Origin of the sequence: Ideonella lacteola, assembly GCF_038066555.1 — a bacterium.
Lineage (GTDB): Bacteria > Pseudomonadota > Gammaproteobacteria > Burkholderiales > Burkholderiaceae_C > Ideonella > Ideonella lacteola.
Window position 1 is genome coordinate 114,281 of sequence record NZ_JBBUTG010000012.1, and the last position, 57,671, is coordinate 171,951.

The following is a 57,671-nucleotide window of genomic DNA, read 5'->3' on the forward strand; positions in this document are numbered from 1 at the left end:
GCAGGGGCAGCAGGCCGGATGGCAGCCGCTGCTGTCGCAGCTTGAGCGCTCGACCGATCGCTTGTCTCGCCTGATCGGCCAACTGCTGAGCCTGGCGCGGTCCGAAACCGCGCTGTCGCTGGACAGCGAGCATCAAACGATGGATGTGGTGCCGCTGCTGCGCGAATCTGCCGAGCCGCTGGTGCTGCAGGCGCTGCGGCAAGGCCGGCACATCGCCCTCGAAGCGCCGGACGAGCCGGTGCCGGCGCGGGCCCACCCCATCTGGCTGGGTGAGGTGGTCAACAACCTGCTGGACAACGCCCTGCGCTACGGCGGGCCCAAGGTGACGCTGCGGGTGGCGCCGTTGCCCGAGGGTGGGGCATTGGTCAGCGTGGAAGACGATGGCCAGGGCGTGGCGGCCGACCAGTTGGCCCATCTGTTCGAGCCCTTCTGGCGTGGTGACCGGGCCGATCTGCGCAACGATGGGGGCACCGGCCTGGGCCTGACGATCGCCCGGGAGGTGGTGCTGCGCCTGGGCGGCACGATCGAGGCCCACACGCGGCCCGAGTTTGATGGCCTGCGTTTCACCATCCGCCTGGCGAAGTGAACCGCCGCCGGGGCGGACCCGAGACCTACTTGAACAGCGGGCCGGTCAGTTTCGAGCCCGACTTCAGCCCACGCTTGGCGAACCAACCCTGGTTCATCTCCAGCACATAGCGCACCGGCTTGGTCGAGCAGTGCGAGGCATCGCTCAAGGGTTTCATGTCTTCGATGTTGACGATGCTGCCATCGTCGGCCACGAAGGCGGCTGAGAGCGGCAGCAGCGTGTTGCGCATCCAGAAGCACTGGGTGGCCGGCTCTTCGAAGATGAAGATCATCCCCTCATGGGCCGCCATTTCCTTGCGGAACATCAGCCCGATCTGGCGCTGCTCGTTGGTCTTGGCGACCTGGGCGACGATGTTGTGCATGCCGGCGTGCAAGGTCACGGTGGGCAGTTCCTGCGGCTGGCCCATGTTCTGGGCCTGGGCCGGCACCGTGCCCAGCGAGGTGAGCGCCAGCCACAAGAGAGCGGTTCGAAACTTGATCAAAGTCATGGGTCCTGTTCCCGTCGGTCGATAGATTATCGAACGCAGCCGGCCCGGCGCCGCTGACCGCTGCGATCGTCCCGAATGTCGACCCTGTCTCTTCCCGTTGATCCCGCCCTGGCTGTCACTCCCGCCGACCCCGATCCGGCACTGGCGACGCTGGACGACCCGATCGAGCAGCAGGCCTGCACGCGCTGGCTCACCGATCCGCAGGGCCGGCGCAGCGCCGACACCAGCCTGCTGATTGGCGGCATGCACTGCGCGGCCTGCGCCGGCATCATCGAGTCCGCGCTGCAGGCGGTGCCCGGCGTGGAGCGGGCCGAAGTCAGCGCGGCGGGGCAACGGGCGCAGATCCGATGGGATCCGCAAGCCACGCGGCTGTCTGCCCTGGTCCGCGCGATCCGCCAGGCCGGCTATGACGCGGTGCCCGACGCCGCGGCGCCCGCCCGCACGCTGCGTCTGAAAGAGCGGCGCCTCGCGCTGTGGCGGCTGTTCGTGGCGGCCTTCTGCGCGATGCAGATCATGATGTTCGCCACGCCCGCCTATGTGGCGACCGATGGCAGCCTGGAGCCCGATCTGCGCCAGCTGCTCAATTGGGGCAGTTGGCTGCTGAGCATGCCGGTGCTGCTGTTCTCCGCGGGGCCCTTCTTCCGGGGCGCCTGGCGTGCCCTGCGGCAACGCCAATTGGGCATGGATGTGCCGGTGGCGCTGGGCATCGCGGTGGGCTTTGTGGCCAGCAGCGGCGCCGCCTTCGACCCGGGCGGCCTGTTCGGGCACGAGGTCTATTTCGATTCGATCGCGATGTTCGTCAGCTTCCTGCTGGGGGCGCGTTACCTCGAAACGCTGGCTCGCCACCGCGCTGCCGAGAGCCTGGAGTCGGCGCTGGCTGCGCTGCCCGAATCCGCGCAACGGCTGGTGGAAGGCGGTGGCATCGAATCGGTCAGCATCCACCGGCTGCGGCCGGGTGATCGGGTGCAGGTCGCGCTGGGCTCCAGCTTCCCGGCCGATGGCCGACTGGAAGAGGGCAGCACCCGTGTGGACGAGAGCCTGCTCACCGGTGAAGCGGTGCCCATGGCCCGTCAACCGGGCGACGAGGTGGTCGGCGGCAGCGTCAACCTGGGTGCCCCGGTGGTCATGCAAGTGCTGCGGGTCGGGGCGGACACCCGCCACGGCGCCATCGTCTCGCTGATGCGCCAGGCCCTCACGCAGCGGCCGGCGCTGGCGCGGCAGGCCGACGCGTGGGCCGGGCCGTTCCTGGGGGTGGTGCTGGTGCTGGCCCTGGCGGCCGGCGTCGCGTGGTGGTGGATCGACCCGTCGCGCGCCGTGGCCGTGGCGATGGCCGTGCTGATCGTCACCTGCCCCTGTGCGCTGTCGCTGGCTGTGCCGTCCGCCTTGGTGGCCGCAGCCGGGGCACTGGCTCGCCGCGGCGTCATGCTGCAGCGGCTCGACGCCTTGGAAACGCTGGCCACGATCGACCGCCTGTTCATCGACAAGACCGGCACCTTGACCGACGATCTGCCGGTGTGCAGTGGCGGCGAGTTGATCGACGCCCATGGCGTGCCCATGCCCCAGGCGCTGCCGCCGGAACTGCGGGCGAGGGCGGCTTCGCTGGCCCAGCGCTCGAACCATCCGTTGTCGCGTGCCATCGTGGCCTGGGCCGCGGATGCCCCCGATGTCACCGGGGGCCCGGGTACGGCGCCGATCGCCTGGCACCGCGTGCAGGAAGTGCCCGGCCAAGGGTTGGAAGGCGAAGATGAACTCGGCCACCGTTGGCGCCTGGGGCAGTCGCATTGGGTGCGTGGCGTCCAGGATGGCGCAGCCCATGAGCGTGGCGGTGACGAAGCGGCGCGGGTGTACTTCGGCCCGGTGGGCCAGCCGGTGGTTCGCCTGCGGGTGGATGAAGGCTTGCGAGCCGACGCGGCTGAAGCCGTCGATGCCTTGCGGGCCGATGGGCTGAAGCTCACGCTGCTCTCCGGCGACAGCCCGGCTCGGGCTGCCCGCTTGGCCAGCCGCCTGGGCCTGACGGATGTGCAAGCGCAGGCCAGCCCCGAGGCGAAGCTGCGCGCGGTGGCCGAGGCTCAGTGCCGCGGCGAACGCGTCGGCATGCTGGGCGATGGGGTCAACGATGCGCCGGTGCTGGCGCAAGCCGATGTGTCTCTCGCGATGGGGCGGGGCGCGATGGTGTCGCGTCTTCATGCTGACGCGGTGCTGACGTCCAATCGCCTGGCCGATGTGGCGTTGGCACGTCGGTTGTCGCGCAAGCTGCTGCGCATCACCCGCCAGAACCTGGCGTGGGCCGCGCTCTACAACCTGGCTTGCGTGCCCCTCGCGCTGATCGGCTGGTTGCCGCCCTGGGCAGCGGGGCTGGGCATGGCCTTCAGCTCGCTGCTGGTGGTCGGCAACTCGTTGAGGCTTGCTCGGACCTGAGCCACACATGGACATCCTTTATCTCCTGGTGCCTCTGTCTGCCGTGCTGGTGCTGGCCATCATCGGCGTGTTCGGCTGGGCGTTGCATCGAGGCCAATTCGACGACCTCGAACGCGAGGGTGAACGCATCCTCGAGCCCGAAGCGAAGGCCGAAATCGCGGCCGATTGACCGCGATCAATCCCTCTGGGGCGCCTTCGCCGAAGAATGCCCACGGGCTCGCAAAGCATCCGCAATGCGGCCCTGCGAACCTGAGGGAACCTTCGATGGCAACTGCTTCAGTGCCGGCGCAGCCGGCCTACAACGACACCGTCATACGCGGCTTCGCGCTGGCGTCGGTGATCTACGGCATCGTCGGCATGCTGGTTGGCGTGTTCATCGCCGCACAACTGGCCTGGCCGGAATTGAACTTTGGCATCCCGTGGCTGAGCTACGGTCGCTTGCGACCGCTTCACACCAACGCGGTCATCTTCGCGTTCGGTGGCTGCGTGCTCTTTGCCACGAGCTATCACGTCGTGCAACGCACCTCGCAGGTGACGCTGTTCGCGCCGAAGCTCGCGATGTTCACCTTCCTGGGCTGGAACCTCGTGATCCTGCTGGCGGTGTTGACGCTGCCGATGGGCATCACCACCGGCAAGGAATACGCCGAACTCGAATGGCCGATCGACCTGCTGATCACTGTGGTCTGGGTCTCGTATGCCATCGTGTTCTTCGGCACGGTGGGCACCCGAAAGGTCAAGCACATCTACGTGGCCAACTGGTTCTTCGGCGCCTTCATCATCGCCGTGGCCCTGCTGCACGTGGTCAACAGTGCTGAAGTGCCGGTGAGCCTGTTCAAGAGCTACTCGGCCTACGCCGGTGTGCAAGACGCGATGGTGCAGTGGTGGTACGGCCACAACGCGGTCGGCTTTTTCCTCACGGCCGGCTTCCTCGGGATCATGTACTACTACATCCCGAAGCAGGCCGATCGCCCGGTGTATTCGTATCGCCTGTCGATCGTCCACTTCTGGGCGCTGATCTTCACCTACATGTGGGCGGGCCCCCACCACCTGCACTACACCGCGCTGCCGGACTGGGCCCAGTCGATCGGCATGCTGTTCTCGCTGGTGCTGCTGGCGCCGTCGTGGGGCGGCATGATCAACGGGATCATGACCCTGTCGGGTGCTTGGTACAAACTGCGTGACGATCCCATCCTGAAGTTCCTGATCGTCTCGCTCTCGTTCTACGGCATGTCGACCTTCGAGGGCCCGATGATGTCGATCAAGACGGTGAATGCGCTGTCGCACTACACCGACTGGACGGTGGGCCACGTGCACTCCGGCGCGCTGGGCTGGGTGGGCTTCGTGTCGATCGGCGCGCTGTACTTCCTGATCCCGCGTCTGTGGGGCCGCAAGACGATGTACAGCACCCGCGCCATCGCGTTGCACTTCTGGGTGGCCACCATCGGCATCGTGCTCTACATCGCCGCGATGTGGATCGCCGGTGTGATGCAAGGCCTGATGTGGCGTGCGGTCAACCCCGACGGCACCCTGGTCTACAGCTTCGTGGAAGGCGTGAAGGCGACCTATCCGTTCTACGTGATCCGTGTGCTGGGCGGCCTGCTGTACGTGAGCGGCATGTTCATCATGGCCTGGAACACCTGGATGACGGTGCGCAGCAGCCGCGCGGCGGTGGCCCCCATCCCCACGGTGCAGACGGCACACGCCTGACGATTTGCTGGAGAACCTGATGTCAGCCCATTCCCATCCGACTGGTCACGAGAAGATCGAGACCAGCAACTTCCTGATGATCGTGCTGATCCTGGCCGCGGTCGCCTTTGGCGGCCTGGTCGAGATCGTGCCGCTGTTCTTCCAACGCTCGACCACCCAGCCGGTCGAAGGCCTGAAGCCCTACACGCCGCTGCAACTGGCGGGCCGGGACATCTACCTGCGCGAGGGTTGCTACAACTGCCATTCGCAGATGGTGCGCCCGTTCCGTGCCGAGACGCTGCGCTATGGCCCTTACTCGGTGGCCGGCGAGTTCGTCTACGACCACCCCTTCCAGTGGGGCAGCAAGCGCACCGGGCCCGATCTGCACCGCGTGGGCGGCCGCTACAGCGACGAGTGGCACCAACTGCACCTGAACAACCCGCGTGACGTGGTGCCCGAGTCGAACATGCCGGCCTACCCCTGGCTGGCGAAGAACGCGCTCGACCCGGCCGAGCTGGCGCCGAAGATGAAGGCGCTGCGGCTGGTGGGCGTGCCGTACTCGGACGACGAGATCAACAAGGCCGCGGACGACGTGAAGGGCCGCACCGAGCTGGAGGCGCTGGTCGCCTACCTGCAGGTGCTCGGAACCGCGCGCAAGTGAGGGGTGACGCCATGGAGTTTGATGTCAATACCTGGCGCAGCGCCATCACCGTGCTGTCGCTGCTGTTGTTCCTGGGCCTGATGGCCTGGACCCTGAACCGCCGGCGCCAAGGCGCCTTCGACGAAGCGGCGCAACTGCCCTTCGCCGACCCGGCCGCCGATGCGGCCGATACCTCAGCCCAGCGGAGCACTTTGTCATGAGCGACTTTTTCAATGCCGGTTGGTCGATCTACATCGGCGCCATCACCGTAGCCGGCCTGGTCTTCTGCCTGGTGCTGCTGATGGTGGCCAGCCGCCGCAAGGTGATGGCCAACGACAACACCACCGGCCACGTGTGGGACGAAGACCTGCGTGAGATGAACAACCCGCTGCCGCGCTGGTGGATGGGCCTGTTCGTCATCACCGTGGTCTTCGCCGTTGGCTACCTGGCCCTGTACCCGGGCCTCGGCAGCGCGCAAGGCACGCTGGGCTGGAGCAGCACCGGCCAGTGGCAAGCCGAGCAGGACAAGGCCCACCAGGCCATGAGCCCGATCTACGCCGACCTCGTGGGCAAGCCCGTGGAGGAGCTGGCGAAGAACCCCAAGGCCATGGCGATCGGTGAGCGCCTGTTTGCCAACACCTGCGCCCAGTGCCACGGTGCGGACGGCCGCGGCAGCAAGTCCTTCCCCAACCTGACCGACCGCGACTGGCTGGGCAGCAACATCGACCAGTTGCCGCAGTACATCCACAAGACGATCGTCGAAGGGCGCAGCGGCGTGATGCCGCCGATGGCCGCGGCAGTCGGCAGCGGCGACGAAGTGCGCAACGTGGCGCAGTATGTGTTGAGCCTGTCTGGCAGCCCTCACAACGAGATCGCGGCTCAACTGGGCAAGCCCAAGTTCGCAGCCTGCGCCGCCTGCCACGGCGTTGACGGCAAGGGCAACCCGGCGATCGGCGCGCCGAACCTGACCGACAAGATCTGGCTGCACGGCTGGGGCGAGCCGGCCATCCTGGCGATGATCAATCAGGGCAAGACGAACGTGATGCCGCCGCAAGGCCAGCGCCTGACGCCCGAGCAGATCGAAGTGCTGACCGCCTACGTCTGGAGCCTGTCGCAGAGCACGCAGGTGGCGGGTCGCTGAGAGCGGAGCAACGAAGTCCATGGCCGAGGCACCTACCAGCGGCGCACCCGCCCGCGTGATTCCCATCGCTCCGGTGCCCTCCGGCTCTGCCGGCATGGGGCCCCAGGGCGGGGCGGACGTGGGCGACGTGAGCAGCGGGGAAACCGTCTCGCTGTACCAGAAGCAGCGCAAGATCTACCCACGCTCGGTGACCGGCACCTTCGCCACCTGGCGATGGATGCTGGTCTGGGCCACACAGCTGGTCTTCTATGGCATGCCGTGGCTGATGTGGAACGATCGCCAGGCCGTGTTGCTCGACCTGGCGTCGCGCCGCTTCTACATCTTCGGCCTGGTGCTCTACCCGCAGGACTTCATCTACCTGACGGGTCTGCTGATCCTCTCGGCCTATGCGCTGTTCCTGTTCACCGCAGTGGCGGGCCGGCTCTGGTGCGGCTATGCCTGCCCCCAGACGGTTTATACCGAGATCTTCATGTGGGTCGAACGCAAGTTCGAGGGCGACCGCGCCCAGCGCATGAAGCTCGACGAAGGCCCCTGGGACTGGAACCGCATCTGGCGCAAAGCCGGCAAGCAGGGCTTGTGGATCACGATCGGCCTGTGGACGGGCTTCACCTTCGTCGGCTACTTCACCCCGATCCGGCACCTTGCCGAAGAGGCCATGACCCTCGGCTTCGGCCCCTGGGAATGGTTCTGGGTGCTGTTCTACGGCTTCGCCACCTACGGCAATGCAGGCTACATGCGTGAGCAGGTCTGCAAGTACATGTGCCCGTATGCGCGCTTCCAGAGCGCGATGTTCGACCGCGATACGCTGATCATCAGCTACGACCCCGAACGCGGAGAGCCCCGTGGCTCGCGCTCGCGCAAGGCCGATCCGAAGCAACTGGGCCTGGGCTCGTGCATCGATTGCGGCTTGTGCGTGCAGGTTTGCCCCACCGGCATCGACATCCGCAAGGGCCTGCAGTACGAGTGCATCGGCTGCGCCGCCTGTGTGGACGTGTGCGACGGGATCATGGACAAGATGGCCTACCCGCGCGGGCTGATCCGGTACGCCACCGAGAACAGCATGTCCGAGCACCTGGGCTGGCGGCAGATCATCGCCCGGATCATTCGGCCGCGGGTGCTGATCTACACGGCCGTGATGCTGCTCATCGCCGGGGCCTTCGTCGGCAGCCTGGCGGTGCGCAGCCCGTTCAGGGTGGATGTGGTGCGTGATCGTGCGGCGCTCGCGCGTCTGGTCGACGACGGCTACATCGAGAACGTCTATCGCCTGCAGGTGATGAACGTCACCGAAGCGCCCCAGAGCTACCGCGTGACGGTGGAAGGCCTGCCCGGCGTGGCCATCGAGCGGGGGGCCGCGCTGAGCCTGCAGGGCGCCGAAGCCCGCTGGCTGACCGTGGCCGTGAGGGTTCCTCCCGAGGCGGCCAACCAGGCGGGCACCGGTGCCCACCCGATCGTCTTCCACATCGAACGCCTGGCCGCAGGCAACGCCAATTCGGCGCGTGTCAGTGAAAGATCCAGCTTCGTGGTGCCGCGATAGCGCTTAGGATGGGCCGACAACTCATGCACACCCAAGGAGACACGATGAATTCCTCGACTGCTCGTGAACCGGCCGTGGATTCGCCAGTGTGGTGGCGGCTGCCGATTGTCTGGATGGTGATTGGCGGCCCGCTGGCCGTGGTGGTGGCCAGCCTGGCCACTGCATTCATCGCAGCGCGAGGCGCCGATCCGGTGCTCACGCTGCAAGAGCGTGGCGGTGTCAGTGAGAAAGCGGCCACGCCGGATTCGTTGACACCGGCGCTGCAGGCCCGCAACCACGCCGCCACGGCCAAGCCCTGAGGCCGCAGCCATGGCCACCCTCCCAGTTCCCCAGGAGGTGACGGCGCATGCGGCACCTACCGGCCCCGCGCGTTGGATCTGCATTTTCTGGCCGGCCTTCGTGATGGCCGGTGTGCTCGAGGCCTTGGTGTTCACGCTGGTGGACCCGGGCGAGCTGCACTGGTTTGGCAGCACACCCGTCACCTGGGAGCCGACCACGTTGTATTCGGTGGCGTTCCTCGTCTTCTGGATGGTGATCTCGATGGCTTCGGCGCTCACGCAGTTCCTGGTTCACCCAGAAACGCAGTGACTGCCGGCGGGGCGTGGCGGATGCGCCGCCGTCGTCACCGACAAAGAACTCACCGACAAAGAAAACGGCCCGGGTATTCCGGGCCGTTGTCGTTTTGCGTGGGCGCTCTGGAGTGAGCGCTCTGGAGTGAGCGCTCTGGACTGGGCACTCTCGGGCGAGCTCGATCTGCTGGGCGCCTTCGTGCCTCAGCAGGTGGCGCCGTTGACCAACTGCTGCAGCCCCGCCTGATCGAGGATGCGGATGTGCCGCTGCTTCACCTCCAGCAGTCCGTCGTCCTGGAACTTCGAGAAGGTGCGGCTCACCGTCTCGAGCTTGAGGCCGAGGTAGCTGCCGATCTCTTCGCGCGTCATGCGCAGCACCAGCGCCGAAGGTGAAAAGCCGCGCGCCTGCAGGCGTTGGGTCAGGTTCAGCAAGAACGCGGCCAGGCGTTCTTCCGCCCGCATGCTGCCCAGCAGCAGCATCACCCCGTGATCGCGCACGATCTCGCGGCTCATGATCTTGTGGAACTGGCGCTGCAGGTCGACGAATTCGCGCGACAGCCGCTCCAGATCGGCAAAGGGGATCACGCAGACCTGTGAGTCCTCCAGTGCCACCGCGTCGCACGAGTGCGAATCGCCGCTGATGCCATCCAGGCCGAGCAACTCGCCCGCCATCTGGAAGCCGGTGACCTGGTCTCGACCATCCTCGGCCGAGACGCAGGTCTTGAAGAAGCCCGTGCGCACCGCATAGAGCGACTGGAACGGCTCGCCAGCGCGGAACAGGGCGTCGCCTCGGCGGACGCTGCGGCGCGTGGCCACCAGCTTGTCCAGGCGCTCGAGCTCCTGTGTGGTGAGCCCCAGGGGCAGGCACAGCTCACGCAGGTTGCAGCTGGAGCACGCGACCTTGAATGCGCAATTTCTTTCGGTATGGCCACCCACCGGTGGGGGGCTCGGCTGGATCGATGCAATGACTTCAGTGGTGGGCATGACCATCCTCAATGACGGGGAGATTTTTCTCCCGGCGCCGCGTGTCGGGCTTGCGCAAGATCAAGTGGTGGGGACGCGGGCAGCGGCACGATCGCGGCATGGAAGACTCCACCGTTGCCGCCACGCCCGTGGCCACCGACGCCAGCGCGCCCCCGATCGACGTTCTGCCGATGCCGCTGCTCAAGCGCTTCGACGTGCCGGGGCCGCGCTACACCTCGTATCCCACCGCCGATCGTTTCGTCGAAGCCTTCGGCCCGGCCGACTATGAGCAGGCCCTGCGCCAGCGCGCCGAGGGGGCCAGCGTCGGTGCCCGGGCGGCGCTGTCGCTGTATGTGCACATCCCGTTCTGCGAATCGGTTTGCTACTACTGTGCGTGCAACAAGGTCATCACCAAGCATCACAGCCGGGCCGCCGAATACCTGCTTGCCTTGCGCGCCGAGATCGCGATGCACGCCAAGGCCCTGGGGTCGGCCCAACCGGTGTCGCAGGTTCACCTCGGCGGCGGTTCGCCCACCTTCCTGAGCGACGAAGAACTCCAAGGCCTGATGGCCGAGCTGGGCGATGCCTTCCGTATCCTGCCGGGCGCCGAGGTGTCGATCGAGGTTGACCCGCGCACCGCGTCCCCCGAGCGGCTGGCCGCGTGGCGGCGAATGGGCTTCAACCGCATCAGCTTCGGCATCCAGGATTTCGACCCCGACGTGCAGAAGGCGGTTCATCGCGTGCAGTCGTTCGAATCGGTGCGGGGCCTGATGCGCGCGGCCCGCGAACTGGGCTTCGAATCGATCAATGCCGATCTCATCTACGGCCTGCCCAAGCAGACGCCGGCGTCGTTCGCCCGCACGGTGGCGCAGGTGGGCGAGCTTCGGCCGGATCGTATTGCGCTCTATGCCTACGCGCACCTGCCACTGCGCTTCAAGCCGCAGCGGCGCATCGAGCCGTCGACGCTGCCGCCGCCGGGTGACCGGGTGTCGATGCTGTCCGGCGCCATCGCCAGCTTCCTGGGCCATGGCTACAGCTACATCGGCATGGACCACTTCGCGCTGGCCGACGATGCGTTGGCGGTGGCCAAGCGCCAGGGGCGTCTGCACCGCAACTTCCAGGGCTACAGCACCCAGCCGGATTGCGACCTGGTGGCGCTCGGCGTCTCGGCCATCGGCCGGATGGGGGCCACCTACAGCCAGAACGCCAAGACGCTGCCCGAGTACTACGACGCGATCCACCGCGGCCAGTTCGCCACCGTTCGCGGCCTGGCGCTCACGCGGGATGATCTGCTGCGCCGCGCGGTGATCATGGCGCTGATGTGTCAGGGCAGGGTCGAATTCGAATCCATCGAGCTGGCCTACCTGGTCAAGTTCCGCGACCACTTCCGGGCCGAGTTGAACGAGCTGGCGGCTTTCGAGGCCGAAGGGCTGGTGACCATCGAGTCCGATTCGGTACAGGTGACGGCGCCGGGTTGGTTCCTGGTGCGCGCGATCGCGATGGTGTTCGACAAGCACCTGCAAGCCGATCGCGTGCGCGAGCGCTTCTCGCGCATCATCTGAGAGGCTGGGCGAGGGCACGGGGCGATGAACGGCGCCTTGGTATTGACCGCGCTGCTGATGGGCCTGGCGGGCTCGGTGCACTGCGTGGCCATGTGCGCTGCACCCAGCGCGGCGGGTGTGCGGGCCTGCGGCGCCGGTCGGCGCGAGGGCTGGGCAGCGTTTCATGCCGGCCGGCTCGTGGCCTACACGCTGGCGGGCGCGCTGGCGGCGGCCAGTGTCGGGGCCGTGTCGCGCTGGAGCGCGCTGAGCCCGGCCCTGAGGCCCATCTGGGCGGTGCTGCACGTGGCGGCGCTGGCGCTCGGCCTGTGGCTGCTGGTTCGCGGTCGCCAGCCCGAGTGGCTGGAACGGGCAGGGCGCACACCCACCTCGGCGGCCCGGCCGGATGCGCAGGGCTGGCAACGCATGCGGGGCCCGGTCAAGGCCGGTGGCCTGGGTCTGGCCTGGGTGACGTGGCCGTGCGGGCTGCTGCAATCGGCGCTGGTCGTGGCCGCGCTGGCCAACGATTCCATGGGCGGCGCTGCGGTCATGCTGGTCTTTGGGTTGGCGACGGCGCCGGCGCTGGGCGTGGCGCCGTGGCTGTGGGCCCGGTGGAGCGCCGCCAGTGGCCGCAGCATCACCGCCGGTGTGGAAGCCGGTGCCATCCGCCTGGCGGGGGCCTTGCTGGCCGGCGCCTCGGTGTGGGCGCTGGGCCACGACGTGCTGACCCGCCTGGTGGCGTTCTGCCTGAGCTGATGGGTGCTCGACTCACTACCCTTCCCGGCGAGGTTCCCGGGGCTTTCCTGCGTTTTTCCGACAGTTTTCTGGCGTTTGAGAGCGGCAGCGCCGGGCGTCAGAGGCCCGACCGGACCGTCTCCAGGGTGGTCAGCCGGGTGACAGGTCGGCTGAACTAGAATTTCGGGTTCCGAAAACCCTTTTCACAACCTCCTACACGGAGCGCGGAGCTTGGCAAGCATGTACCAGCACATCAAGGTGCCCGAGGGCGGGCAGAAGATCACCGTGAATGCGGACTTCTCGCTCAACGTCCCGAACAACCCGATCATTCCGTACATCGAGGGTGATGGCACCGGCTTTGACATCACGCCGGTGATGATCAAGGTGGTGGACGCAGCGGTCGCCAAGGCCTATGGCGGCGCCAAGAAGATCCACTGGATGGAGATCTACGCCGGCGAGAAGTCGACCAAGGTCTACGGCCCCGACGTGTGGCTGCCCGAAGAGTCGCTCGCCGCACTGCGCGAGTTCGTCGTCTCGATCAAGGGCCCGCTGACCACGCCCGTGGGCGGCGGCATCCGTTCGCTGAACGTGGCCCTGCGCCAGGAGCTCGACCTGTACGTCTGCCTGCGCCCGGTGCAGTACTTCGCTGGCGTGCCTTCGCCGGTGAAGGAGCCGCAGAAGGTCGACATGGTGATCTTCCGCGAGAACTCGGAAGACATCTACGCCGGCGTCGAGTGGGAAGCTGAGAGCGAGAAGGCCAAGAAGGTCATCAAGTTCCTGATCGAGGAAATGGGCGTCAAGAAGATCCGCTTCCCCGACACCTCGGGCATCGGCGTGAAGCCGGTCTCGCGCGAAGGCACCGAGCGTCTGGTGCGCAAGGCCATCCAATACGCGATCGACAACGACAAGCCCAACGTCACCATCGTCCACAAGGGCAACATCATGAAGTTCACCGAAGGTGGCTTCCGTGATTGGGCCTACGCCCTGGCCCAGAAGGAATTCGGCGCCGAGCTGATCGACGGCGGCCCGTGGTGCAAGTTCAAGAACCCGAAGACGGGCAAGGACATCATCGTCAAGGATTCGATCGCCGACGCCTTCCTGCAGCAGATCCTGCTGCGCCCGGCCGAATACTCGGTGATCGCCACCCTGAACCTGAACGGTGACTACATCTCCGATGCGCTGGCCGCGCAAGTGGGCGGCATCGGCATCGCCCCGGGCGCCAACCTGTCGGACTCTGTCGCCTGCTTCGAAGCCACCCACGGCACCGCCCCGAAGTACGCCGGCAAGGACTACGTGAACCCGGGTTCCGAGATCCTCTCGGCCGAGATGATGCTGCGCCACATGGGCTGGATCGAAGCCGCCGACCTGATCATCAGCTCGATGGAAAAAGCCATCCAGAGCAAGAAGGTCACCTACGACTTCGCCCGCCTGATGGACGGCGCGACGCAGGTCTCCTGCTCGGGCTTCGGCCAGGTGATGATCGAGAACATGTAAGTTCTCCCGGCGCGGGCGCCTCGTGCTCCCGCGGCCCAAGCAACCCCGGCCCGCTCGCGCGGCCCGGGGTTTTTTGTTGTTGGCGGTCTCGGAGACCGCGGTGGGTTGGCCCTATCAACGCCCAAGACGCAGAACGCGTCCGTGCAACTACCGTTCGCCAGCGTGCGCACGGACGGTCAGAATGAAAGGGTGAAATCGCTTTCAAACACCATCGTCGGCCTGCTGTGCCGAACCGGGCGGCCGGCCGCTTGCGCCGCGGCTGCGCTGACACTGACAGGGGCTGCCATGGCGCAGGGGCAAGAGGTGAAGATCGAGGTGCGGGGCAGCCAGATCGCTGGCCCCGCGCAGCAAGACCTGGGTGAGCCTGACTGGATGGCCCGCCTGAACAACTGGAAGCGCGATGTCGCGGGCACCCGCGATGCGTGGTGGCAGGCGATGCAGGCCTGGCGTCAGGAACAGCGGCAACGTCTGGGTCACGACGGCGCGCGCTATGGCCGTGCCGACCTGCAGTGGACGCAGCGCAGCTTCGTGCAGCCCCAAGCGATGGTCGAAGACCGATACCTGTACGACCCCCAGCAGCGCCGCTACACGGTCGATCGCTACCTCGATGATCTCGAGAAGCGCTACGGCGGCATCGACAGCGTGCTGATCTGGCCCATCTATCCCAACATCGGCATCGACAACCGCAACCAGCTCGACATGCTGCGCGACATGCCGGGCGGCGTGCCTGCTGTGCGCGCGATGGTCGACGACTTCCACCGGCGGGGCGTGCGGGTGTTCTTCCCGGTGATGCCATGGGACACGGGCACCCGAGACGAAGGGCGCCCGCTGGCCGAGGCGGCGGCGCGGCTGGTGGCCGAGCTGGGCGGTGACGGGATCAATGGCGACACCATGGACGGCCTGCCGCGCGAGTACCGCGAGGCCGCCGATGCGACCGGCCACCCGATCGCGCTCGAGCCCGAGCTGGCGTTGCGCGACGATGCGATGCTGGCCCACAACCAGCTCACCTGGGGCTACTGGGAGACACCGTTCGTCCCGCTGGTGAGCAAATGGAAGTGGCTGGAGCCGCGCCACATGGTGCACGTGGCCGACCGCTGGGCGACCGATCGGCACCAGATCTTTCAGGCCGCGTTCTTCAACGGCACCGGCATCCAGAGCTGGGAGAACATCTGGGGCTGGTGGAACGGGCTCACGCCTCGCGACGGCGAGATCCTGCGCCGCATCAGCCGCATCTACCGAGCCTGGCCCGAGCTTCTGGTCAGCGCAGACTGGACGCCCCATGTGGCCACGGGCCACTATGGTGTCTATGGCAGCCGCTTCCCGTTGGACCGCGTGAGCCTGTGGACGCTGGTCAATCGCAATGACTTCGGCGTCGAGCAGAACCTGCTTCCGGTCGAGGCTCGGCCCGGCGTGCGCTACTACGACGCCTGGCGCGGCACCGAGCTTCGGCCCGTGCGCACTGCCGATGGGCAGGCCTGGCTGGACGTGCCCATCGAAGCGCGTGGCTATGGTGCGGTGCTTGAGGTCGGAGAGGGGGCCGATGCGCGCCGCTTGCACACCTTCCTGGCCAGCATGCGCGATCTCTCGGCCAAGCCCCTGGCGTCGTATTCATCGGTCTGGCAGCCGCTGCGGCAGACGATGGTGGAGGTGCCGAGCACTGCACCGGCCGCCACCGCCCCGTCGGGCATGGTGACCATCCCCGCGGGCGAGTTCCACTTCCGGGTTCGCGGCGTGGAGATCGAGGGCGAAAACCGCCCGGGTATGGATGTGCAATACCCGTGGGAAGACCTGCCTCGGCGCGAGCACAGCCGACGTCTGTCGATGAAACCCTTCCACATCGATCGTCACCCGGTCACCAACGACGAGTACAAGCGCTTTGTCGATGCCACCGGCTATAGGCCGGCCGACGATCACCACTTCCTGAGGCATTGGCAGGGCGGGGCGCCACGTGAAGGGGAGGGTCGGCGGCCCGTCACCTGGGTGTCGTTGGACGATGCCCGCGCCTATTGCCAATGGGCGGGCAAGCGGCTGCCGCACGAGTGGGAGTGGCAGTACGCCGCCCAGGGCACCGATGGCCGGCTCTACCCATGGGGATCCACCTGGGACGATGCCAAGGTGCCGGCTCCGTCCACCGGGCGTGACCTGGCGCCCCCGCCGGAGGTGGGCCGATTCCCTCAATCGGCCAGCCCCTTTGGTGTGGAAGACCTGGTCGGCCATGTCTGGCAATGGACCGACGAGTACCACGACGAACACACCCGCGCCGCCATCGTCCGAGGTGGCAGCCACTACCGGCCTCAAGGCGCGATGTGGTACTTCCCGCTGACGCTCAAGCTGAACGAGCACGGCAAGTACCTGTTGATGGCGCCGGCCAAGGACCGCGCCGGCACGCTGGGTTTCCGTTGCGTCAAAGACGCTGTGTGACCGCGAGACGGGCCGTTCGCCTACCGGCCGGGCATGGCTTCAGTTAACGTCGGGTCCGTTGGCGGGGTGCGGCAAGGCTGCCTCCGGTTGCCCGGCACGGGCCAAGATGAACAAGAGTGGGCGAGGAGTCATGTTGCAGTCGTCGCGGCCGGTCTTTCGAACGGCGACCCGCTGGGCTGTGGTGGCCTGTGGCGCGTTCAGTGTGTCTGCGTCGGGTGCGTGGGCCGCGGCCGGAGAGCCGATGGATCTGGCCCAGGCCTTGACACGCGGCATGGACGTGGCCGGCTCGGTGCGCAGTGCGTCGCTCGATGTCCAGGCCAAGGGCTTGCAGGCCGAGGCCCTGTCGAATCTGAATGGGCCGGCGGTCAGCCTGTCGGGCTTCGCCGGGCGCGTGTCCACCAGCTTCAACCTCGACATCTCGCGCCTTTCCGCCGCGGCCAATCCGTTGATCGCGGGCCTCGATGCGGCGGCCGGCCTGGACATCCCGCCCCTGCCGAACACCTTGTCGACCACCCGCGAGTTCAATCTCAGCTCGGTGGGCGTGTCGGCCAATTGGCCGGTTTACACCGGCGGCCGGCTGGAGGCGGTGCGTGGCGTGGCCCAGGCCCGCATTGGTGAAGCCCAGGCCGAGCTGCAAGAGGCGCAGGACAAGGCAGCGTCCACCACCGTGCAGCGCTATTTCCAACTGCAGTTGGCGCAGTGGGCGGCCAAGGTGCGGGGCGACGCCGTCGATGGCATCGCGGAGCACCAGCGCCAGGCCAGCCGCCTGGAAAGCGCGGGTTTGATCTCGACCGCCGATCGGCTGCGCGCCGATGTGGCGCTCGACGGCGCGAAGCGCGAGCTCTCCAAGGCCCGCAGCGACGTGGAGATCGCTGGCGTGGCGCTGCGGCGGCAATTGGCCGCCGAAACCGATATCCGGCCGACGACGCCCCTGTTCGTGCACAGCCAGCCGGTGGGTGGGCTTCAGAGCTTCATCGATCTGGGCATGGCGCATCACCCCGCGTGGCGCAAGCTGGCCAGCAAGCGTGATCAGGCCGACCAGGCCGTGAAGCTCAGTGGCAGCGAGTTCTCGCCCATGGTGTTTGGCGTGGGCAACTACAACTTCAACAAGGGCGACGACAAGCTGGTGCAGCCCAACTGGTACGTGGGCGTGTTCGTCAGCATCCCCTTGTTCGGGCATGTGGACCACGGCAAGTCGGCCCTGGCCGCCAAGCTGGACCGCCAGCGGGTGGATGAAACAGCCGAGCAGGCCAAGCGAGACATTCCCACGCTGATCGAAAGCCAGTGGCGGGCGATGGAGAACGCGCGAGCGCAGGTCCTGTCGATGGACTCGACCTTGAAGCTGGCCCGCGAGAGCCTGCGCCTGCAGACGGTCGCGTTCTCGCAGCAACAGGCCACCACACTCGATGTGACCGACGCGCGGCTCAGCCTGGCCAAGAACGAAACCGAACGGGCGCAAGCCGCTTATGAATACGTGATGTCCCTGTCGCGCCTGCTCGAAGCCTGCGGCCAGCCCGAGCGTCTGCCCGAGTACGCGCGCAGCGCCGACATCACCTTCACCCTCGAATGAGCGCCGCCATGGCAGAACGCAACAAAGCATCGATCGGCAAGACCCTCGCGGGGGTCGCCGTGGCCGTGGGCGTGATCGGCTTCCTGGCCTGGGGGCTGAGCCAGGCGTTCGCGCCACGTGCGCTGCCGCTGCAGGCGCAGATCGAGGCGCAGGAAGTCAACGTCTCTTCCAAGGTGCCCGGGCGGGTCGGTACGGTGCACGTTCGGCTCGGCCAATCGGTGAAGGCGGGCGACCTGCTGTTCGAGCTGGACAGCCCCGAGGTGGCGGCCAAGATCACGCAGGCGCGCTCAGCCCAGGCGGCTGCGCAGGCCGTGGCGGCCAAGGCCCAGGCCGGCGCGCGGCCCGAAGAAGTGGAGATGGCCCGGCTCGCCTGGGAGCGGGCCCAGACCGCCGCCCGCATCTCGCGCACCACCTTCGATCGGGTGGACGCGATGTTCAAAGAGGGTGTGCTGGCGCGCCAGAAGCGCGACGAGGCCGAGGCGCAATGGATGGCCGCTGATCAGCAGGCCCATGCGGCACAGGCCCAGTACGAGATGGCCCGTCGCGGAGCACGCACCGAAGACAAGCGGGCGGCAGAGGCCCAGGCGCAGCAGGTGGGCGGGGTGGTCCAGGAGGCCGAGGTGGCCCAGGCTGAAACCAAGATCAAGGCGCCGATCGCCGGTGAGGTGGCGAAGGTGCAGATCCAGCCCGGCGAGCTGGCGCCCCAGGGCTTCCCGGTCGTCACGCTGGTCAACCTGTCGGACATTTGGGCCGTGTTGCAGGTGCGCGAAGACGACATGTCGGCCTTCGGCATGGGCAGCAGCCACACCGGTGAGGTGCCGGCGCTGAAGGCCCAGGTATCGTTCAAGGTGAGCTCGATCGCGGTGCTGCCCGATTTCGCCACCTGGCGCGCCGCGCGCCCCGGGGGCACGGATCTGCGCACTTTCGAGATCCGGCTGCGGCCCGAGCTGGTGCCGGCGGGCTTGCGGCCCGGCATGAGCGTGGTCTTCCCGCCTCGTTGACGCCGTGCGCGACTCGCAGGGCGGCGGATGGGCCAGGGTGGTGGCGCGTGAGTGGCGCCACCTGAAGCGCGACCCGTGGGATCTGGGCATGCTGACCTGGATCCCCCTGGCGCTCTTCGCCCTGAGTTGGTGGATCTTCAGCGCGGGCGTGGCGCGTGACCTGCCGATCGTGGTGATCGACCGCGACGCGTCGAGCGTGTCGCGATCGCTCGTGCGCATGCTCGACGAATCGCCCGGGATTCACGTGGCGGCTCAGCTGGCCACCGAGGCCGAAGCGCAGCAGCTGCTGCGCGAGCGCACGGCGTTCGGCATCGTCATCATTCCAGCGGGCTTGCAGCGCGACCTGTCGGGCGGCCGCAGCGCCAACGTCCAGTGGTTCTACAACGGCCAGTTCTCGGCGCATGTCGGCGGCCTCGGCCGCGATGTGCGCACGGTGGTGGCCACGCTGTCCGCCGGCGCGGAACTCACCGGGCGCGAGAAACGGGGCGCGTCGGTGAGGCAGGCCACGGTGGCCTATGAGCCGATCCGCGTGAGGCTGGTGACGCTGTTCAACGAGAACGCGAACTACGAGTCGTTTCTGGTGTTGGCGATCATCCCGTCGCTGCTCCAGGCCTTTGTGGCGCTCGCCGCCATCACCGCTTTCGGCCGTGAGCTGAAGGCCGGCAGCGTGCCGGCATGGCTGGAGGCCGCGGGCGGCCGTTGGGGGGCGGCGATGGTCGGCAAGCTGGTGATCCCGGCGGCGGCGTTTGTCGTGCTCTCGCTTCTGTACCTGGCGTTCTTCACGGCCGTGCGGGGCTGGGCCATCGAGGGCAGCGCCGGCATGGTGGTGGCCGGCCTGGGCTTGTTGGTCGCGGCCTACCTGGGCTTGGGCACCTTCCTCATCGGCGCCACACTCAACATGCGCCTGGCGCTGTCGGCCGCGGCCTTCATCACGGCGCCGGCTTTCGCCTTCTCGGGCCAGGGCTTTCCGCTGGTGGCCATGCCGACGGCGGCTCGGGCGTGGGCCGAAGCGCTGCCACTGACACACTACCTGCAACTGCAGAGCCGCCACTGGATGGCGGGCGCCCCGGCCGCCTACAGCGCGGGTGAGGCCCTGGTGTTGGGCCTGTTCGCCCTGGTCTCGCTGGCGGCAGGCGCGTGGTTGCTCAGCCGCCGCGCCGCGCACCCACAAGCCTGGGGGCGTGCATGACGGCCTGGCGCGAGGTGCTGCACGCCTTTGTCGCCACCTGGCGGGCGATGCTCTCCGACAGCGCGGCCATGATGCTGCTGTTCGCCGGCGGCATCGTCTACTCATTCTTCTACCCGTTGCCGTACGCGAAGGAAACCGTGCAGCGCGTGCCGGTGGCCGTGGTGGACCAAGACCGCAGCGCGCTCTCGCGCCAGATCACTCGCTACGCCTCGGCCCACCCGGCCATCCAGGTGGTGGCCGTGTCAGCCGATCTGCGCGAAGCCCAGGACCTGATCTGGCGCAACGAGGTGGCCGGCATGCTGTTCATCCCCTCGGGCTTGCAAAGCAAGGTGGCCGCGGGGCGGGCGGCCGAGGTGGAGGTGGCAGGCAACGGCATTTACATGATGCTGAACAAGGCCGCCCTGAACGGGCTGGCCCAGGCGGTAGGCACGGTGTCGGCCGGTATCGAGATCAAGCGCCTGTCGGCGGCCACGCCATCCAGCGCCCAGGCCCAGGCGCAGCGTGGGCCGGTGGGCCTCAATGCGGTGGCACTGTTCAATGTGCGTGAAGGCTATGGCGCCTATGTGGTGCCCGCCGCGGCGGTGCTGATCATCCAGCAGACCTTGCTGCTGGCGGTGACGCTGCTGTTCGGCACCTGGGCCGAGCGGGGCGGGTTCCCCGTGCGGCGCGATGTGGCCGGCTACGTCGGCATGTGGTGCGCGGTCGCCTGTGTGCCCATTCTCAACAGCCTCTATTACTTTGGCTTCGTCTTCTGGTGGCAAGACTATCCGCGCGGTGGCAATTTCGGCGGGCTGATGCTCTTCACCCTGTTGTTCGCCTTCGCCGTGTCCGCTTTCGCGATCATGGTGGGGAACCTGTTCCGCTCTCGTGAGCGCAGCGCTCAGCTGCTGGTGTGCACCGCGATGCCGATCATCTTCCTGTCGGGCGTCACCTGGCCGGTGGAGGCGTTGCCGGATGTCCTGAAGGCAGCGCGCTGGTTGATCCCGTCCACGCCTGGCATTCAGGGCTTCGTCGCCCTGAACCAGCTGGGTGCCAGCCTGCACGAGGTGGCCGCCGAGGCGGTGGGCCTGGTCGCGCTGATGGTGGCCAGCGTGTCGCTGGGCTACTGGCGCTGGCACCGGATGGAGAAGGCTCAACGGCGACGGTGGTCCGCCCAGGTGCCGAGCGCCAGCCCTGCGGCGAACCAGCTGTAATCGGTCACCGCGGCGACTGCCGCCACAGCTGCCGCGCCGGCGGCCAACCGGGCCGGGGAGGGTGGGGGCGAGGGCCGGCACACTGCTTCTTCGTACACGGCCGCCCAAAACAACGAACTGCCGGTGTGGATGGCTGCGCCCACCGCGGTGTGCCGGATATCGGCTGTATCCAGGCGCAAAGCGCGCGACTCGTAGAGCCAGTGGCTCACCGCGTTGAAAGGCGCTGCCATGCTGCCGGCTTAAACGCGTCCGCGCCAGGCCAGCGCGGCGGCCGACAACAGGCTGGCCATCATGCCCGCGGGCAAAATCGTTGCCGCGCGACGGCGCGGTGCGATGGTCAGGTGATTCATCGTCCCTCCAGGCTATTTGGCGGATGGCCGGCGCGTGGCAAGTCGCGTGCCGCCGGGCAGGCTGAGTGGCTCCCCCGCGGCTTCCTATCCTGGAGACGATCGATTGCGGATTCTGTTGACCGGCGCCAGCGGTTTCATCGGCCGCCACCTCGCGAGCATGCTCTCAGGCGCCGGGCACACGGTGATCGGTGCCGCGCGCCGCCGGCCCTCTCCGGATGTCGCCGACGCCTGTCAGGCCTGGCACGACATCGACTTCGCCACCGTCGAGTCTCCCGAGGCATGGTTGCCTTGGCTGGCCGATGTCGATGTGGTGATCAATGCGGTGGGCATCGTCTCGGAAGAGCCGGGCTCGGCAGGGTTCGAGCGATTGCACCATCGCACATCCGCCTTGCTGTTCGAGGCCTGTCAGCGGGCCGGCGTGAAGCGGGTCATCCATCTGTCCGCCCTGGGCGCTGACGCCAGTGCCACAAGCCGCTACCACCTGAGCAAGCGGGCGGGCGATGAGGCGCTGCTCGTCCGGCGGGCTCAAGGACTGGACGGTGTGGTGCTGCAACCGTCGCTCGTTTTTGGTTTGGGCGGCGCCAGCACCCAGCTCTTCCTGCAATGGGCCACTTGGCCGCGTCTGCTGGTGCCGGAGGGGGCGGGGCCGGTGCAGCCGGTGCATGTGGATGACCTGAGCGCGTGCGTGCTGCAACTGGTCGAACGGACAGGTGGGGGCGAAGCGTCCGACCCGGTCATCCCGGTCGTCGGACCTGAACCGCTGGCCTGGGAGGAGTACTTGCAACGCCTTCGCGCCGCCATGGGCCTGCCGCGAGCGCCGGTCTGGAGGGTGCCCCTCGCCTGCGTAGATGTGGCGGTGTCGTTGGGCGAGCGGTTGCACTCGCGTCTGGTGACCCGCGAGATCTGGGCGATGCTGCAGCGTGGAAACACGGCGCCGATGGCCCGGCCGAGCCGGCCTTGCAGGCCGGCGGAGCGGTTCCTGTCGGTCGATGAGCAAGCAGCGGCACGGCTGATGGCGCGCCTGCCGCCCGCGCTCGCCCTGCTGCGCTTCAGTCTGGCGCTGGTGTGGATCGTGACGGCAATCGTGTCGTTCGGGCTGTTTCCGGTGGCAGACAGCCTAGGGCGTGTTCACACTACGCAGCCCCGTGCGAACGGGTTGTCCAGGGATGCAGGGCAAGGCGCCCGACGCCGCCCAGGCTGGTGCCTGGGCAAGGTGGGCAACGCCGCCATGCGCCCTGGACGGCCCGTTCCCGAAGGGTTGCCACCAGAACCAGCCGCCCGCGGCGTTGCAAAGCCTGGCCGGGGCCGCACCCCGGCTTCGTTTTGCGCCTTGCGCTCGACCGGTTCTGGTGGCAACGCATCGGGGCTCCGTAGTGTGAACACGCCCTAGCCCTGTTGGCCCGAGCGGGGATGCCCGATGCCTGGGCGCCAGCGATGCTCTATGGCGCGGCGGCGGTTGACCTGTTGCTGGGCGCGGCCACGCTGGCCAGGCCCGGCAAGGCGTTGTGGTGGGCGCAGATCGGCTTGATCGTGCTCTACACCGTGATCATCAGCTGGAAACTGCCTGAGTTCTGGCTTCACCCCTACGGACCGGTTCTCAAGAACCTGCCCATCCTGGCGGCGCTCTCGCTGCTGATCGCTCTCGAACCCGCACGACCCGCCCGATGACCTATCTGTTGCTGAAGTGGACCCACATCGTGTCGTCGACGCTGCTCTTTGGCACGGGCATTGGCTCGGCGTACTACATGCTGATGGCGAGTCTGAGCCGCGACGTGCGAGCGATCGCGGTGGTGGTGCGCCTGGTGGTGCTGGCCGACTGGATCTTCACGACCACCGCGATCATCGTGCAGCCGGTGACGGGCCTGTGGCTGGCCAGCCTCGCCGGGTGGCCGTGGACCACGCCCTGGATCGCGGCCTCGATTGCCTTGTACATGGTGGCTGGTGCCTGCTGGCTGCCCGTGGTGTGGCTGCAACTGCGCATGCGCGATATGGCGTGCACTGCTGCGCAGGCAGGTGAACCGCTGCCGCCGGAATACGGGCGTTATCTGCGCTACTGGGTGCTGTTGGGCATCCCGGCCTTTGCCGCGCTCGTGGTGGTCTTCTTCCTGATGGTCGCCAAGCCCACCTGAGCACGGGGGGCGCGTTAACGGGGCTCAAGCCGGGGCACGCGCACGGCCGCAAACAGACGTCTTCAACCTGCGGGCGACACGCCTCCTCGCCCGGGGCGCGTCGTGGCCTGGCGAGTCAGACTCGACCCACGTCGAGGGGCACCCACGTTGCACCTGAAGAGGGCGGCGGGAGGCGACGTCGGTCGCTCAGCCGCACCCATCGTCGTGCTGCGTCGATACCCCCGCCATCGGGGCGAGACAGATCCCGCCTCAGAGGCGCAGGATCGTGCCCGCCCAGCGGCAGACTGATCCACGCCACCATGGCGTAGCGGGCGTCACCCGTGCGGGCGACGCCAGTTTGATATTCCCATTTCTTGGGGAGAACGCGCCTTGGGCCACCCACCAACCGGCCCATGACGCGCGGGCTCAGCCCGGCTGTTCTTCAGACGCCGTCGAGGCGCCGACCGTGCGAATGTTCTGGGCCAGGTGGCCCTTCGGGCCTTGCACCAGTTCAAAAGTGACCTGGCTGCCCTGTTTCAGAGTGCGAAAGCCATCCATCTGGATGGCCGAGAAATGGGCGAACACATCGTCGCCGCCGCCCTGCGGCTCAATGAAGCCAAAACCTTTGGCATCGTTGAACCATTTGACGGTACCCATCAAGTCCATGCTTTCCTCCTGACGCCTTTTTTGCGAAGGCTTGTGAGGCTATTTTTGTGGGCCGGGTTCGGCCGTGTCAATGGCAAGGACTGGTCGATCGTCATACCTTCGGCAGACTGACAACGCCCTGATCCCACGGATGAGGGAGTCGATAAGCCCCGGCCTGCGGCGCTTTTTCACTCAATGGCCCGTTGGCTTCTGCGGCGAACATGACGGTGTTCCTGTGCTGCGCAAGTCAACTGGCTATACTCGTTTCATGCCTTCGAAAGCGCCCAAGCCTCCTGCCTTGCCGCCCTCGGTCTCACGGCCGGACGAGGGTGACGGCTCGGTTGTCGCCGAGAAGAAAGCAGCACGGACCAAACCGCCCCGGATGTACCAGGTCGTCATGTTGAATGACGATTTCACGCCGATGGAATTCGTCGTGATGGTGCTGCAGGAATATTTCAGGCTTGATCTTGAGTCCGCCACCCTCATCATGTTGAAAATCCACCATGAGGGTCGGGCCGTCTGCGGCGTCTTTTCCAAAGACGTTGCGGCCACCAAGGTCGAGCTGGTGCTCGCCGCCGCGCGTCGCTCAGGGCACCCGCTTCAATGCATTATGGAGGCCGCATGATTGCCCAGGAACTTGAAGTCAGCTTGCACATGGCGTTCGTCGAGGCGCGCCAGCAGCGGCATGAGTTCATCACCGTCGAGCACCTGTTGCTGGCGTTGTTGGACAACCCCTCGGCGGCTGAAGTGTTGCGAGCCTGCGCGGCCAACATCGAAGACCTGCGCAAGAGCCTGGTCGCCTTCATACGGGAGAACACCCCGACCGTGGGTGGCACCGAAGAGGTCGATACGCAGCCGACGCTGGGTTTCCAGCGGGTGATCCAGCGCGCGATCATGCACGTGCAGTCCACCGGCGGCGGCAAGAAGGAAGTCACCGGCGCCAATGTGCTGGTGGCCATCTTCGGCGAGAAGGATTCCCACGCGGTCTACTACCTGCACCAGCAGGGCGTCACCCGCCTGGACGTCGTGAACTTCATCGCGCACGGCATCAAGAAGTCGGATCCGCCCGAGCCCCAAAAGGGCAACGAGGGCAACCCCGGTGACGGTGAGAAGGAAGAAGGTTCCGGCGAGGGCAAGGGCTCTCCGCTGGACCAGTTCACCACCAACTTAAATCAGCAGGCCCGCGACGGCAAGATCGATCCGCTGATCGGTCGCGAGAGCGAGGTCGAGCGCGTCATCCAGGTGCTTTGCCGCCGCCGCAAGAACAACCCGCTGCTTGTCGGCGAAGCCGGCGTGGGCAAGACCGCCATCGCAGAAGGCCTGGCCTGGCGCATCACCGAGGGCGACGTGCCCGAAGTGCTGGCCGATGCCACGGTGTACGCGCTCGACATGGGCGCACTGCTGGCCGGCACCAAGTACCGCGGCGATTTCGAACAGCGGCTGAAGGGCGTCCTCAAGCAGTTGAAGGAGAGCCCGAAGTCGATCCTGTTCATCGACGAGATCCACACCCTGATCGGCGCGGGCGCTGCGTCCGGTGGCACGCTGGACGCCAGCAACCTGCTCAAGCCGGCGCTGTCGTCGGGTGCGATGAAGTGCATCGGCGCCACCACGTTCACCGAGTACCGCGGCATCTTCGAGAAAGACGCTGCGCTGTCACGCCGCTTCCAGAAGGTCGACGTCGTGGAGCCGTCGGTCGAACAGACGGTCGAGATCCTCAAGGGCTTGAAGTCGCGTTTCGAGGAGCATCACAGCGTCAAGTACGCGCTGGGTGCCTTGCAGGCGGCGGCCGAGTTGTCGGCCAAGTTCATCAATGATCGTCACCTGCCTGACAAGGCGATCGACGTGATCGACGAGGCCGGCGCCGCCCAGCGCATCCTGCCCAAGAGCAAGCAGAAGAAGACGATCACCCGCAACGAGGTGGAAGAGATCGTCGCCAAGATTGCGCGCATCCCGCCGGCCAGTGTGTCCAGCGATGATCGCGGCAAGCTCAAGAGCCTCGAGCGCGACCTGAAGAGCGTCGTCTTCGGCCAGGATCCGGCGGTCGATGCCCTGTCTGCGGCCATCAAGATGGCGCGCTCCGGCCTGGGCAAGGCGGACAAGCCAATTGGCGCCTTCTTGTTCAGCGGCCCCACGGGGGTCGGCAAGACCGAGGTCGCCAAGCAGCTGGCCTACATCCTGGGCATCGAGCTGATCCGGTTCGACATGTCCGAGTACATGGAGCGTCATGCCGTCAGCCGCCTGATCGGTGCGCCCCCGGGGTATGTGGGCTTTGACCAAGGCGGCCTGCTGACCGAGGCCATCACGAAGAAGCCGCATGCGGTGCTGCTGCTCGACGAAATCGAGAAGGCCCACCCGGATGTCTTCAACGTGCTGCTGCAGGTCATGGACCACGGCACGCTGACCGACAACAACGGGCGCAAGGCCGACTTCCGCAACGTGATCATCATCATGACCACGAACGCGGGCGCCGAGACGATGAACAAGTCGACCATTGGCTTCACGACCAAGCGGGAGCAGGGCGATGAAATGGGCGACATCAAGCGCCTGTTCACGCCGGAATTCCGCAACCGCCTGGACGCGATCGTCAGCTTCCGTCCGCTGGACGAAGAGATCATCCTCCGGGTGGTGGACAAGTTCCTGCTGCAGCTGGAACAGCAACTGGCCGAGAAGAAGGTCGAGGTCACCTTCACCGACGGTCTGCGCAAGCAGCTTGCCAAGAAGGGCTTCGATCCGCTGATGGGCGCACGACCGATGCAGCGCCTGATCCAGGATGCGATCCGCAAGGCGCTGGCCGACGAACTGCTGTTCGGCCGCCTGGTCGACGGTGGCCGCCTGACGGTGGACGTGGACGCCGAGGGCCAGACGGTGCTGGACATCCAGCCGACCGGTCGCAGCGGCGACAAGCCCAAGGCCGAAGCGGCCGCGATGTAGAGCCGACGCGGCTCACCCGCTTGGCTGGTGAGCCCCAAAAGGGCGGCCGGCCGGCTCGGTGGGCTGCCTCAGCGGCCCGATTCTGCAGGCCGGCCTGGTTCTGCGGGCCAGCCGAACATTGTCGCCGACGTGCTTCCTGGAGCCGTCGGCGTTTTGTTTGGGCCGTCGGATTCGCCCACCACATCGACCGTGGCGTGATGCTGGCCGCTATCCGAACCGGCCCCAAGGCGTTGAGCTGCCGCGTCTTGCAGCGGTCGTGGCCCAGGAGTCAGGGCCGGGGTTTCGTCCTTCAGCCCCACGCCGGTCAGCAGGCGGGTGCGGGCGGCCTGCATCAGCCAGGCGGCTCGGTGCGCAGCCTCGGTGTAAGAAAGCCCCTCGGGCCGGATGTTGGAGATGCAGTTTCGCTCTGCGTCGGCACGGCCCGGGCGCGGAGCCCAGGTGAGGTACAGGCCCATGCTGTCCGGTGAGCTCAGGCCCGGCCGCTCGCCAATCAAGACCATTGCCAATCGGGCTCGCAGCGCCGCACCGATCGGATCGCCGATCGCCACCCGTCCCTGGCGCACCACGGTGACAGGGGCCAGCGACCAGCCAGGCTCCGCCGCGCGCAGGTGGGGCAGCAGCTCGGCCAGGAAGGGGCCAGCGTGCCGCTCGATCGCTAAGGCTGACAAGCCGTCCGCGACGACGATCGCCAGGTCCGCGGGGCGGCGCGAGCCGGTCTCGGCCAACGCGGCCGACGAAGCGGCGTCCAGCCGCCGCCCCAGGTCGGGCCGCTTCAGGTAGGTGGCGCGATCGCTCGCGGCGCTGTGGGCCAGCGACACCTCCAGCCCCAAGGCGCACAGGGCGTTCGCGACCGTGTCGACGTCCATGACATGGTGAACCGCGTCCCGTGCCTGCGCATGAGCGAGTTGAAACGCGAGCTGCGGAGCGGTCGGCAGGCTGCTGCCGGCGCGCCCGAGGGCGATGCGGGCAGGGGTGAAGCGGCGCAGCACGCCCCAGGGGTTGTCGACGACCGGCGGCTTCATGCAGCGGGCAACAGGTGTGCGAAGGTGGCCGGCATCGCGTCTTTCAAGTGGCCGGGCCTTGCCGCATCGGACACGCCCATGCGCTGCAGCCAGGCCTCGAACTCGGGGGCGGGTCGCAGGCCCAAGGCGCGGCGAGCGTACAGCGCATCGTGAAACGAGGTGGTCTGGTAGTTCAGCATCACGTCGTCGGCGCCCGGCACGCCCATGATGAAGGTGACCCCGGCCACGCCCAGCAGCGTGAGCAGCGTGTCCATGTCGTTCTGGTCGGCCTCTGCGTGGTTGGTGTAGCAGATGTCGCAGCCCATGGGCAAGCCCAGCAGCTTGGCGCAGAAATGGTCTTCCAGACCCGCTCGAATGATCTGCTTGCCGTCGTACAGGTACTCGGGGCCGATGAATCCGACCACGCTGTTGACGAGCAGCGGCTTGAATCGGCGCGCCACCGCGTAGGCGCGGGCCTCGATCGTCTGCTGGTCGCAGCCGTGGTGGGCATGCGCCGACAGCGCACTGCCCTGGCCGGTTTCGAAATACATGACGTGGCCGCCGCGCTCGCCATCGTCGAACAATCGCCCGCGTTGCAGGCCGAACGCCGCGTCTTGGGCCTCGGCCAGCAGCGCCAGGTCGATGCCGAAGCTGCGGTTGGTGGCTTCGGTGCCGCCGATTGACTGGAACACCAGGTCGACGGGCGCGCCGCGCTCCATCGCCTGCAGTGTGTTGGTCACATGGGTCAGCACGCAGGATTGGGTCGGTATCTCGTATTGCGAGATCAACCCGTCGAGCATTTGCAGCAGGCGCTCCACCTGCGGCACGTTGTCGGTCGCAGGGTTGATGCCGATCACCGCGTCGCCGCTGCCGTACATCAGCCCGTCGAGCACGCTGGCGGCGATGCCGGCAGCGTCGTCGGTGGGGTGGTTGGGCTGCAGCCGCGTAGAAAGCCGCCCGGGCAGCCCGATGGTGCCGCGAAACCGCGTCTGAACCTGGCACTTGCGCGCCACGAGGATCAGATCCTGGTGGCGCATCAGCTTCGAGACGGCTGCGGCCATTTCCGGCGTCAGGCCGGGGGCCAGCGCCCGCAGCGTTGCGGTGTCTGCCGCGTCTGAGAGCAGCCAGTCACGCAATCCACCCACGGTGAGGCCGGCCACGGGCTGGAAGGCGCCGCGGTCGTGGCTGTCGATGATCAGGCGAGTGATCTCGTCGGCCTCATACGGCACCACCACCTCGGACAGGAAGGTGGACAAGGGCAGATCGGCCAGAGTCATCTGGGCGGCCACCCGCTCCTGGGCGGATTCGGCAGCCACGCCGGCCAAGTGGTCGCCCGAGCGCTCGGGCGATGCCTTGGCGAGCAGCTCGGCCAGGCCATCGAAGCGGTATTGGTGAACGCCGAGTCGGTGGTGGTAGATGGGCATGTCCGTGTCGGGGCAGCGCCTTCCCGGGCGATTTCGTGCCGGAGGCGGTGATGCTCAGTGTCTCAAGCCACGGATTGCGCGGGCCGGGTCGCTTCGGGTTGCCGGCTGGTCAGCCGGAACGTCACATAGCCCAGCACGCCCAAGCCGAAGAACAGGCCGGCCACCAGCGGGTTGTAGTAGACCATCGTCAGAAGGCACACGACCGCCGCCAGCAGCGCGAACGCGGGGAACCAGGGGTACAGCGGCGCACGGAACGGGCGCACCATGTCGGGCTCGCTGCGGCGAAGCTTGAACAGGCTGGCCATGCTGACGATGTACATCACGATCGCCCCGAAGACGCTCATCGTGACGATGTTGGCTGTCAGCGTCTGTCCGCCAAACGAGAAGACCTCGTCGCTGAAGATCGCCGCGATGCCGATCACGCCGCCGGCCAGCACCGCCCAGTGGGGCGTATGCAGCCGTGGATGCACCTGGCACAGCACCGACGGGAGCATGCCGGCGCGGGCCAGCGCAAAGATCTGGCGCGAATAGCCAAGGATGATGCCGTGGAACGAGGCGATCAGACCGAACAGGCCCAGCCATACCAGCATGTGCAGCCAGCCGCTCTGTTCGCCGACGATGAGCTTCATCGCCTGCGGCAGTGGATCGTTGATGTTCGACAGCTTGGTCCAGTCGCCTGCGCCGCCGGCAAACAGCATCACACCGGCCGCCAGCACCAGCAGCGTCAGGATGCCGGCGATGTAGGCGATCGGGATCGAGCGTTTCGGGTCTTTGGCCTCTTCGGCGGCCATCGCCACCCCTTCGATCGCCAGGAAGAACCAGATCGCGAACGGGATGGCGGCGAACATGCCCGGAATGGCGGCCGTGCTGAAGCTGTCCTGCCCCGCCCACCCGCCCTTGGCAAAGTTGGCGATCGAGAAGCCCGGGGCCACCACGCCCATGAACACCAGCAGCTCGAAGATGGCCACGAGCGTGATCACCAGCTCGAAGGTGGCGGCGATCTGCACCCCGGCAATGTTCAAGGCCATGAAGACGGCATAGGCCCCGACGGCGGCCAGTTTCGGATCGAGTGCCGGAAACTGCACGTTCAGGTAGGCGCCGATCGCCAAGGCGATGGCCGGCGGTGCGAACACGAATTCGACCAGCGTGGCAAACCCGGCCACGTAGCCGCCCGTGGGGCCGAACGCGCGGCGGCTGTACTCGAAGGGCCCGCCGGCATGCGGGATCGACGTGGTCAGCTCGGTGAAGCTGAAGATGAAGGTGGCGTACATCAATGCGATGAACGCGGCGGTGATCAAGAAGCCCATCGTGCCGGCCGAGGCCCAGCCGTAGCTCCAGCCGAAATACTCGCCCGAGATCACCAGCCCGACGGCGATGCCCCAGAGCTGCAGGGTGCTGAGCGATTTGTCGAGCGCAGGGCGGGGCGTGCTGCTGTCCATCCGTTCCTCCTGGTCGGGCCGGCTGGCCCGTTGATTGCATGGGCGTTCGACATCAAGCGTAAGAGCGGCGCGGGGTGTGGCGTTATCGAGATTCGGCAAACATCATGAGCACGATCTGCGCGCACGATGCACCGGCATGGCAACACCAGGCCTGGCTGGCGAACGATGTGGACGAGCATGCCGCCCACCTGCGCGGCTGGCATCAGCGCTACGACCAGCTCACCGCGGGCGGCTTCCTGGGGCGGCTGGACGAGTTGACGATCGAGTCGGCCCAGGTGTTTCGCGAGCAGACCAGCCAGGCACTGCGGCAGCGCTGCGATATCCGCCCCGATGCGGTGTGGTGCGGCATCACCGACCGGCACGATGGCTCACGCATCGATGGCCGCCTGGTGGGAGACGGTGGCGTCATGGTGTGCGGCGGCGCGGGCCATTTCGAGCTGGTCAGCCCGGCGGGACACGACATCCTCGGCGTGGTGGTGGACCGTGACCGTTTGCTGGCCCACGCAGCCGCCATACAGGTCGAGATCGATGGGGCGCGGCTCGACCCACCGGCTTGGCTGCTGCCTGCGGCTGAGCGACGGAGACGTGCGCAGGCGAAGCTGCGTGCGGTGCTGGCGCTGGCCCCGCATGCGGCGCCGGATATGGACCCGCCGCCCTTGGCCCAGCACACGGCCCCACATACGGGCGGCGTGGCGGGGCCGCCCGTGGGCGACTGGGCCCGGCTTGAATTGACACTGCTCGACGCCGTGGTTGACCTGCTGGCCCATGCGGACGAGCCTGTCGAAGGGCGCTGCAACGCGGCGGCTCGCCGAAGGCTGGTGCAGCAGGTCCACGAATGGCTGGAGACCCATCCTGACATCGTGCCGAGCGTGCCGCAGTTGTGCGAACGGCTGCATGTGAGCCGGCGCACCCTGCAATACGCGTTCGAGGCCGAGACGGCCATGAGCCCGGTCGCCTACCTGCGCAGCATTCGGCTCAATGGTGTGCGGCGGCTGCTGCGGCAGGGGGCGGTGGGCTCCACGTCGGTGCGGGACGCGGCGGCGGCCTGGGGCTTCTGGAACCTGAGCCAGTTCGCATGCGACTACCGGCAGCAATTTGGCGAACGCCCCTCAGAGACCCTGCAGCGGTCCGGCGCGAGTGGCTTCAGGCCCCGGGTTGATCGGCCGGCGACTGCTTGAAGTAGCCGCGGAAGAGTTCATACAGCCGCGGGTGTTCGTCGCGCATCGCCTGAGGCGCCACGAAGAAGGCCTCGACGGCGACCGCGAAAAACTCTTCCACCGCTTCCGCACCGTAGGGGTCCAGCAGCGTGTCCTCTTCGCCGGCGTCGATGCGTTCAGCGAAGCGCTCGTACTCGGCGTCGATGCACTCGATCCAGGCGTCGCGCGCCGCCAGGCTGGGCAAAGGGGGCACGCCATCAGCGGCGCCATCGACCATGTCCAGCACATGGGCGAACTCATGGATGACGACGTTGTAAACCGTCTCGTCGCTGTCGGTGGTGGCGGCGACCACGTCCGACCAGGAGAGCATCACCGGCCCGCCTTCCACCGCTTCACCCGTGAGCACTTCGTCGTACTCGTGGACGACACCGTCGTCGTCCATCACTTCACGGCTGGCCACCACCTCGTCCGGGTGCACGACGATGCCGACGAAGCGATCGTAGGCATCGATCCCGAATTTCAAGATGGGCAGACACGCCTGGGCCGCGATCGCCACCGCCATCTCGTCGGTGACCTCGATGCCCTGGGCACCATGGAACTCTTTGCGCGAGAGGAACAGGCTGCTGAGCGTGCGCAGGGTCTGTCGGTCGTCTTCCGAACGTGCCGCAATGAACGGGAAGGCGGCGAGGATGCGGCTCCAGAGCTCGTCCGGGATGGCGTGGCGCTCCAGAGCGCGAGCTTCTCGCCAGCGTGACACGCCGCGCAGCAGACGTGGCAACACCATGGTCAGGCCGCTGCGGGGTCGAGGCGCTGGAAACCCCGATCCGACCACCGCAGCACTTCGGCGCGCGGCGGCTGGTGGTGATCAACTTCCCAATCGCACAGCACATGGCGCGTCCATCCCGAGGCGTGATGCTCGGTCTGCGGCCGGTGGGTGTGGCCGTGGATCAGCACCTGCGCGTCCGATTCGGCCAGCCATTGCTGCGCGAGGGCGGGATCGGCGTCTGCGTAGGTCACGGGCGCCGAGGCTTGGCCGTGAGGGGTGTCGGCTTGCTGTCGCTGATGCTCGCGGCTGGCGGCGCGCATTTGTGCACCAATGGCCTGCCGCTCGTCCAGCGGTTTAGCCAGAAACGCCTGTTGCCATGCCGGCTGCCTCACCTGGGCGCGAAACTGCTGGTACGCCGTATCGCTGAGGCACAACGCGTCGCCGTGGCTGAGCAGAACGGGTTGGGCGGAAAGGCCAGGGGCATGGAGCGCGACCGGATCCGGCAGATCAATCGCGCCGGTGGCCTGGAAGAAGGCCGGGCCCAGCAGGAAATCGCGATTGCCGCGCATCACGTACACAGGCCGCTGCCGGGCCGCTGCCGCCAGCAGGCTCACGCAGTCGGCTTCAAAGGGCAGGGTGGCGGCATCGTCGCCCACCCAGGCTTCGAACAGGTCACCGAGGATGAACACCGCATCGGCCGACGTGCGCTCCAGATAGTGCCGAAGCAGCGCGAGCGTGCGCGGCAACTCGGGGCACAGGTGCAGGTCTGAAATGAAATCCACCGTCCGGGTGGACGGTGGCAGGTCGATGCGGGCAGGCACTGCGTCAGGAGACGACGGTCGCCTTTTCGATGGTCACGGCCTCGAGCGGCACGTCGTCGTGGAAGCCCTTGGTGCCCGTGCGCACTTTCTCGATGGTGTCGACCACGTCCTGGCCCGCCACCACCTTGCCGAACACCGCATAGCCCCAGCCACTGGCCGATTCGGCCGTGAAGTTCAGGAAGCCGTTGTCCTTGGTGTTGATGAAGAACTGCGAGGTGGCCGAGTGCGGCGCGTTCGTGCGGGCCATCGCCACCGTGTACTTGTCGTTCGTCAGGCCGTTGTTGGCCTCGTTGTTGATCGGCGCGTCGGTCGGCTTCTGCTTCATGTCGGCGGTCATGCCACCGCCCTGGACCATGAAGCCCTTGATCACGCGGTGGAACACGGTGCCGTCGTAGTGGCCCTTGTTCACATACGAGATGAAGTTGGCCACGCTCTGGGGCGCCTTGGCGTCGTCGAGTTCAAGGCGGATCACGCCCGCGCTGGTGGTGAGTTCAACGGTCTTGGTCATGTTTACTCCAACGTCGCTTTCTTGATGGTGATGGGCTGCGCGGGGACGTTCTGATGCGGGCCCTTGGGTTTGGTCTCCACGTCCTTGATCTTCTCGACCACGTCCAGGCCGGCAATCACCTTGCCGAAGACGGCGTAGCCCTCGCCATCGCGGGCGTTGGGCTGGTCGAGGAAGGTGTTGTCGTTGACGTTGATGAAGAACTGCGAGGTGGCCGAGTTCGGCACCATCGTGCGGGCCATCGCGATCGAGCCCTTCACGTTGGACAAGCCGTTGCGGCTTTCCAGCGGAATCGGCGCGCGCGTGGGCTTTTCGCTCATGTCGGGCTTCATGCCGCCGCCTTGGATCATGAAGTTGCTGATCACGCGGTGAAAGATGGTGCCGTCGTAATGGCCGGCCTTCACGTACTGCACGAAGTTGTCAACCGTCTTCGGTGCCTTGTCGCGGTACAACTCCACCACGATGTCGCCCATGCTGGTGGCCAGGCGCACCTTGTGGCTGGCCACGGCCGCCGGTGCCGCAGAAGCGGGGGCTTCCGGCGCCGATGCCGCTTGGCCATGCGCCGAAAGCGTGCACGCCGCGCCGAGGGCCAGGCCCAGGGCTTGCAAGCAGGCACGACGGCCCAAGCCGCAAAGGATAGTGGTTGCCCGGGTGGCGTTCGATGTCACGTCAAAAGTCTCCTTGGCTATACTCAGACGATTCTAGCGACCCCCGCACAACGGGCGCCCGGGCAGGAAATCCTTCTTGCAGCCATCGCTTCCCATGCGATGCCACCGCGCCCCTTGCCCCTCTCGTTGATGGCCCTGCGCATCTACAACACCCTGACCCGTCAGGTCGAAGACTTCGTTCCCATCGAACCGGGGCATGTCCGCATGTACGTGTGCGGCATGACCATCTATGACCTGTGTCACATGGGCCATGCGCGGATGATGATGGCGTTTGACGTCGTCTACCGCTGGCTTGAGGCCAGCGGTTACAAGGTCACCTACGTTCGAAACATCACCGACATCGAAGACAAGATCATCAAGCGGGCGGTCGAGCGCGGCATCACCATTCGCGCGTTGACCGACGAGATGATCGAGGCGATGCGTCAAGACCTGGGCGCCATCGGCGCCGCGCCGCCCACGCACGAGCCGCGTGCCACCGAATACGTGCCGCAGATGCTGTCGATGATCGGCACGCTCGAGCAGAAGGGCCTCGCCTACCGCGCGAGCAACGGTGACGTGAACTACGCCGTGCGCAAGTTCCCCGGTTACGGCAAGCTCAGCGGCAAGTCGATCGACGACTTGCGCGCCGGTGCCGGCCTGGCCGACCGCGATCTGAAGGCGCGTGCTGCGGCCGAGGGCAAGGAAGACCCGCTGGACTTCGTGCTGTGGAAGGCTGCCAAGGCCGATGAGCCGGCCGATGCGAAGTTCGATGGCGGCTACGGGCCGGGCCGCCCCGGTTGGCACATTGAATGCTCGGCGATGAGCTGCGCTGTGCTGGGTGAGCGCTTCGACATCCACGGCGGCGGCATGGACCTGCAGTTCCCGCACCACGAGAACGAGATCGCGCAGAGCGAGGGGGCCCTGGGCCACCCGTTCGTCAACTACTGGCTGCACAACGGGTTCCTGAACGTCGACAACGAGAAGATGTCCAAGTCACTGGGCAACTTCTTCACCATCCGCGACGTGCTGAAGAAGTTCGACGGCGAGACGCTGCGCTTCTTCATGCTGCGCACGCACTACCGCAGCCCGTTCAATTTCAGCGACGCCAATCTCGAAGACGCGCGCAGCGCGCTGCGCCGCCTGTACACCGCGCTGGAGAAGGGCGGGTCGCCGCAAGGCAACTCGGGCCCGATCGATTGGCAGCAACCCGCCGCCGCGGCCTTCAAGACGGCGATGGACGACGATTTCAACACCCCCGGTGCGATGGCGGTGTTGTTTGAACTGGCAGCTGAAGTCAACCGCAGCGCATCTGCCGACGTGGCGCGCCTGCTGCGGGCACTGGCCGGCACGCTGGGCGTGCTGCAGCAGCAGCCCACGGCATTTCTGCGGGCCGGCTCCGGCCTCGACGAGGGTTGGATCAACGAACGCATCGAGGCCCGCAATGCCGCCAAGAAGGCGCGTGATTTCGCGGCATCCGACCGCATCCGTGACGAGCTTTCGGCCGCCGGCGTGATGTTGAAAGACACCCCGCAAGGCACCACCTGGGTCAAAGCCTGACATGGCGTCCAAGGGCAGTAACGCGGCCGGCGTCACGCCGGAGTATTGGGATGATGCCTGCAAGCATCTGGCCAAGCGCGACCGGGTGATGAAAAAGCTCATCCCCCAGTTCGGCGAGGCCCGCTTGCAGAGCCGGGGCGATGCCTTCACCACGCTGGCGCGCTCGATCGTCGGGCAGCAGATTTCGGTGAAGGCCGCCCAATCGGTGTGGGACAAGTTCGCAGCGTTGGTGGGCGGTCCATCGCATCGCCTCTCACCTGCGGCCGTACTGGCGCTCGAGGGCTTGACGCTGCGCACGGCGGGCCTGTCCGCGCGCAAGGCAGAATATCTTGTCGACTTGGCCCGCCACTTTGACGACGGCACCGTGCACGTCAGGCAATGGCAGCAGATGGACGACGAGGCCATCATCGATGAGCTCGTCGCCATCCGCGGCATCGGCCGGTGGACGGCGGAGATGTTTCTGATTTTTCACCTGATGCGCCCGAATGTCCTGCCGCTGGACGACCTGGGCCTGCTCAAGGGCATCAGCCTGAGCTATTTCAGCGGTGAACCCGTATCGCGTGCCGAAGCACGTGAGTTGGGTGAGGGCTGGGCACCTTACCGCTCGGTCGCCACCTGGTACCTCTGGCGCAGCCTGGATCCGCTGCCCGTCGAGTACTGACCTGCAACCATCGCGAGAGAATCATCCGATGAGCAAACGCCACTTCCTGGAGTTCGAACAGCCGATCGCCGAGTTGGAGTCGAAGATCGAAGAACTGCGCTACGTGCAGAACGAGTCGGCGGTCGACATCTCGGAAGAGATCGATCGGCTGGACAAGAAGAGCCTTCAGCTCACCAAGGACATCTACACCCAGCTGAACCCCTGGCAGGTGACGCAGATTGCGCGCCACCCGCAACGGCCGTACACGCTGGACTACGTCAACGAGATCTTCACCGAGTTCCAGGAACTGCACGGCGACCGCGCCTTCGCGGACGACCAGTCGATCGTCGGTGGTCTCGCGCGCTTCAATGGCCAGGCCTGCATGGTGATCGGCCAGCAAAAGGGACGTGACACGAAAGAGCGTGGCCTGCGCAACTTCGGCATGCCGCGCCCTGAGGGCTACCGCAAGGCACTGCGCCTGATGAAGCTGGCCGAGAAGTTCGGCCTGCCGGTGTTCACGTTTGTTGACACGCCCGGTGCTTACCCGGGTGTCGGCGCCGAAGAGCGCGGCCAGTCCGAAGCAATCGGCCGCAACATCTTCGAGATGGCCCAGCTCGAGGTGCCCATCATCACCACCATCATCGGTGAAGGCGGCTCGGGCGGTGCACTGGCCATCAGCGTGGGCGACCAGGTGCTGATGCTGCAGTTCTCGGTGTACTCGGTGATCTCCCCGGAAGGCTGTGCCTCGATCCTGTGGAAGACGGCCGAGCGTGCCTCGGATGCGGCCGAGGCCCTGGGCATCACCGCCCACCGCCTCAAGGCGCTGGGTCTGATCGACAAGATCGTGAACGAGCCGGTGGGCGGTGCTCACCGTGACCCGAAGCAGATGGCTTCGCAGCTGAAGCGCGGCTTGGTCGACGCCCTGCGGCAGGTGGCGGACCTCACCCCCACCGAATTGCTTGAGCGACGTTACGAGCGCCTCAAGAGCTACGGCCGCTTCAACGACACGACCGCTCGCTGAATGCGCCGCGTGGTGGCCGTGCGCCACCACCGCCCACCGGGCGGGCGGGGAAGCTTCGCCGCCCGCGCGGGTGGCGTTGAAACTCATCTTTGGCGATAGCGGTGTCTCACGCGTCGCGTGTGGTCGCGGTGGCCGTCAGCGGCGGGCGCGATTCGACCGCTCTGCTGCACGCCACCACCCGCGCCGCCAAGGCGCTTGGCGTCCAGGTGGTGGCTTTGCATGTCCACCATGGTTTGAACCCGGCAGCGGACCAGTGGCAGGCACAAGTCGAGCGGCAATGCGCCCGCTGGGCGCGTGACGGCTGGCCGGTCAGTGCCCGTTGCACGCGGCTGCAGGGCAGCCCTTCGCCCGGAGAAAGCGTCGAGGCCTGGGCCCGGCGGGAGCGCTACGCCGCTCTGGCGCACATGGCGCAGCAGGCCGGCGCCCCGCTCGTGCTGCTCGCACACCATCGCCGTGACCAGGCCGAGACGTTTTTGCTGCAGGCCTTGAGGGGTGCTGGCCCGGCGGGCTTGTCGTCGATGCCGCGCGAGGCCGTGCGGGGCGGGCTGCGGTGGATTCGCCCGTGGCTGGATCAGCCGGCGTCGGCCATCGCGGCTTACGTGGCGCGGTATCGCCTGTCGCACATCGAAGACGACAGCAACCACGACACCCGCTTTGATCGCAACCGACTGCGCCACGACGTCTGGCCGGCGTTGCTGGCCGCGTTTGCGCATGCGGAGTCTGCGCTGGTTCAGGCTGCGCACCTCGCCCAGCAGGCGCAGGCACTGGTCGATGAAGTGGCGGCGGCCGATGTGGCGGCGTTGCGCTGCGCAGAGGGGCTTCTGAGCGTGGCCGGGTGGCTGGATCTTTCCGCGGCACGGCGCGCGGCTTCGCTGCGGCACTGGTTGCGTCAGCAGGTGGACGAGGGCGTGCCTGAAACGCTGGTGACGCGTCTGCTGATCCAGTTGCCAGGCGCCAAGGCGGCCCGCTGGCCACTGGACGGGCAGCGCGAACTGCGGCTGTACCGCGGCAGGCTGGAATGTGCGCAGCGGGCCATGCTGTCGCCGACGTGGTCACCCGGCGCGGCCGCGACAGCGCAGGAGACCGCTCCGTTCCCTCTGCACCGCCCGGGTCGCTGGCCGGTGCCTGCGTGGGGCGGGACGCTGACGCTGTCGGGGGTCGACTCGGGCGGCGTGCCGGTGGCCCTTCTGGAGCGCGCCATGCTGCGTGAACGGCAACCCGGCGACCAATTCCAGATGGCGCCCCGCAGCCTGCCGCGCAGCCTGAAAAAGCAGTTCCAGGCTGCGGCCGTTCCGGCGTGGGCTCGTGGCGGGCCTCTCATCGCGACCGCCGATCAGGTGGTCTACGTGCCGGGTCTGGGCATCGATGCCCGCGCCTGGGCGGCTCCGGGCGAGCCGCAGTTGTCGATCCACTGGGCGTCGGACGAGCCGCCGCCATCGGCGGAGAAGGGCACCCTCCCCAAAGAGCGCTGACCCCGTGCTGGAGTGCGCCGGCGCGGAAACCTGAGGGGCATCAGCCTTCGCGTGACGCGAAGGCCACTTTCTTGCTCGGTGAGGTATCAGAGTTTTGTTGCACTGCGGCAGCTAAACTTGACGGGTTTGCGTGGCCACAGGTCACGCCCGCCGCGGCCCTGGCGGCCGATGGCGCGTTCAGTCGTGCAACTCCAGCGAGACCTTTGAGAAGCCCATGGCACTGATTGTTCACAAGTACGGCGGTACCTCGATGGGGACCACCGAGCGCATTCGCAACGTGGCCAAACGTGTTGCCAAATGGGCCCGCGCCGGGCACCAGATGGTGGTGGTGCCTTCGGCCATGAGCGGCGAGACCAACCGCCTGCTGGGTTTGGCCAAAGAAGTGGCGCCGTCCAAGCACAGCGCCAGCGTGCTGCGGGAGATGGACATGATCGCCTGCACCGGTGAACAGGTTTCCGTGGGCCTGCTGTCGCTGGCGCTGCAGGCCGAAGGCATGGAGGCGGTCAGCTACAACGGCTGGCAGGTGCCCATCAAGACCGATTCCGCTTTCACCAAGGCCCGCATCCAGAGCATCGACGACGCCCGCGTTCGGGCCGACCTGGCGGCGGGCAGGGTCGTCATCATCACCGGCTTCCAGGGGGTGGACGACGATCTCAACATCACCACGCTCGGGCGTGGCGGCTCTGACACCTCGGCCGTGGCCGTGGCCGCCGCGATGAAGGCCGACGAGTGCCTGATCTACACCGACGTGGACGGCGTCTACACCACCGATCCGCGCGTCGTACCCGAGGCGCGCCGCCTGCACACCATCACCTTCGAGGAAATGCTGGAAATGGCCAGCCTCGGCTCGAAGGTGCTGCAGATCCGCTCGGTGGAATTTGCCGGCAAGTACCGTGTGCCGCTGCGTGTGCTGTCCAGCTTCACGCCCTGGGACATCGACATCAACGAAGAGGCCAAGTCCGGCACCCTGATCACTTTCGAGGAAGACGTCAAGATGGAACAAGCCGTTGTTTCGGGCATCGCCTTCAACCGCGATGAAGCCAAGGTCACCGTGATGGGCGTGCCCGACAAGCCTGGCATCGCCTACCAGATCCTCGGCGAAGTGGCCGATGCGAACATCGACGTGGACGTCATCATCCAGAACGTGTCGCACGACGGCAAAACCGACTTCTCGTTCACCGTGCACCGCAACGACTACCAGCGCACGATGGACCTGCTGAAGACCAAGGTGCAGCCGGCCACCGGCGCCGCCACCGTCATCGGCGACCCCAAGATCTGCAAGGTGTCGATCGTGGGCATCGGCATGCGCAGCCACGTGGGCGTGGCCAGCAAGATGTTCCGCGCCCTGTCCGAAGAGGGCATCAACATCCAGATGATCTCCACCAGCGAGATCAAGACCTCGGTGGTCATCGACGAGAAGTACATGGAGTTGGCCGTGCGCGCACTGCACAAGGTCTTCGAGCTCGACGACCCGAATGCCGTCACTGCAGCGGCCGAAGAGGAATAAAAGTAGCGTCGAACGCACAGGGCGCGAAAAACGCCCAATGATCAGGCTAGAATGCCTGCTTCGGCTGGAGACGTGACCGAGTGGCCGAAGGTGCTCCCCTGCTAAGGGAGTATGGGGTCAAAAACTCCATCGAGGGTTCGAATCCCTCCGTCTCCGCCACCAAGAACGACGAGGGGCGCCAGGTTTGACCTGGCGCCCCTTTTGTCTTTCAGGGTTCCGCAGTCTGGCCTGGTCCGGTCGTGCGTTGTCCGGATCCTGGCCCGTTGCGGGTGTGCTTTCAACCGGCAGGTCCTCGAACCACGCGCATGTTGCCCATCGACCCTTGGTTGACCGCCGCGGTGGCCGCCGATGTCTGGCGAGCGTCGCAGTCGGACGCGCGGGTGCTGGCCGACCGGCAGGCGCGCCGGCTCGCGCGGCTGTTCGCTGTGGCAGCCAAAGGCTCACGCCTGTACCGCGAGCGCCTGCCGGCTGCGGCTTTGGGCGCCGACCCGCGCCTGGAGGGGTTGCCGCCCATCGGCAAGGCCGAATTGATGGCACGCTTCGATGATTGGGTGACCGACCAGGCCCTGAATCTGGGCGAGTTGCGGCGTTTCACCCGCGACAGCCGTCGCATCGGCGAGCCCTTCCTGGGCCGTTATGCGGTGTGGGAGAGTTCGGGCAGCACCGGCGAGCCGGGCATCTTTGTGCAGGACCGCCACGCCATGGCGGTGTACGACGCCATCGAAAGCGTGCGCCGCCCGGCGCCCAGCCTGTGGCACCGCTTGCTCGACCCCTGGCTGATGAGCGAACGCATCGTGTTCCTGGGGGCCACCGGCGGCCACTTTGCGAGCGTCGTGTCGGTCGAGCGCCTGCGCCGGCTCAATCCGGCCCTGGCATCGCGGGTGCACAGTGTGTCCTTCCTGCGCCCGATCGACGAGATGTTGGACGAGACTCAGCAATGCAGGCCCACGGTGATCGCCAGCTACCCCAGCGCGGCTTTGCTGCTGGCGCAGGCGCAGCAGGAGGGGAGATTGCGGCTGAACCTGCGCGAGGTGTGGACCGGCGGCGAAAACCTCACGCCTGCGATGCGCCATGGCATCGAGCAAGGCCTGGGCTGCCCGGTGCGCAACAGCTACGGCGCTTCGGAATTCCTGCCGATGGCGGCAGAGTGCCGTCTGGGGCAGTTGCACCTGAACACCGACTGGCTGATCCTGGAGCCCGTCGACGAACAGGGCCGGCCGGTACCGCCGGGATGCCGCAGCGCCAGCACGTGGCTCACCAACCTGGCCAATCATGTGCAGCCACTGATCCGCTACGACCTGGGTGACCAGATCACTTTCGCGACCGAGCCTTGCATCTGCGGCTCGCCACTGCCAGTCATTGATATCCAGGGCCGCCGTGACGACACCCTGCAGCTCGCAGGCCACGGCCGTCGGCGCGTCCCGGTGCTGCCGCTGGCGATCACCACGGTGCTGGAAGAAGATGCCGGCCTGTTCGACTTTCAACTGCGCCAGCGCGGCCCGCGTGACTTGCTGCTGTCCACGGGCCGCCGTGGCGCCGACGTCACGCAGCAGTTGCGAACCGCGCGCCATGCGCTGGAGGGCTTCCTGCTCACCCAGGGCGTCCCCGAGGTGCACATCCAGTGCCGCAGCGGTCAGCCCGGCCGACGCGGCCGGAGCGGGAAGGTGTTGCGGGTGGTGGCCGGATCAGACTGACGCTCACCCCCGCGCCACCCATCATGCCGCCCACCACGCCCAACCGGACGGCGGGAGGAGGGTGATTCCCCCCCGCCGGCCGATGTCGCGCTTCATCAGGGCGCGCCGATGCGCAGGTCGTCGATCAAGCCGCGGAACTGGCCGGTCGCGTCGGGGCGGTCGTAGCCAATCAGGATGCGGTCGATCGTTTTGCCGGCGGCCCATTGGCCGATGTTGGAACGCACCTCGTTCCAGGTGTCCAACGCCAGCTTGCCGCCGCGGCCCTGGAACTCGGGGTGGACGCGGATGCCGTTCTGGTCGGTGGCGCCCGAGTCGCGCAGGCTGGTGCCGTCGGTGAAGACCAGGTCGATCGCGACGAAGGCGCTGTTCGCGTTCACTGAGCTCGGCCGGATCCAATACGACAGCGAGGTGGCGCTGGTGACCGGGATGTTCACATCGAACACCTTGTTGTACGAGAACGAACGGGTCGCGTCGTTGTCGTTGCCCGAGTACATCAGCGCGCCTGCGCCGCTGTGCGTGCCGCCTTCACGGCGGGTCGAGGTCTCCATGTGGTTCAACGCACAGCAGTAGCCGGTGATGTTGGCCGCGAAATCGATGGTGTCGTTCCAGTCGGGCTGGCTGTCACGGCTGTCGAAGTCGGCGCTGAAGTTGGCCGCGCTACGGGTGACCCGCGGGTGGTCGAACGAGGGTGGCGCGTCGGCCGGTGCGCTGCCCCAGCTGGTGTTCGGCGAGGCACCCAGCTCGAATTGCAGCGTGGTGTCGGCCTTCAGCTTGCTGAGCGGCAGCCAGGTGCTGGTGTTGGCCACGCCGTTGATCGACATGCTCTGGATGTACGCACCGTTGGCACCGGCGTTCGGCGCCTTGATCGTCAGCGTGTGCCCGTTGCCCATCTTGATCTTGATGGTCGGGAACAGCGGGCTGCCGATCGCGAAGCCGCCCAGGCCCGGCAGTTCGGGGTACAGGCCCAGCGCGCCCCACACATACCAGGCAGACGTGGCGCCCAGGTCGTCGTTGCCGTTCAGGCCGTCCGGGCTGTTGCGGTACAGGTCGGTGAGGATGCGGCGCACCACCGTCTGCGACCTGTAGGGCGCACCGGCGAACAGGTAAGCCCATGGCGAGCCGTGCTCAGGCTCGTTGCCCATGAAGGCATACGGGCTGTTGGGGCCCGCATCGAGCTTGGTGAAGTGCTCGTCCAGTCGGGCGATGGCCGCAGCGTTGCCCCCCATGCGGTCGAACAGCCCGCGGTAGTTCTGCGGCACCATCCAGGTGTATTGCGCCGAGTTGCCTTCCACGAAGCTGTTGCCGCTGGTGCGATCGAAGCCGTTGATGAAACCGCCGGAATCCTGGCGGGGGTGGATGTAGCCCGAGAAGTCGGAGTACAGCGACTTCCAGTCTTGCGCATAGCCCAGGTACTGGTCACGCTTGGCGGGTTGGCCGATCGCGTCGGCAAAGTGCGCAATCGCCGAATCGGCCAGGGCGTATTCCAGCGTCGTGGCCGCGGGGCCCCACACGCCGCCGGCCCCTTCAGGGATGTAGCCGTGGCTCTGTTGGCTGGCCAGGCCGACGCGGGTTTCGCAGTTGCGTGAGCGAGTGCCAGGTTGCGTGGCCGCCTGCTCCATGAACCGCAGGGCCGCAGCGGTGTCGAAGTTCTTGCCGCCGAAAGCGTGCAGGTTGGCCACGATCACCGCGCCGGCGTCGCCCACCATCACGCAGGTGTCGTCGTTCGCCGTGGGCCATTTCGGATAGCCGCCACCGCCTTTCTCGGCGTCGACCACCATCGATTGCGCCATGTCACTGGCCACTTTTGGCTGCAGCCAGCCGATCAGCTGCACCTGCGAGCGGTAGATGTCCCAGCCCGAGAAGGTGGCGTACTTGTCCCAGCCGTCGGCGGTGTAGGTCTTGTTGTCGAAGCCGATGTACTGGCCGTTCACGTCACTGAACAGGTTGGGGTGCAGCAGCGAGTGGTACAGCGCGGTGTAGAACTTGGTCCGGTCGTCGTTGGAGCCGCCGGTGATCTGCACCCGGTTCAGCAGCTTGTTCCAGCTCTTCTTCGCACTCGTCTTCACGGTGTCGAAGTCGGTGCTGGCCAGCTCGGTCTGCATGTTCAGCTTGGCGTTGTCGGTGCTGACGTACGAGACGCCCACCCGCAATTGCACCTGGCCCCCGCCGGCAAACTTCACCCAGCCGCCGTTTTTCTGGCCGCGGCTGGCCACGCGCGAGCCGGGCGTCACGGTGTCGCCGGCATAGGTGCCGAAGCTGCTGAAGGGCTTGTCGAATTGCCCGTGGAAATAGACGAAGTAGCCGCCGCCGCCGCAGACGCCTCCGGTCTCGACGAAGCCGCGGATTTCGTTGGTGCCGACGATCTCCAGCTGCGCGCTGCGCGCGCCTACACCGTTGCGGCCGATGTTCAAGATCATCGTGGCGTCGTTGGTGTTCGGCCAGTTGAAGCGGCCGAAGCCAGCGCGCTTGCTGGTCGTCAACTCGGTATTGACGCCGTTGTTGAGGCCCACGCGGTAGTAGCCCGGTGTCGCGGTTTCGTTGGCGTGCGAGTAGGACACCTGATAGGCCGCCAGGTTGGTGCCGGGCGACTGTGTGACGTTGCCCACGATGGGCAGCATCGAGATGTCCTGCTGGATCGAGCAGCCCGTGCCGCTGGAGTGGATCAGGCTGATGCCCTGCAGCACTTCCTTGTCATAGTTGTAGCCACCGAAACCATAGAACTCGCCGTAACCGGTGTCGGGGCTGAACTGCACCATGCCAAACGGCAGCGTGGCGCCGGGGAAGGTGTTGCCCACCGCGCCGCCGGTGCCCTGGTTGTCGGGGTCGGGGTTGCCGATCTTGGTGCCGATGAACGGGTTCACCATGGACACCGTGTCGGCCATCGGCGCTTCGCGTTCTTCATCGGCCAGCGCTTGGGCGCGGCCATCGGCGTTGGCTTGGGCCTGAGGGTCTGCTTCGTCGCTGCCGCCGCACGCGGCGACGACGATGCCAGCAACAAGTGCCACCTGCAGCGCCACATGGCGCTGGGTGAGTGTGGGCCTTCTCATCAGGAAACTCCTCTCTCTGTATGTGACGTTTTGGGTCTTCCTCAGGCCGCCTCCCACACGCTTTGTCGAGCTGAATCTGGCGGGGTCAGGCAGGGCAGGCCGTGCGCCGGGTTGGCCGGCACCGGCCCTTCTTGGTATGCGGTCAGTGATCAGGGCAGCGGGGCTGCGTTCATCAGGTCGAGCGCGCTGTGCTGGCGCGCGGCGTCGATCGAATCGAGCGGGCCCGCAAAGCGCAAACCGTAGGCGTCTTGCGCGTTGCGGTCGTTGGCGTAGGCGCTGTAGGCCTGGCGCTTCAGGTAGCTGTCGTACGGGTGGTTGGCCAGCAGCGCATTCAGGGCGGCCAGGCCGCGCACGTGCGCGCCCTTGAAGGACGGGCCATCGCCGCCGCAGCCATTGCTTTCGCAGGGCTCGCGCAAGATGCCGTTGGCGTCGTGCAGCAGCGGTGTCTTGGTGGCCGCGTTGGCGATGCGTTTGGCCATGGTCTTCACCGCCTTGTCGCCGGTGGCACGGTACAGCTCGGCCAGTGCGCCGATCAGCACGCCTTGGTTGTAAGTCCACACGGTGTCGCCGTTGTTGCGGCAGGTGCGCAGGTCCACGCCATCGTTGACGAGGTTGTCGGCGTTGATCATGCCGGTGCCCTGGAACCAGGCCCAGGTGTCTTTCGCCCGTTGCAGATACAGCGTGTCGCCTGGCAGGCGGTTGTGCAGCGCGGCGGTCAGGTGCAGGTACAGGCTGTTCGCGATGGCGTTCTTGTAAGTCTTGGCATCGCTCCACCAGACGCCACCGCCGCAGGTGCTGTCCCAGAACGAGGCCATGTAGTCTGCGTCGACCTTGGCGGTATTGAGATACCGCTGGTCTTTAGATTGGTCATATGCAGCAATCCAGGCCAAGCCCCACCAGCCCGTGTCGTCGATATAGTCGTTTCTGAATTGACCCTTGGCGGCATTGATATTGCGATCGTAGGTGTTGGCGATGGCGTAGGTATAACTCCCCATGCCGGTGACCTTGATGTTCTGTATTAACGCGGTCAAGGCGTTGGCTGAATTCCACCATCCGGTGGTATCGAAAAGGCCGGTGGACTGGTTGTAAAACCCCATCAGGCCTGTGGCCGCTGCGGTGCGCCGATCGCCGGCATTCCAGGTCACGCGCGCCCACGGCGTGCATGCGATGTCCGGGCGGTCTCCCGCCTTGCCGCAGGCGCGCAACACGCCCACGCCGCGGTTGGCCCAGTCGTCGACATTGAACATCGTCGTGCGCGAGCCGCGGCCACCGGCGGGCACCGTCGTGTCGCCCAGCTTGCTGCCGCTGGCCCAGGTGCGCCCGTTGTCGAACGACCGGTCGAGCCACACCTCGTCGCCTGGCGATCCGTTGTCGATCGAGGCCCAGCCCATCGCGTCGACGTCATTCAGGTGCAACAGGATCTGGCGCGAGAACACGGTGGTGCCCACTGGCTGCCGGCCGCCGGGTGAGAGTGCCGCGTCGCGTCCATCGCAGAAGCGGTTGCAGATGGTGGCTTCGGGCGCGTCCGGCGCCACGGCCTGGGCGCCCGCGGCCGCCCAGGCCAGGGGCGTGCACAACAGGGCGTGCGCCGCCAAGCGGCGCGATGAATACAGCATGGCTTTCTCCACTGAGTGCCGCCCCGGTTGGTCGGCCAAAGAAAGCGCTTTCTACTGCATTACCCCGGTCGATTGAATATATAGAAAACCCTAGACGGAAGCCCCGCGAAAGCAGCCGTCAGATACTCAGTTTCATGTGGCGCCGCCTGGCGATGAGCGGTCTTGCCTGCGAGCGTGGCGGGCCCGAAGGTGAGGGCGCTCTGTACTTTGTTGCAGACCGGTATATCAATCTCGGCAGCATGACATCGTTGTCATGATATGTCGGAATCCATAAAACCTTCATGAACACGCACTGCAAGCTACCTGTGTTGCGAGTGGTTTCATTGTGGTTATGTCAGATCCCACTATCCTGAATGGGTAATGGAAGCCGTTCCAACTGAGTGGCCTATAACCCCGGCCACGAACGGCGGCTTGAACGCCACCGAATCCCGGCAGACACCTTCGAGGACGCACAGGCGATGTTGAGCAGCAGCAGGGGAGCAAGGGCGCAGATGCGGGCAGCGGCGGTGCTGGGCGCTGGCTTGGTGTGTGCCGTGGCAGCGCACGCCGACATCACCTGGCCCACCAAGCAACTGCTGCCCAGCTTCGCGGCGCCCAAGCCGGTGCAAGACCTCATCACCCTGCGCGAAACCCCGCTGCGCTGGGAGGCCGAGGGCCCGGCCATCGCCCACGCCACCGGCCGGCCCGATGGCGATGGTTGGTTGTGCCAGACGGGCATCGATGCGCCGAATGCGCACATGGTCTACGGCCCCTACGACAACAGCGTGCCGCCCGGCCCGAACACCGCCGAGTTCGTGCTCAAGATCGACAACAACACGGCCAACAACGAGCCCCAGGTCGTGCTGGATGTGCGCGACGCCACCAGCGGCGCCGTGCTCGCGCAGCGCACGGTCAACCGGATGGACTTTCCGGTGGCCAGCCAGTACGTCAACTTCCAGCTGCCTTTCAACCTGGCCGCTGCCAACCATTCGTTGGAGCTGCGGGTGTACTGGCTCGGTGGGGCGTACATCAAGGTCGACCGCGTCGGTGTCACCCAGGGCCCCAGCTCGGACGAGATGGTGTTGTTCGCCTCGCTCAAGGGCATCGTCAACTTCAAGAAGCCGCGCATCTTCTCGTACGAGGGAGACGCATTCGCCGAGGGGCCGACCACCTGGCTGCAGTCGCTGGGCCTGCAGTGGACAGAGGTTTCCGACAACTGGAGCCTGATCACCAAGTACCGAGACTCGCTCAAGGGCTTGATCGTCGTCGATCCGGCCCAGCCGGACACCATCAACCTGGCCACCGCCATCGCGCGCCAACGCAAGGCATTGATCGCGTCGCCCACGCTGGCGGCTCGGCTCACGGCGGCGCCCTACAACCTGCCCATCCTCGTCGACTACCGCGGCCAGTTCACCAGCAAGCTGCAGGTCTACCAGACGCTGTACGACACTCTCTGGCCCACGCTCACCCACCGGGCGGTGGTGAGCATCTCGCCCACCATCCACCGGGCCGCGGTGCGCGAATACGCCACGGCGGTGGGCACGGCCACCCTCTGGCTCGACCCACGTGTGCCCGGCGAGAGTGAGCTGCTCAACAAGTTCCTCGCCTCGATGGGGGCGGGCACCGTGATGCTGGGCTGGTGGCCTGAGGAGGCCAGCGGCGTCGAGCGGGCGTCGCAGTACGGCATCGCCACCGTGGCGAGCGACTGGTCGTCCAACCTGACGGTGCACAGCGGCATGCCGCGCACCATCCAGATCGCGCCGGTACCCGCCAAGCCCACGCTTCAGAACAAGCTTTACGTCGCCTTCATCCTCAGCGACGGCGACAACCTGCAGTACGTCGAGCACCTGATGCGCAAGCTCTGGAACAACCCCGATCGCGGCAAGGTGCCCATCGGCTGGACGGTCTCTCCCGCGATGGTCGATGCGATGCCTGGCGCGCTCGACTTCTTCCACCGCACGTCCACCGTCAACGACAACCTCATCTCCGGCCCTTCAGGCTACGGCTACACCTACCCCAACTCGTGGACGAACGCTGCCGCGCTGGACCAGTTCGTGGCCACTACCGAGCGCTACAACAAGAAGGCCGGGCTGAAGGTGATCACCGTGTGGAACACCATCACCGGCGGCATCAGCCAGGCCTCGGGCAGCGCCTATGCGCGCAATGCGCCGACGCTGCTGGGTCTCACGGCCCAGAACACCGGCGGCGGCCTCACCATCTACGACAACACGCTGCCAGGCATGGCGCTGTCGTGCAACTACTGCACCGACGAGCAGGCGATGAAGAACCACATCGCCTCGGCCTCGGCCGGGTGGAACCGCACTTCGCCCCGCTTCATCCTGATCCAGGCGCAGCCGTGGACGAACGTCACCCCCACCACCTTCCTGAATGTGGCCAACAGCCTGGGCAGCGACTACGTCGTCGTGCGGCCCGACACCGCCTTCCAGCTGCTGCGCGAGGCCAATGGCCTGCCGTGGTGGTGAGGCCAGCGGCCCGAATCGATTTGCAGTGAAAAGAGGAGAAACGCCCGTGCATCAACAACACCATCGCCTGCAACACGGCTGGCTCACCCGGCTCGCGTGTGTGCTGCTGGGGGCCTGGTCGTGCACCACGTCCACGCCGGCCTTGGCCGTGGCCCGTGGCGCGAACGTGCCATGGATCGAATACCAGGCCGAAGACGGGCAGACCAACGCGCAGCTGCTGGGCCCCAGCCGGCAGAAGTGGGATGCCAATCACATCGAGGCCGAGGCCATCGGCCGCAAGGCCGTGCGCCTGAACAAGACCGGCGACTACGTGTCGTTCACCACCCAGAAAGCCGCCAATGCCATCGTCGTCCGCTATTCGATCCCTGATGCCCCGGGCGGCGGCGGCATCGATGCCACGCTGGGCCTTTACGTCAACGGCACGCGCGTTCGCACCTTGCCGCTCACCTCGCGCTACTCGTGGTCGTACCTCGGCGGCAAGATCGGTGACCCGGTGGTCGACATCCCGGGGCCGCAGCCGCACACCTTCTTCGACGAAGTGCGCATGCTGGTCGATCAGATCCCGCAAGGCGCGACCGTCATGCTCAAGCGCGATGCGCAAGACGCCGCGCCTTTCTATGTCATCGATCTGGTCGATCTGGAGCAAGCCCCCGCGCCGTTGACGATGCCCGAGGGCTTCACCTCGGTCACCCAGTTCGGCATCTTCCCCGACGATGGGGTGGATCACGCCGACGACATCCTGCGTGCCATGCACTCGACGAGCAAGCTGTGGTTCCCGCCGGGCAACTACCTGGCCAATGTCATCCATGGCGGCAACGTGGGCCTGGACAACCCCGGCATCGAGGTGCGCGGCGCCGGCATGTGGCACACCAACATCCGTGGCCCCAAGTCCATGTTCTTCTGCGCCGGTGCCAGCTCGCGCTGCGTGTTCGGCGATTTCTCCATCTTCGGCGAAAGCAAGGCCCGCGATGAGGAGACCAACGGCCCGCAGAAAGCCTTTGCCGGCCCGATGGGCAAGAACAGCCTGATCGAGAACCTGTGGATCGAGCACAAGGTGGCCGCGATCTGGGTGGGCAACGATCCCCCCTACCAGGCCCAGCCCACCGATGGCCTGGTGATCCGCAATTGCCGCATCCGCAACACCTACGCCGACGGCGTCAACCTGGACAACGGCACCTCGAACTCCATCGTCGAGCACTGCCACATGCGCAATACCGGTGACGATGCGGTGGCGATCTGGTCCATCCAGTGGACGAAGTGGGTCGCCTACAAGACCTGGGAGTTCGGCCCGAACTTCTTCACCGACGAGCAGCGCAACGCGCCGGACCAAGGCATTGGCCACGGCAACATCGTGCGCCACGTGTCGGTGCAGATGCCGTGGCGGGCCAACTGCTTCGCGGTCTACGGTGGGGCTGACAACGTCTTCCGCGACAGCACCTGCGAAGACGTGTTGACCTACCCGGGCATCCTCATCGACCACGAGTTCAGCCCCTATCTCTTCGCCAAGCCGCGTACCACCTTCCAGAACATCTCGCTCACCCGAGCGGGCGGCACGATGTTCCGCGAAGACACGCCCAACCCCTGGCACCACGGCGCGTTGAAGCTCTACCTGCGTGAGGGCAGCATCAGCGACATCTACGTGAAAGACGTGGACATCATCGAGCCCACCTACGCCGGCATCGAGTTCCGTGGCTTCGGCACGCCCTATGCGCAGGGCGAGCGCATCCCGCCCTTCGTGCTGCAGGCCGCCGACAACGCCACCTTCAACCGGGTGAAGCTCGAGAACGTGCATGTGAAGCGCGCCGGCACCTACGGCATCGAGGTGGCCGACGGCGGCGGGCGCGGCTCGGTGCGCTTCGTCGGCGTCACCGTGGCCGGCTCGGGCGTGGCGCCCTTGCAGCGCGAGAACGCGCCCGACAGCTTTTTCGACAAAGGCAAAGGCAACCAGGGCTGGTAGGCCCCCGCCGCCGGGCATCGCCCACTTGATGCATGCCGCCTCGCTGCCCATGGGCGAGGGGGCAGGCGGGGTGCTGCCCGTTTCTTCGCCTGCCGCAATTTCATCAACCAGAGACAACGCATGACGACAAAGCTTCTACTTGCCATGCTGGCCACCACCGCCGTGGTGGCCGGCTGCGGCGGTGGCGCGGCCGATGATCCGGCCCAGCCCGCCGGGGCCGAGCGGGCGCAGGCGCTGGCCGCATCGCCCTCGGCAGACGCCCCCGTGTCGCCGCAGGCACCGACCCCGCGCATGACCACCCCGTGGACGGATGCCGCTCTGCAGGCGCCCGTGCCGCTGCCCGAATACCCCCGGCCGCAGATGGTGCGTGGCGATTGGCTCAACCTCAACGGCCAATGGGCCTACCGCGGTGGCGCGGGCGCGCCCGATGCCGAGCACCCGCCGGCCAGCGCACCCAGCTTTCCGCCCAACCCTGAGCAGATCCGCGTGCCGTATCCGGCCGAGTCGTATCTCTCAGGCATTCAGCGCATGAACGAGCGCCACCTTTGGTACAAGCGCAGCTTCACCGTGCCGGCAGGTTGGTCGGGCAAGCAGGTGCTGCTGAACTTCGGTGCGGTCGATCGCCTGGCCACCGTGTATGTCAACGGCCAGCAGGTCGGCCAGCACAGTGGTGGCTATGACGCGTTCAGCTTCGACATCACCTCGTACCTGAAGTCGGGGGCCAACGAGCTGGTGGTGGGCGCCTTCGATCCCACCGACGGCACCGACATGCTGGGCAAGCAAACCAACTCGCCCGGCGGGATCTTCTACACCCCGAGCTCCGGCATCTGGCAGACGGTGTGGCTCGAGCCCGTAGCGCCGGCGCACATCGACCGGGTGGATCTGACCCCCAACCTCGACACCGACAGCCTCAAGATCGCGCTCAAGGGCAAGAAGCTCAGCGGGATGACGATCGACGCCGTGGTCTCTTCCAAGGGCACCAAGGTGGCCACGGCCAGCGGCAGTGCCACCGACGCGCTGAGCGTGAAGGTGAAGAACCCGCACCTCTGGTCGCCCGAAGACCCCTTCCTCTACGACCTCACGCTCAAGCTGAAGAACGCCAAGGGCAAGGTGGTCGATCAGGTCGAGAGCTACTTCGGCATGCGCTCGATCAGCGTGGGCGATGTGGGTGGCGTGCCTCGGCCGCTGCTGAACGGCAAGTTCGTCTTCCAGAACGGCCCGTTGGACCAGGGCTTCTGGCCCGATGGCCTTTACACCGCGCCCACCGACGAAGCGTTGAAATCCGACCTCGTGGCCACCAAGGACCTGGGCTTCAACATGGTGCGCAAGCACATCAAGGTCGAGCCGCAGCGCTGGTACTACTGGGCCGACAAGCTCGGCCTGCTGGTGTGGCAGGACATGCCTCACGCGTGGGACGCCGAGGGCAACACCGCCGTGCGCGACAAGGTGCGTGCCGAAGACAAGGAGATCGTCGACGAGCACCGCTCTTCGCCCTCCATCGTCACTTGGGTGATCTTCAACGAGAGCTGGGGCGATTTCGAAATGCCCAGCATGGCCGCTACCTTCCGCCAGTGGGACAAGAGTCGCCTGATCAACACCCACTCGGGCATCAACTTCGCCCCGGGCGACAGCGGCGCGGGCGATCTGATCGACCTGCACGACTACCCCGGCCCGGCCGCCCCCGATTGGAAGCCCGGCCGCATCTCGGTGCTGGGTGAATACGGCGGCAACGGGCTGCGGGTGGATGGCCACATGTGGAACCCCGATTCCACCTGCTGCTATGTGCTGTACCCGGATCAGGCCTCGCTGCAGTCGGCCTATGTGGGGCAGGTGAACCGGATCCGCGAACTCGTCAGCACCAAGGGCCTGAGCGCGGTGGTCTACACCGAGATCACCGACGTGGAAGACGAGTTGAACGGCTTCCTCACTTACGACCGCCGCGTGCGCAAGATGGACTTTGCGCTCGTCCGTGCCACCAACCAGGCGCTGGTCGACGGTGTGCCGTACTTCAGGCTGGGCACCGCCTACTCGCTGCGAACGGTGACCCCGGGCGTCACCAACCGCTACCTGCGCCACTTCGACAGCCAGGGCTACACCGCGGTGGTGGACGATGCGAGCGACAACCTGCTCAAGCAGGATGCCTCGTGGAAGCCTGTCACCGGCTTGTCGAACAGCGCCTGCTTGTCGTTCGAGTCGGTGAACATCCCGGGCCGCTTCATGCGCCACCAGGATGGGCGCATTCGCATCGATGCCAGCGACAACAGCGATGCGTTCAAGCAATCGGCCACCTTCTGCCCGCGCACGGCGCTGGATGGCGGTGGCGGTGTTTCGCTCGAATCGGCCAACAAACCCGGCTTCTACATCCGCCACCAGGCCGAGGCGGTGTGGCTGCATCAGTCTGACAACAGCGAGCTGTTCAAGGCCGATGCATCGTGGTCACCCCAGGTGGGCTGGTGGCGCAGCGCCGTCATCCTGCCCACGGGCAACCACCAATCGCTGCGCGTGCTGACGCCCGGCTTCGACAACCGCTACCTGCGCCACTACGACGGCCTGGCCAACACCGAGGTGGTCAACAGTGGCAGCGATGCGGTGCTGAAGGCCGATGCCACCTGGCGCCTGGTGCCCGGGCTGGCCAACGCCACCTGCTACTCGTTCGAATCGCGCAACTTCCCGGGCGAATACCTGCGCCACCAGGCCTCGCGGGTGAAGCGCATGCCGTTGGAGAACAACGATCTCTACCGGCAGGACGCCACCTTCTGCTCGGCCAGCGGGCAGGGCGGCGGTGTGCGTTTTGCGGCGATCAACTACCCCAACCGCTTCCTGCGCCACTACGCCTCGCAGGTGTGGATCGCCGATGGCTTTGGCGGTAGCGACTGGAACACCTCGCTGAGCTTCGAAAACGATTCGCGCTGGGCCGTTGAGGCAGCCTGGGCGCCCTGAGACACCGCAGCCGCCACCGGCCGCCGCGGTGATGCGGCTGCGCTGTGAAGGGGCCACCGCCACCCGGTGGCCCCCGTTTCCTGCCAACTACCCATCAGACAAGGAAGTCACCGATGCATACCCACGCTCGTCTTTCCCGTGCTGTGCTGGCCTCGAAACCGGCGCGCGGCACACGGCGCCCGGCCACCGGCCTGTTGAAGTGGTGCGCTGCCGCGGCCCTGCTCGCCACCACCGCCGCACATGCGGCTGAAGTGAAGATCTTTGGCGCCCACCCGCAAGGCCAGGCCCTGAGCCGGGCCGAGATGGCGCGGCCGGCCGATGTGCCCGACAAAGGCAGCTTTCCGGTGAGCGTGAACCTGCGGCAACTGCGCAAGCTGCCCATCCAGGGCGAGGCCGAGCTGAACCTGCCCGATGGCCGACGCATGGTGGTGGTGCACGATGAAACGCATCGCAGCGAATCCGGCAACCACACCTTCGTGGGCCACCTGCGCGACCACGGCAAAGACTTCCGCGTGATCATCACCGAGGCCCCGAACGGCCTGGCCAACGGCATCGTCACGCTGCCCGAAGGTGGCCTGCGTCTCGAAGGCCGCACCGGCCAAACCTGGCTGATCGACCCGCAGCGCGCCGGCATCGGCTATGCGCCGCTGGCCGAGCCCCGCCTGCCGGACACACTGAGCAGCGCCGTGCAGCGCAAGCTGGAGGCCGCCGCTGCCGAAGAAAAAGGGCAGGGCGATGAAGCGCGCATCCAGCCCTTGGCACAAAGCACGGTGGACATGATGGTCGTCTACACGCCCAACATGGTCAGCCGCTACGGCGGCGATGCCGGCGCCCGCGCCCGCATCGACAGCCAGATGGCCATCTTCAACCAGATCCTGCGCGACAGCGCGGTGGAAGTGACCGCCAGGCTGGTGAAGGCGCTGTATGTGAACCAGGACGACAACGTCAACCAGGGCACGCTGCTGACGATGATCACCAACGGGCAGGGCGCCTTCGCCAACGTGCGCCCCGAGCGCGACGCCGCCAAGGCCGATGTGGTGCACCTGCTGCACAAGCCCACCGTGGGCGTGGGCTCGTGCGGCATCGCCTACCTGAGCGTGACCAAGGGCCCCACCGGCCATGCCGACTGGGCCTACGGTGTGACCGACGACAACTGCCCCACCATGGTGATGGCCCACGAGGTGGGCCACAACTTTGGCATGAACCACGACCATGCCCAAGGCGGGGGCGAGCCGGTGTTCCCCTATGCGTGGGGCTACATCGTGCCCGGCACCAACTATGGCGACGTGATGTCGTACGCCGGTACGCACTACTACAAGTACTCGAACCCGCGCATCGGCGGCTGCTCGGGCCAGGCCTGCGGGCAAGACGGCTGGGCCGACGCGGCACGCGCCATCAACGAAACCAAGGGCATCGTCGCGAACTACCGCATCGGCGCCCGCACGCCTGCCTGCTTCTACGAGCACGCCAACTACGCCGGCAAGGTGCTGTGCTCGACCACCGACAACCCCTGGGTCGGCGCCTCGTGGAACGACATCATTTCATCCGTGCGCGTGCCCGCCGGGACCCGCGTGACCCTTTACGAACACGCCAACTACCAAGGCCGCGCGCTGGTGCTGACCAGCGACACCTCGCTGGTGCCGGCCGATTTCAACGACAAGACCTCGTCATTCAGAGTGGCGAGGTGAGGGCGGGGGCCAAGGCGCAGCAAAGCGCCTGGCACCCCTGAGCGACGCGGCGAGGCCCAACGGCTGAGTCGCGAAGCAGGAGGAGAGCGGGGCGGGCTTCGGCCCGCCCCTTTTTCGCAAGAGGGAGGGCGCGGGCGACGGGTTTGCACTCGATCACCCGAGCGTCTTCAGGATTCTTCACCGAAGAGAGCGAGGAGAGACATGTTGGTTCGTTCCAGTGCGGCGCCCTGCGCGCCGCGATCCCTGGCTGTTGCCGCAGCGGTTGGCCTCATCACGGCCGCTGCCAACAGCGCCTTTGCCGCGAATGCCGATCCCCGCGACTGGGCCGTTGTTTCAGGACAGGCGCGCTTCGAAGTCCTGTCACCGCGGGTGATTCGCACCGAATATGCGGGCGACCGACAGTTTCAAGACGGCGCCACCTTCAATGCGGTGGGACGACGCCAGTTCACCAAGCCGAAGTTCACCACCGAACGCAGCGACGGGTGGTTGATCATCACCACCTCGTCGATGGTGCTGAAGTACAAGGAGGGCTCGGGCGCGTTCGACGCGCGCAACCTGATCGTGCAATTGAAGGCAGACGCGCCACTGGCGGCGGCGCCGTGGCGGCGCATCGAATGTGGACTGGGCCGCCTGTGTGAAGCAGAGCAGTTGTCGGCTTCGGGGCCGTCGCTGGCCTCCGACCACACGGGCTATACAGGCGACGGTTTCATGGCGGGGTTCTCCGGTGTCAATGATTCGCTGACGATGGATGTCAACGTACCGACGGCCGGCGCCTACTCTTTCCAGATCCGCTATGCCAATGGTGTGGGTGGCGACGGTCAACATGTCCAGCGCAACCTGAGTGTGGCGGTGGGCAGCGGGGCGCCTCAATCGCTTGCGTTGCCCACAACGGCCAATTGGGACACCTGGGGCGTGGCGAGTGGTCAGGTGCAGCTCGCTGCGGGCAAGAACACCGTGCGCCTCTACCGGGGCGCGGGCGACAACGGCCATGTGAACGTCGACAGCGTCGCGGTCGTGAACCTCGGCTCCGGCTTCCCACCCGTGTCGAGCCGCCAGGCCATGGACTGCCCCTACGGTACGGTGTGTGAAGCCGAAGGTGGCCAACTGGGCG

The 57,671-nt window shown here is 66.7% G+C and carries 46 protein-coding genes, 1 tRNA gene and 1 pseudogene (2 of these 48 running past the window's edge); 36 read left to right on the forward strand and 12 right to left on the reverse strand.

Annotation, left to right across the window (positions count from 1 at the left end; all coding sequences use genetic code 11):
• Positions 1-586 carry the 3' end of a sensor histidine kinase gene (locus tag AACH06_RS18545; RefSeq protein WP_341427243.1) on the forward strand. Its footprint begins 848 nt before the window's first position, so the window shows 586 of its 1,434 coding nt (coding positions 849-1,434); the start codon falls outside the window, past its left edge; it ends in the stop codon at positions 584-586.
• A gap of 25 nt (positions 587-611) precedes the next feature.
• Here AACH06_RS18545 and AACH06_RS18550 read toward each other — a convergent pair whose 3' ends face one another.
• Positions 612-1,073: a DUF192 domain-containing protein gene (locus AACH06_RS18550; protein WP_341427244.1), complete on the reverse strand. Its 462-nt coding sequence runs from the start codon at positions 1,071-1,073 to the stop codon at positions 612-614.
• A gap of 75 nt (positions 1,074-1,148) precedes the next feature.
• Between AACH06_RS18550 and AACH06_RS18555 the strand changes: the two genes are divergently transcribed.
• The 9 genes from AACH06_RS18555 to AACH06_RS18595 all read left to right on the forward strand — a co-directional run bounded on the left by AACH06_RS18555 (position 1,149) and on the right by AACH06_RS18595 (position 9,080).
• Entirely contained in the window at positions 1,149-3,491 is a 2,343-nt protein-coding gene (locus tag AACH06_RS18555) for a heavy metal translocating P-type ATPase (protein ID WP_341427245.1), read from the forward strand.
• 7 nt (positions 3,492-3,498) lie between these two features.
• A complete protein-coding gene (gene ccoS, locus AACH06_RS18560) occupies positions 3,499-3,660 on the forward strand; it encodes a cbb3-type cytochrome oxidase assembly protein CcoS (RefSeq protein WP_341427246.1) in 162 nt (53 codons plus the stop codon).
• A 95-nt stretch (positions 3,661-3,755) separates the two neighbouring features.
• Entirely contained in the window at positions 3,756-5,198 is a 1,443-nt protein-coding gene (gene ccoN / locus AACH06_RS18565; RefSeq protein WP_341427247.1) for a cytochrome-c oxidase, cbb3-type subunit I, read from the forward strand.
• A 19-nt stretch (positions 5,199-5,217) separates the two neighbouring features.
• Positions 5,218-5,838, forward strand: a complete 621-nt coding sequence (gene ccoO, locus AACH06_RS18570; RefSeq protein ID WP_341427248.1) for a cytochrome-c oxidase, cbb3-type subunit II — start codon at positions 5,218-5,220, stop codon at positions 5,836-5,838.
• A gap of 11 nt (positions 5,839-5,849) precedes the next feature.
• On the forward strand, positions 5,850-6,038 hold the full coding sequence (locus tag AACH06_RS18575) for a CcoQ/FixQ family Cbb3-type cytochrome c oxidase assembly chaperone (protein ID WP_341427249.1): 189 nt from the start codon (positions 5,850-5,852) through the stop codon (positions 6,036-6,038).
• On the forward strand, positions 6,035-6,958 hold the full coding sequence (gene ccoP, locus AACH06_RS18580; protein ID WP_341427250.1) for a cytochrome-c oxidase, cbb3-type subunit III: 924 nt from the start codon (positions 6,035-6,037) through the stop codon (positions 6,956-6,958). The genes AACH06_RS18575 and ccoP overlap by 4 nt, the downstream gene beginning before the upstream one ends.
• 19 nt (positions 6,959-6,977) lie before the next feature.
• Positions 6,978-8,492, forward strand: a complete 1,515-nt coding sequence (gene ccoG, locus AACH06_RS18585) for a cytochrome c oxidase accessory protein CcoG (protein WP_423222053.1) — start codon at positions 6,978-6,980, stop codon at positions 8,490-8,492.
• Positions 8,493-8,536: 44 nt separating this feature from the next.
• Positions 8,537-8,791 carry a nitrogen fixation protein FixH gene (locus tag AACH06_RS18590; RefSeq protein ID WP_341427251.1) on the forward strand — a complete coding sequence of 85 codons (255 nt, stop codon included), beginning with the start codon at positions 8,537-8,539 and terminating at the stop codon, positions 8,789-8,791.
• 10 nt (positions 8,792-8,801) lie between these two features.
• Entirely contained in the window at positions 8,802-9,080 is a 279-nt protein-coding gene (locus tag AACH06_RS18595; protein WP_341427252.1) for a hypothetical protein, read from the forward strand.
• 185 nt (positions 9,081-9,265) lie between these two features.
• Here the strand turns inward: AACH06_RS18595 and fnr are convergent, their stop codons facing one another.
• Positions 9,266-10,051, reverse strand: coding sequence for a fumarate/nitrate reduction transcriptional regulator Fnr (gene fnr / locus AACH06_RS18600; protein ID WP_423222054.1), 786 nt, complete (start codon positions 10,049-10,051; stop codon positions 9,266-9,268).
• 92 nt (positions 10,052-10,143) lie between these two features.
• Here fnr and hemN point away from each other — a divergent pair, with 92 nt between their 5' ends.
• The 11 genes from hemN to AACH06_RS18655 all read left to right on the forward strand — a co-directional run bounded on the left by hemN (position 10,144) and on the right by AACH06_RS18655 (position 23,644).
• Entirely contained in the window at positions 10,144-11,586 is a 1,443-nt protein-coding gene (gene hemN, locus AACH06_RS18605; protein WP_423222055.1) for an oxygen-independent coproporphyrinogen III oxidase, read from the forward strand.
• 24 nt (positions 11,587-11,610) lie between these two features.
• Entirely contained in the window at positions 11,611-12,318 is a 708-nt protein-coding gene (locus AACH06_RS18610; RefSeq protein WP_341427254.1) for a sulfite exporter TauE/SafE family protein, read from the forward strand.
• A gap of 219 nt (positions 12,319-12,537) precedes the next feature.
• Entirely contained in the window at positions 12,538-13,791 is a 1,254-nt protein-coding gene (icd, locus tag AACH06_RS18615; RefSeq protein WP_341427255.1) for an NADP-dependent isocitrate dehydrogenase, read from the forward strand.
• A gap of 189 nt (positions 13,792-13,980) precedes the next feature.
• Positions 13,981-16,212, forward strand: coding sequence for a formylglycine-generating enzyme family protein (locus tag AACH06_RS18620; RefSeq protein WP_341427256.1), 2,232 nt, complete (start codon positions 13,981-13,983; stop codon positions 16,210-16,212).
• 241 nt (positions 16,213-16,453) lie between these two features.
• On the forward strand, positions 16,454-17,782 hold the full coding sequence (locus AACH06_RS18625) for a TolC family protein (RefSeq protein WP_341427257.1): 1,329 nt from the start codon (positions 16,454-16,456) through the stop codon (positions 17,780-17,782).
• Positions 17,783-17,790: 8 nt separating this feature from the next.
• Positions 17,791-18,783, forward strand: coding sequence for an HlyD family secretion protein (locus AACH06_RS18630; protein WP_341427258.1), 993 nt, complete (start codon positions 17,791-17,793; stop codon positions 18,781-18,783).
• A 4-nt stretch (positions 18,784-18,787) separates the two neighbouring features.
• Complete coding sequence (locus AACH06_RS18635; protein ID WP_341427259.1) at positions 18,788-19,972, forward strand: ABC transporter permease; 1,185 nt, start codon at positions 18,788-18,790, stop codon at positions 19,970-19,972.
• A complete protein-coding gene (locus tag AACH06_RS18640) occupies positions 19,969-21,165 on the forward strand; it encodes an ABC transporter permease (RefSeq protein WP_341427260.1) in 1,197 nt (398 codons plus the stop codon). The genes AACH06_RS18635 and AACH06_RS18640 overlap by 4 nt, the downstream gene beginning before the upstream one ends.
• 453 nt (positions 21,166-21,618) lie before the next feature.
• Positions 21,619-22,905 carry an NAD-dependent epimerase/dehydratase family protein gene (locus AACH06_RS18645; RefSeq protein WP_341427261.1) on the forward strand — a complete coding sequence of 429 codons (1,287 nt, stop codon included), beginning with the start codon at positions 21,619-21,621 and terminating at the stop codon, positions 22,903-22,905.
• 20 nt (positions 22,906-22,925) lie between these two features.
• Positions 22,926-23,183 carry a DoxX-like family protein gene (locus AACH06_RS18650; protein WP_341427262.1) on the forward strand — a complete coding sequence of 86 codons (258 nt, stop codon included), beginning with the start codon at positions 22,926-22,928 and terminating at the stop codon, positions 23,181-23,183.
• Positions 23,180-23,644: a DUF2269 family protein gene (locus AACH06_RS18655; protein WP_341427263.1), complete on the forward strand. Its 465-nt coding sequence runs from the start codon at positions 23,180-23,182 to the stop codon at positions 23,642-23,644. The genes AACH06_RS18650 and AACH06_RS18655 overlap by 4 nt, the downstream gene beginning before the upstream one ends.
• A 405-nt stretch (positions 23,645-24,049) precedes the next feature.
• On the opposite strand, the gene AACH06_RS18660 is transcribed toward AACH06_RS18655, so the two are convergent.
• The gene (locus AACH06_RS18660) at positions 24,050-24,289 is read right to left on the reverse strand and encodes a cold shock domain-containing protein (protein WP_341427264.1); all 240 of its coding nucleotides are present in this window, start codon (positions 24,287-24,289) and stop codon (positions 24,050-24,052) included.
• A 247-nt stretch (positions 24,290-24,536) separates the two neighbouring features.
• On the opposite strand from AACH06_RS18660, the gene clpS reads away from it, so the two are divergent.
• Together clpS and clpA are read left to right on the forward strand one after the other, a co-directional pair.
• Positions 24,537-24,893: an ATP-dependent Clp protease adapter ClpS gene (gene clpS / locus AACH06_RS18665; protein ID WP_341427265.1), complete on the forward strand. Its 357-nt coding sequence runs from the start codon at positions 24,537-24,539 to the stop codon at positions 24,891-24,893.
• Positions 24,890-27,199: an ATP-dependent Clp protease ATP-binding subunit ClpA gene (gene clpA / locus AACH06_RS18670; RefSeq protein WP_341427266.1), complete on the forward strand. Its 2,310-nt coding sequence runs from the start codon at positions 24,890-24,892 to the stop codon at positions 27,197-27,199. The genes clpS and clpA overlap by 4 nt, the downstream gene beginning before the upstream one ends.
• Positions 27,200-27,411: 212 nt before the next feature.
• Here the strand turns inward: clpA and eutC are convergent.
• The 3 genes and pseudogenes from eutC to eat all read right to left on the reverse strand — a co-directional run.
• A pseudogene (gene eutC, locus AACH06_RS18675) lies at positions 27,412-28,221 on the reverse strand (ethanolamine ammonia-lyase subunit EutC); the annotation flags it as partial.
• Entirely contained in the window at positions 28,218-29,624 is a 1,407-nt protein-coding gene (locus AACH06_RS18680; RefSeq protein ID WP_341427267.1) for an ethanolamine ammonia-lyase subunit EutB, read from the reverse strand. The gene AACH06_RS18680 and the pseudogene eutC, both read right to left, overlap by 4 nt.
• Positions 29,625-29,686: 62 nt before the next feature.
• Positions 29,687-31,063, reverse strand: a complete 1,377-nt coding sequence (eat, locus tag AACH06_RS18685) for an ethanolamine permease (protein WP_341427268.1) — start codon at positions 31,061-31,063, stop codon at positions 29,687-29,689.
• Between the two features lie 104 nt (positions 31,064-31,167).
• Here eat and AACH06_RS18690 point away from each other — a divergent pair, with 104 nt between their 5' ends.
• Positions 31,168-32,241, forward strand: a complete 1,074-nt coding sequence (locus AACH06_RS18690; RefSeq protein ID WP_341427269.1) for a helix-turn-helix domain-containing protein — start codon at positions 31,168-31,170, stop codon at positions 32,239-32,241.
• Here the strand turns inward: AACH06_RS18690 and AACH06_RS18695 are convergent.
• Genes AACH06_RS18695 through AACH06_RS18710 form a run of 4 tightly spaced genes read right to left on the reverse strand, consistent with a single transcriptional unit; the run spans position 32,207 to position 34,920 of the window.
• The gene (locus tag AACH06_RS18695; protein WP_341427270.1) at positions 32,207-33,004 is read right to left on the reverse strand and encodes a M90 family metallopeptidase; all 798 of its coding nucleotides are present in this window, start codon (positions 33,002-33,004) and stop codon (positions 32,207-32,209) included. The genes AACH06_RS18690 and AACH06_RS18695 overlap by 35 nt on opposite strands.
• Before the next feature lie 2 nt (positions 33,005-33,006).
• Positions 33,007-33,807 (reverse strand): UDP-2,3-diacylglucosamine diphosphatase, encoded by an 801-nt coding sequence (locus AACH06_RS18700; RefSeq protein ID WP_341427271.1) that lies wholly within the window; start codon positions 33,805-33,807, stop codon positions 33,007-33,009.
• A gap of 4 nt (positions 33,808-33,811) precedes the next feature.
• Positions 33,812-34,315 carry a peptidylprolyl isomerase gene (locus AACH06_RS18705; protein ID WP_341427272.1) on the reverse strand — a complete coding sequence of 168 codons (504 nt, stop codon included), beginning with the start codon at positions 34,313-34,315 and terminating at the stop codon, positions 33,812-33,814.
• A 2-nt stretch (positions 34,316-34,317) separates the two neighbouring features.
• Positions 34,318-34,920, reverse strand: coding sequence for a peptidylprolyl isomerase (locus tag AACH06_RS18710; RefSeq protein WP_423222056.1), 603 nt, complete (start codon positions 34,918-34,920; stop codon positions 34,318-34,320).
• A 189-nt stretch (positions 34,921-35,109) separates the two neighbouring features.
• Between AACH06_RS18710 and cysS the strand changes: the two genes are divergently transcribed.
• The 7 genes from cysS (at position 35,110) to AACH06_RS18745 (ending at position 42,850) form a co-directional block, all read left to right on the forward strand.
• Positions 35,110-36,516, forward strand: a complete 1,407-nt coding sequence (gene cysS, locus AACH06_RS18715; RefSeq protein ID WP_341427341.1) for a cysteine--tRNA ligase — start codon at positions 35,110-35,112, stop codon at positions 36,514-36,516.
• Position 36,517: 1 nt separating this feature from the next.
• On the forward strand, positions 36,518-37,177 hold the full coding sequence (locus tag AACH06_RS18720) for a DNA-3-methyladenine glycosylase family protein (RefSeq protein WP_341427273.1): 660 nt from the start codon (positions 36,518-36,520) through the stop codon (positions 37,175-37,177).
• A 28-nt stretch (positions 37,178-37,205) separates the two neighbouring features.
• Positions 37,206-38,177: an acetyl-CoA carboxylase carboxyltransferase subunit alpha gene (locus AACH06_RS18725; protein WP_341427274.1), complete on the forward strand. Its 972-nt coding sequence runs from the start codon at positions 37,206-37,208 to the stop codon at positions 38,175-38,177.
• A 101-nt stretch (positions 38,178-38,278) separates the two neighbouring features.
• Positions 38,279-39,649: a tRNA lysidine(34) synthetase TilS gene (tilS, locus tag AACH06_RS18730; protein WP_341427275.1), complete on the forward strand. Its 1,371-nt coding sequence runs from the start codon at positions 38,279-38,281 to the stop codon at positions 39,647-39,649.
• A gap of 214 nt (positions 39,650-39,863) precedes the next feature.
• The gene (locus tag AACH06_RS18735) at positions 39,864-41,156 is read left to right on the forward strand and encodes an aspartate kinase (RefSeq protein WP_341427276.1); all 1,293 of its coding nucleotides are present in this window, start codon (positions 39,864-39,866) and stop codon (positions 41,154-41,156) included.
• A gap of 66 nt (positions 41,157-41,222) precedes the next feature.
• Positions 41,223-41,315, forward strand: a tRNA-Ser gene (locus tag AACH06_RS18740).
• A 146-nt stretch (positions 41,316-41,461) separates the two neighbouring features.
• A complete protein-coding gene (locus tag AACH06_RS18745) occupies positions 41,462-42,850 on the forward strand; it encodes a phenylacetate--CoA ligase family protein (RefSeq protein WP_341427277.1) in 1,389 nt (462 codons plus the stop codon).
• Between the two features lie 95 nt (positions 42,851-42,945).
• Here AACH06_RS18745 and AACH06_RS18750 read toward each other — a convergent pair whose 3' ends face one another.
• Both AACH06_RS18750 and AACH06_RS18755 read right to left on the reverse strand, forming a co-directional pair.
• Positions 42,946-45,897 (reverse strand): GH92 family glycosyl hydrolase, encoded by a 2,952-nt coding sequence (locus tag AACH06_RS18750; RefSeq protein WP_341427278.1) that lies wholly within the window; start codon positions 45,895-45,897, stop codon positions 42,946-42,948.
• A gap of 149 nt (positions 45,898-46,046) precedes the next feature.
• Positions 46,047-47,513, reverse strand: coding sequence for a glycoside hydrolase family 76 protein (locus AACH06_RS18755; protein ID WP_341427279.1), 1,467 nt, complete (start codon positions 47,511-47,513; stop codon positions 46,047-46,049).
• A 458-nt stretch (positions 47,514-47,971) separates the two neighbouring features.
• Here AACH06_RS18755 and AACH06_RS18760 point away from each other — a divergent pair, with 458 nt between their 5' ends.
• The 5 genes from AACH06_RS18760 to AACH06_RS18780 all read left to right on the forward strand — a co-directional run.
• Complete coding sequence (locus AACH06_RS18760; protein WP_341427280.1) at positions 47,972-49,975, forward strand: GxGYxYP domain-containing protein; 2,004 nt, start codon at positions 47,972-47,974, stop codon at positions 49,973-49,975.
• Between the two features lie 46 nt (positions 49,976-50,021).
• Positions 50,022-51,932: a hypothetical protein gene (locus AACH06_RS18765; RefSeq protein WP_341427281.1), complete on the forward strand. Its 1,911-nt coding sequence runs from the start codon at positions 50,022-50,024 to the stop codon at positions 51,930-51,932.
• Between the two features lie 120 nt (positions 51,933-52,052).
• Entirely contained in the window at positions 52,053-54,872 is a 2,820-nt protein-coding gene (locus AACH06_RS18770) for an AbfB domain-containing protein (protein ID WP_341427282.1), read from the forward strand.
• A 113-nt stretch (positions 54,873-54,985) separates the two neighbouring features.
• Positions 54,986-56,560 (forward strand): M12 family metallo-peptidase, encoded by a 1,575-nt coding sequence (locus tag AACH06_RS18775; protein WP_341427283.1) that lies wholly within the window; start codon positions 54,986-54,988, stop codon positions 56,558-56,560.
• A 201-nt stretch (positions 56,561-56,761) separates the two neighbouring features.
• Positions 56,762-57,671: the 5' end (the start) of a TIM-barrel domain-containing protein gene (locus tag AACH06_RS18780; RefSeq protein WP_341427284.1), read on the forward strand. It continues 2,318 nt past the right edge of the window; only the first 910 of its 3,228 coding nucleotides appear in the window; it begins with the start codon at positions 56,762-56,764; its stop codon lies beyond the right edge, outside the window.

Coding starts and splice junctions, on each gene's coding strand:
- AACH06_RS18550 (WP_341427244.1), bottom strand. CDS start 1,073: ATGACTTTGATCAAGTTTCGAACCGCTCTCTTGTGGCTGGCGCTCACC.
- AACH06_RS18555 (WP_341427245.1), top strand. CDS start 1,149: ATGTCGACCCTGTCTCTTCCCGTTGATCCCGCCCTGGCTGTCACTCCC.
- ccoS (WP_341427246.1), top strand. CDS start 3,499: ATGGACATCCTTTATCTCCTGGTGCCTCTGTCTGCCGTGCTGGTGCTG.
- ccoN (WP_341427247.1), top strand. CDS start 3,756: ATGGCAACTGCTTCAGTGCCGGCGCAGCCGGCCTACAACGACACCGTC.
- ccoO (WP_341427248.1), top strand. CDS start 5,218: ATGTCAGCCCATTCCCATCCGACTGGTCACGAGAAGATCGAGACCAGC.
- AACH06_RS18575 (WP_341427249.1), top strand. CDS start 5,850: ATGGAGTTTGATGTCAATACCTGGCGCAGCGCCATCACCGTGCTGTCG.
- ccoP (WP_341427250.1), top strand. CDS start 6,035: ATGAGCGACTTTTTCAATGCCGGTTGGTCGATCTACATCGGCGCCATC.
- ccoG (WP_423222053.1), top strand. CDS start 6,978: ATGGCCGAGGCACCTACCAGCGGCGCACCCGCCCGCGTGATTCCCATC.
- AACH06_RS18590 (WP_341427251.1), top strand. CDS start 8,537: ATGAATTCCTCGACTGCTCGTGAACCGGCCGTGGATTCGCCAGTGTGG.
- AACH06_RS18595 (WP_341427252.1), top strand. CDS start 8,802: ATGGCCACCCTCCCAGTTCCCCAGGAGGTGACGGCGCATGCGGCACCT.
- fnr (WP_423222054.1), bottom strand. CDS start 10,051: ATGGTCATGCCCACCACTGAAGTCATTGCATCGATCCAGCCGAGCCCC.
- hemN (WP_423222055.1), top strand. CDS start 10,144: ATGGAAGACTCCACCGTTGCCGCCACGCCCGTGGCCACCGACGCCAGC.
- AACH06_RS18610 (WP_341427254.1), top strand. CDS start 11,611: ATGAACGGCGCCTTGGTATTGACCGCGCTGCTGATGGGCCTGGCGGGC.
- icd (WP_341427255.1), top strand. CDS start 12,538: ATGTACCAGCACATCAAGGTGCCCGAGGGCGGGCAGAAGATCACCGTG.
- AACH06_RS18625 (WP_341427257.1), top strand. CDS start 16,454: ATGGATCTGGCCCAGGCCTTGACACGCGGCATGGACGTGGCCGGCTCG.
- AACH06_RS18630 (WP_341427258.1), top strand. CDS start 17,791: ATGGCAGAACGCAACAAAGCATCGATCGGCAAGACCCTCGCGGGGGTC.
- AACH06_RS18640 (WP_341427260.1), top strand. CDS start 19,969: ATGACGGCCTGGCGCGAGGTGCTGCACGCCTTTGTCGCCACCTGGCGG.
- AACH06_RS18650 (WP_341427262.1), top strand. CDS start 22,926: ATGCCCGATGCCTGGGCGCCAGCGATGCTCTATGGCGCGGCGGCGGTT.
- AACH06_RS18655 (WP_341427263.1), top strand. CDS start 23,180: ATGACCTATCTGTTGCTGAAGTGGACCCACATCGTGTCGTCGACGCTG.
- AACH06_RS18660 (WP_341427264.1), bottom strand. CDS start 24,289: ATGGACTTGATGGGTACCGTCAAATGGTTCAACGATGCCAAAGGTTTT.
- clpS (WP_341427265.1), top strand. CDS start 24,537: ATGCCTTCGAAAGCGCCCAAGCCTCCTGCCTTGCCGCCCTCGGTCTCA.
- clpA (WP_341427266.1), top strand. CDS start 24,890: ATGATTGCCCAGGAACTTGAAGTCAGCTTGCACATGGCGTTCGTCGAG.
- AACH06_RS18680 (WP_341427267.1), bottom strand. CDS start 29,624: ATGCCCATCTACCACCACCGACTCGGCGTTCACCAATACCGCTTCGAT.
- eat (WP_341427268.1), bottom strand. CDS start 31,063: ATGGACAGCAGCACGCCCCGCCCTGCGCTCGACAAATCGCTCAGCACC.
- AACH06_RS18690 (WP_341427269.1), top strand. CDS start 31,168: ATGAGCACGATCTGCGCGCACGATGCACCGGCATGGCAACACCAGGCC.
- AACH06_RS18695 (WP_341427270.1), bottom strand. CDS start 33,004: ATGGTGTTGCCACGTCTGCTGCGCGGCGTGTCACGCTGGCGAGAAGCT.
- AACH06_RS18705 (WP_341427272.1), bottom strand. CDS start 34,315: ATGACCAAGACCGTTGAACTCACCACCAGCGCGGGCGTGATCCGCCTT.
- cysS (WP_341427341.1), top strand. CDS start 35,110: ATGGCCCTGCGCATCTACAACACCCTGACCCGTCAGGTCGAAGACTTC.
- AACH06_RS18720 (WP_341427273.1), top strand. CDS start 36,518: ATGGCGTCCAAGGGCAGTAACGCGGCCGGCGTCACGCCGGAGTATTGG.
- AACH06_RS18725 (WP_341427274.1), top strand. CDS start 37,206: ATGAGCAAACGCCACTTCCTGGAGTTCGAACAGCCGATCGCCGAGTTG.
- AACH06_RS18735 (WP_341427276.1), top strand. CDS start 39,864: ATGGCACTGATTGTTCACAAGTACGGCGGTACCTCGATGGGGACCACC.
- AACH06_RS18745 (WP_341427277.1), top strand. CDS start 41,462: ATGTTGCCCATCGACCCTTGGTTGACCGCCGCGGTGGCCGCCGATGTC.
- AACH06_RS18750 (WP_341427278.1), bottom strand. CDS start 45,897: ATGAGAAGGCCCACACTCACCCAGCGCCATGTGGCGCTGCAGGTGGCA.
- AACH06_RS18755 (WP_341427279.1), bottom strand. CDS start 47,513: ATGCTGTATTCATCGCGCCGCTTGGCGGCGCACGCCCTGTTGTGCACG.
- AACH06_RS18760 (WP_341427280.1), top strand. CDS start 47,972: ATGTTGAGCAGCAGCAGGGGAGCAAGGGCGCAGATGCGGGCAGCGGCG.
- AACH06_RS18770 (WP_341427282.1), top strand. CDS start 52,053: ATGACGACAAAGCTTCTACTTGCCATGCTGGCCACCACCGCCGTGGTG.
- AACH06_RS18775 (WP_341427283.1), top strand. CDS start 54,986: ATGCATACCCACGCTCGTCTTTCCCGTGCTGTGCTGGCCTCGAAACCG.